The following is a 42,112-nucleotide window of genomic DNA, read 5'->3' as shown; positions in this document are numbered from 1 at the left end:
GGTGAGTACGCCGCTGAGTCCGCGGAGGTGGCGAAGCGCGCGTCCGGAAACACGCCGGCGTCTGACGGCATGCTGCTCGCGCTGGCCAAGGACCTGGCGTCCCTGGAGAGCGGCAAGCAGGTGTTCCAGGCGAACTGCGCGGCCTGCCACGGCGCGCAAGGGCAGGGCTCCATCGGCCCCAACCTGACGGACGCGTACTGGATGCACGGTGGCGGGCCCATGGCCATCCACAAGGTCGTGGCGGACGGCGTGGTGGCCAAGGGCATGCCCGCGTGGGATCGCACCCTGGGCGCCGAGCGCGTCAAGGCCGTCACCGCCTACCTGCTCACGCTCAAGGGTACCAACGCGCCCGGCGGCAAGGAGCCGCAGGGCGAGCCCGAGCAGCCGTAGCTCACGGAGAGGATGCAGTCATGTCTGCGGCACCGCAGCGGGATGGCCCGCGCATCGACCAGCTCACGTCCATCCACGCGGATGGTTCGCGGCTGGCGCTCCACCCGGCGGACGTGCGCGGCCGGTTCATCACTTGGCGGCGGGTGGGCTTCGCGGTCCTCATCGCCATCTATCTGGCCCTGCCACTGGTGGAGGTGGGGGGCCACCCGGCGGTGCACCTGGACGTGGCGGCGCGCCGCTTCTACCTCTTCGGTGGCACGTACAACGCGCAGGACTTCTGGCGCGTCCTGTTCCTGCTGACGTCGGTGGGCTTCGGCCTGCTGTTCTTCACCGCGTGGCTGGGACGCGTGTGGTGCGGCTGGGCGTGTCCCCAGACGGTGTTCCTGGAGGCGCTCTATCGCCCCATCGAGCGGTTCTTCGATGGGCCCCGGGAGCGCCGGCTGAAGGCCGCGAAGGAGCCGTGGACACCCGTGCGCGTGGCGCGGGCGGTGCTCAAGCATGGCGCGTACGTCGCGGTGTCGCTGCTCATCTCCCACGCGGCGTTGAGCCTCTTCGTTTCGGCGGGAGGGCTCGTCGCGATGGTGGCCGATGGCCCGGTGGCTTCGCCGGTGGCCTTTACCTGGGCCATGGCAGTGACGGGCTCGCTGTACTTCAACTTCGCGTGGTTCCGTGAGCAGCTCTGCGTGGTGGTGTGCCCGTATGGCCGCCTCCAGTCGGCGATGCAGGACCGGGACTCGCTCATCGTTGGCTACGACACGCGGCGCGGAGAACCCCGGGGCCGTCTCATCAAGGCCGCTCCGGGTGTCCCGGCCCCGCCTCCGCGTGGCGACTGCGTGGACTGCTTCAAGTGCGTGGCGGTGTGCCCCACGGGCATCGACATCCGCAATGGCTTGCAGATGGACTGCCTTGCGTGCGCGCAGTGCGTGGATGCGTGCGACGGCGTCATGGACAAGCTGGGCCGGCCGCGTGGGCTCATCCGCTATGACTCGCTCAACGGTTTGGACGGACAGCCGCGGCGGGTGCTCCGGCCCCGCTTGTTCATCTACGGCGCGTTGATGCTGGTGGCGGTGGTGGGCCTCACGCTGAGCCTCGTGCGGCGCGTGCCCTTCGAGGCGAACCTGCTGCGCTTCCAGGGCATGCCCTACGTCGTCGAGCAGGGCACGGTGCGCAACCAGTTCGAACTGCACCTGGTGAACAAGAACCCCTCCGAGACGGTGCTCACCATCCGCGTGGACAGTCCCGTGCCCGCGAAGGTGGTGGTGCCACAGGCGCAGGTGACGCTCGCCTCGCTGGAGAGCTTCCGCGTGCCGCTGTTCATCACCGTGGACCGAAGCGGAACGGAGCTTCCGTTCCACTTCACCGTCGAGGTGGCGGACTCGGCCTCCGGTGAAGTGAAGCGCATGGAAGCCCGGTTCCTGGGACCTGCCCCCACGGGAGGGTAGGGCAAGGTTCCCCCGGTCAGGGGCGCCACGGCGCAGGGGGTGCGCCGTGGGTGGATGGGGCCGCAAGGCCTGCGTGACTTCCTCCTCATCCCCGTCTTGGATGAGCTTGGCACGAGGCTTGGAATGGTGAAGCGGTGAGATGGAGCCCCCCCGCCAGGAAGTCCCCACGCCACCCGAAGCCCTGCTGAGCCGGTACGACGTCTCCGGCCCTCGCTACACCAGCTACCCCACGGCGCCCGAGTGGCGGAAGGACTTCGGTCCGGAGCATCTGGTGGAGCGGCTCGAGCATGCAGGCTCCCGGGAGCACGCCGAGCCGCTGTCGCTCTATGTGCACCTGCCCTTCTGCCGCAGTCTCTGCTGGTACTGCGGCTGCAACGTCGTCATCAGCCGGGACCGGGCCGCGGCGGACCAGTACATCGACCATCTGGAGATGGAGCTGGACCTGGTGGTGCAGCGGCTCGGCTGGCGGCGCTCCTTGTCCCAGATTCACTGGGGTGGCGGTACGCCCACCTTCCTGGATGAGCGGCAGCTCGAACGGCTGTGGACGGCGCTCACCCGTCGCTTCCGCATCGCGTCGGACGCGGAGGTGGCCATCGAAATCCACCCGGCCGTGACGACGCCCGGCCAGCTCACGCTGCTTCGGAGCCTGGGCTTCAACCGCGTGTCCATGGGCCTGCAGGACTTCGACGCGCGCGTGCAGGAGGTCACCAACCGCATCCAGTCCCCGGAGGAGACGCGGGCGCTGCTGGAGCACGCTCGGAAGCTGGGCTTCAAGGGCGTGAACTTCGACCTCATCTACGGTCTGCCGCACCAGGACGCCGTGGGGTGGGCCCGTACGCTGGACACGGTGTTGTCGATGCGGCCGGACCGGCTGGCCGTCTACTCCTTCGCGTTCATGCCCGAAGTGCTGAAGCACCAGCGACGCATGCCCGCGGAGGCCATTCCAAGCGGGCGCGCCAAGCTGGAGTTGTTCCGCTCCGCCTACGCGGCCTTTGTCTCCGCGGGCTACCGGCCCATCGGCATGGACCACTTCGCGGTGCCCGAGGACGAGCTGGCGCGCGCGCAGGCCGAGCGCCGGTTGGGCCGCAACTTCCAGGGCTACACCGTCAAGGCCGCGTCGGACGTGGTGGCCATTGGCAGCACCGGCATCAGCGACGTGGACGGCGCGTATGCGCAGAACGTCCGCGCGCTGCCGCGCTACTACGAGCGCGTCTCCCAGGGCTGCCTGGCCACGGAGCGGGGCCTGTCGCTGACAGCGGACGACCAGCGCCGCCGAGCGGTCATCACCCGGCTCATGTGCAATTTCTGGGTGGATTTGGGGCCGGACGGCGCCGACTACTTCGCGCCGGAGTTGGAGCGGCTGCGCGCGTTCGAGGACGACGGCTTGGTGACGCGCACCGGCTCGCAGCTGGAGCTGACGCCCATGGGGCGACTCTTCGTCCGCAATGTGGCCATGGTGTTCGACGCGTATCTCGCGGGGACGGAGCGCCCCCGCTTTTCCCGCACGGTGTGAAGGGGTCGGTCATGGATGCATTGGACGTGTTGAACCAGGAGCACCGCCACATCCAGCGTGTGCTGGAGGTCCTGGAGCGGTCGGTGGCGAAGGGCCGCGATGGGGAGTTCGTCTCGGCCTCGCTCTTCCTGCGCGCCGCGAACTTCTTCCTCACCTTCGTTGATGGCAGCCACCACGCGAAGGAGATGGTGCTCTTCCAGACGATGGTGGCGCACCGGCTGCCGCTGGCGCCCGGGCTGCTGGCCCAGGTGTCCGGCGAGCACGGCACTGGCAGCGAGCACGCGGTGGCCATGCTCTGCGCGGCGGAGGCGATGCTGCGTGGCGGGGAGACGGACCCCTCGCGCATGCTCGACGCGGCCGACGACTGGCTGCGGTTGTACCGGGGGCACACCGGGGTGGAGGAGGCACAGGTGTTCCCCATGGCGCGGCGGCTGCTACCCGCGGGAATCCTGGACCGGATGCGGACGCGCTTCGCCCGAATCGAGGCGTCGCATGGCTCGCTGGCGGAGGCCGCGGAGGCCATGGAGCGCGCCTTCGCGCCCGTCCCGGCGGGACGTCTCTTCCCGCGCGGACCGGTGTGCTCGTTCTAGCGCGCGACGGGCGCCGCGGGAGCACTTCCCGCGACGCCCGGAGTCCTGCTGTCTACGTGTCTGCCCGCGCGGCTCAGTGCTGCGAGAGAATGTCCTCCAGCCGCTTCTTGTCGCTGGAGAAGGAGAAGTGGCTGTAGAGCATGTGGCCGTTCTGCGGGTCCAGGATGTACGGCTCCAGCTCGCGCACCACGGCCAGCTTGTCCTGGGTGAACTGGAAGTTGCCCAGGAGCTGGCCCACCTGGGAGACCAGGAAGTAGTGGTGCTGGGCCGCCGAGACGAGCACGCGCATCTTGTCCTCGGCGAAGGTCTGCAGGGAGATGGAAGAGTGGATGCGGCGCAGCTCGCTGTCCGAGATGGGCCGCACCGCCGGCTGCGGGGGCGGCGTCGGCGCCGGCGGCGGGAAGACGGTGGCCAGCAGCGGCGCCCTGTTCACCAGGTCCTGCACGGAGTTCAGCGTCTCCTTGGCGTTGCGGAACTTGTTGCGCTCCTGCCGGTTCATCCGCTGCTCGGCATCCTTCAGCAGCCTCTCCAGCCGGTCCAGGCGCTCGTTCAACTCCCGCCGGTCCACCACCACCTGGCTGCCGGTGTGCTGCGGCGGGTAGTTGGGCTGCTGCGGATGGTGCGGCTGCGGCATGGGCTGGCCCGGCGGCGGACCGTGCGGACGGCGCATCTCCGCCTGGGCGTGGGCATCCAGGGAGGGAAGGGCGAAGAGGAGAGCGAGGGAGGTGATCAGGGCCTTCATGGGGGAGCGTCCTTTCATGTGCTCGAAGCATCTGACGCGCCGGGGCCGGTTACATTCAACCGGACGCGGTAGGGCGTGCAGCCTGCCTCCGGACCACGGAAGTTCCCCCTGGAACGGTATGAGCCGTCCTCGCGCCGCCGTGCGTATCCCATGACTCCAGGGGGGATGGGTAGCCCCCCTGTGCCTTCACCTGCGTCAGGGGGACGCGGTGCGCTTGGACAGCACCTCGCCGTCCGGCGACATCTCGTAGACGAGTGGCACCCCGGTGGCCAGCTCCAGCCCCACCACCTGCTCCCCCGTGAGGTTGTCTAGCTTCATCACCAGGGAACGGTTGGAGTTGCCGTGGGCCACCACCAGCACGTTCTTCCCCAGTCGCAGGTCCCCGGCGATGGCGCGCTCATAGAAGGGCAACACGCGCTTCGCCGTCATCTCCAGGGACTCGCCGTTGGGGGGCGGCACGTCGAAGGAGCGGCGCCACTTCTTGATTTGCGCGTCCCCCCAACGCTTCGCGGCGTCCGCCTTGTTGAGTCCCTGCAGGTCGCCGTAGTTGCGCTCGTTGAGGGCGGCGTCCCGGATGGTGGGTACCTGCTGTCCCAACGAGTCCAGGAGGATGGACAGCGTCTCCTGCGCCCGGATGAGCGCTGACGTATAGGCGACGTCGAACTTCATCCCTTTCAGCGCCTCCGCCGCGCGCCGGGCCTCCTGGCGCCCCTGGTCGGTGAGGGGGACGTCGACGAGGCCGGTGAAGCGGTTCTCTTGATTCCACAGCGACTGACCGTGTCGGACGAGGACGAGGGTAGGCATGGCCTCCAGGTAATCCGGAAGCCCTGGGGCGGCCAGGGGTGTACGCGTTCACCCGGGGCCGGGCGTTCCTGGCTCTACAGTCTCTCGCTCCGTTCAGGCTGGTTTCGCACGCGGTGCCCCTGGTGGCGCCGGGGCCCATCGCACTAGAGGGAACGGAGGAGGAGACACCATGGCTCGCAAGGCCGCCGCATCCGCTGATTCCGCTCTGAGCATCACCCTGGCCCGCGCCCGTGCGCACTGGCTGCGGACGCAGGGGCTCGCGGAGCCGCTGAAGGGGCGCCTGGAAGAGGTGGTCGCTGCGACTGGCTGGGTGCGGACGCTGGGAGGCGTGGACGTGTACCTGGCGGTGCGGGCCCGAGCGCCGGGGCTGCGGCGGGCGGACCTGGACGCGGCGGCGGAGGCGTCCCAGCTCCAGGTGATTCCCGCGGTGCGTGGCTGCATCTACCTGGTGCCTCGCGCCCACGTGCCCCTGGTGATGCGCGTGGCCGAGGAGGCGTACCGCAAGCGGGCCGACCGCGAGCACGAGAAGGTGGGCCTGGACGCGAAGGAACTGGCGGACGTGGCCGAGGCCGCGCTGGTGGCGCTGCGCAAGGGGCCGCTGTCCACGGACGCGCTGCGCAAGGCGATGCCCGCGGGCGTGGTGCGCAGCCTGGGCGAGGTGGGCAAGAAGGTGGGCCTGTCCTCGACGCTGCCGCCCGCGCTGCGCCACCTGGAGTTCGAGGGCAAGGTGGAGCGCCGCACCGAGGGCGGGCGGCTGGATACGGAGCGCTACCTCTGGCGGCTGACGGCTCGCAACCCCTTCACCGGGGCCAAGGTGCCCGCGGCGGCGGAGGAGCGCAACGCGCGGCTGGCGGCCATCTTCTTCCGCCAGTTCGGTCCGGCGACGGTGGAGGACTTCGCGGCGTGGTCGGCCTTCTCGCAGCGGGACGCGAAGGCGGCCGTGGCGCGGGCGGGGCTGGTGCCGGTGGCCGTGGAAGGGTACTCGGAGGCGGCCTATGTGCCCGAGGACGTCCTGGCTGATTTGCGAGAGAAGGTCCCCGCGGCCACGTCCGTGTCCCTGCTGCCCGCGCATGACCTGTATGTCTCGTCGCATGGCGGGCCCGCCTGGGTGACGGACCCCAAGCACCATGGCATCGAGGTTCCGACGTGGGGCTCCGCCAAGGGTGGCACCCTGGGCGAGGCCGCCCACATCTTCGTCCGCCCCGTGCTGGATGCGGAGCGGCTGGTGGGGCTGTGGGAGTTCGACCCGAAGGCGGACGACGTGGTGTTCCACACCTTCGAGCCGCTGGCGCCCAAGCGGCGCAAGGCCGTGCAGGCCCTGGCCGATGACACAGCCACGTTCCTTCGAGAGGACTTCAGCCTCGCGCGCAGCTTCAGCCTGGATAACGAGGACTCCGTGCAGAAGCGCGCGGACTTCGTGAAGTCGCTGGGGACGTAGGCCAGAGCCTCAGCCCTGGAACATCTGCGTGAAGCGGCGCTGCATCTCCTCGGGGGACACGTTCTCGATGCGGGCGTTGAGGGCCCAGCGATGGCCGAATGGATCTCTCAGGTGCGCCGAGCGATCGCCGTAGAACTCGTCCTGGATGGGGCGCTCCAAGGTGGCGCCCGCGTCGATGGCGCGCTGGGCGGCGGCGTCCACGTCATCCACCCGGAGGTTCAGCGAGCATGTCGTGCCCCCGCGGCTCTGGGGGCTCAGGATGTCGTACTCCGGGTATTCGTCCGCGAGCATCAGCGTCACGCCGCCCAGGTCCATCTCCGCGTGGCCCACGCGCCCGCTTGGCTCGGTGAGCCGGTACTTCTCCTGGGCGCCGAAGGCCCGTGTGTAGAAGTCGAGCGCGGCGGGCGCGTCCTTCGTCACCAGGGCCAGGGAGAGGCGGGGGCCCTCGGGGAGCGTCGCGGCGGAGGAGGACGGGTTCTTGTCGTTCATGGAGTACCTTCCCGGCTGGGTGTGGATGCCAGGATGATGCCTCCGCCGCGCTCGGAGGGATTGGACGAATTTTACTTGGGCTCCGCTTTCACCAGCCGGGTCAGCTCGCGGTCCAGGGCGGCGGCGAACTGCTGTCGGTCCTGTGCCGAGTAGCCGTCCGGGCCTCCGGTCGTCACGCCGCTCTCCCGAAGCTCCTGCATGAAGTTCCGGACGGAGAGCCGCTCGGCGACGTTTTCCTCGGTGAAGACCTCTCCGCGCGGGTCCAGCACCACGACGCCCTTGGGCACCAGCAGCGCGGCGAGCGGAATGTCCTGGGTGACGGCCAGGTCCCCCGGCTGCGCCTGCTGGGCGATGTGCTGGTCCGCGACGTCGAGGCCCGCGCCCACCTGCACGCTGGAGACATAGGCCAGCCGTGGCAGGGAGAGCGCGCGGTTGGCCACGAAGACGGTGTGAACCTTCACGCGCTGGCCAGCACGCAGGATGATGTCCCGGACGGGGCCCGGGCAGGCATCGGCATCGACCCAGATTTTCATGCGGGGACGACTATCTCAGGATTCGCGCGCGGACTCACCCACTGCGCGCCGAGCGCCTGGAGCCGGGCTTCGGCGAGCTGGGCCTGGACTGGACTGGAAGGGGCGCGACCTCGGTGGGCGTTTCGGCTTCCTGCTCGTGCATTGTGCGAAAGGCTACCGGGCGAAAGGGATGCCTTGCACGCCGGTGGGGACGAACGGCCCGGGGGCGGGGACAAGCCGTGAGAGGCAATCCCTTGCGGTCGTCATGGTGCAATGTGTCATCCAAGATGGGAGACGTCGGCTGGGGGGCTTTGTGGAAGGACTGGCGGTCGCATCTATGATGACGCCCATGCCTCTATTTTCAATGCGTGTCGTCATTCCAATCATTGCCATCGCCCTGCTCACCTCGGCTTGCGGTACTGAAGCCACGGGGGAATGCCAAGGCACCCTCCTGGGCACCCGTGTGAAATGGCCCATCGATGGAGAAATGTCCCGGTGGATCCGCAATGGCTCCGGCGGGAATGGGCAGCACGGCACCTGGATTGACCTGAGCTACGACCCCAAGGGCGCCGCGGGTATGACGAGGTTCGGCGTGGACATCCGGCTCGTGAATGGGGCTGTCGTCAGCGGCGGGCCGGTGACGGTGGCGTTGGCCAACGAGGACGGGCAGCGGCTGGTGCCGGCGGCGGACTCGCTGGTGGTGGACTGGCTCGCCAGCGTGGCGACACACTCGACGACGGGCTTTCCCGTAACGACGGGCGCGCCGGTGGCGGGCTCGGTGACCCTGGACGCGGTGAATGATGACTTGGCCGCGGGCCGCTACGTCTATCGTTACAGGGATGGCAGTGAATTGACCTGCACCTTCAACGTGCCGTCGCCGGAGCGGGCCGCTGGCTTCTTGGGCGGGGACTACGATGACGATGATGATGACGATTGAACCCGGCTCATGAATTTCGCGCGCTCGCTGGTGGCGTGTGTCGTAGAACGAGCGCATGAACAAGAACACGGGTGGCTGCTTTTGCGGAGCGGTGCGGTATGAGGTGAGCGCGCCGCTGACGGCGGTGACGTACTGCCATTGCTCGAAGTGTCGCAAATGGCATGGGCACGTCGGGGCCTATGCGGCCGTGGACCGGGATGGCTTCCGGCTCACGGAGGCGCACGGTCTCAAATGGCACACCGTCTCGCCCACGGTGCGGCGCGGCTTCTGCGTCGAGTGCGGTTCCAGTGTGCTGTTCGATGAAGCGCCTTCCGCGAAGATGTCGATTTGCGCCGGGACGTTGGAGTCGCCCACCGGCATCCGCGAGAAGGCGCACATCTACCTGGGCAGCAAGGGGGACTACTACGACATCACTCCGGGCCTCGTGGAGTACGACACCTTCCCTGGGAAGTGAGCACCCGCCTGCTCACACCTCGGCGCTGTGAGGCTCAGGGGGCTCCGGACGCCGCGTCGATGGCGTCCAGGGCCTCCACCCGCAAGCGCTCCTCCGGGGTGAAGGAGTCGAACAGCAGCCGCTGCACGGCGGCCTGACGCGCGGCGGGGTTCGGCTCGGACTGGCCCAGCGCCTCCCGGCGGGAGCGGAACTCCGCCAGCCGCCGCTTCCACTCGGCCTCCTCGCGGTCCATGGCCTCCAGCCGCTCGGTGGCCTCCGCGCCCACGGTGGCCAGCCGGTGCTGGCGCAGGTCCTCGGCCGACGCACCGGATTCCACCAGCTCCCGCTCTACCGCCTGCTGCCGCAGGGGGCGCAGCGCCTCGTCTCGGCTGGCGCGGTACTCAGCGGGGAGTTGTTCCTCCAGCGCGGCGATGCGGCGTTCGCGCTCCTCGGGCGACAGCGTGGTGTCCTGCTGGAGCTTCATCCGCTCCACAGACACCGCGTCCACCCGCTCCTCGTCACCGAAGAGTCCCTCCGCCCAGGGGCCCAGGTGCTCGCGGCGCAGCTCGCGCAGGGACTCCAGCCGCGCGCCCACGTCCAGCTCCGCGCCCCGCTGGTTCGCCGCGAAGGTGCGCGCCGCGTCGCGATACGCCAGGTAGTCATCCAGCACGCGCACGGCTTCCTCCATCGCCGCGGCTGACAGATTCTTGGCCCGCAGCGAGGCAAGGATGCGCTCGCGGATGACGGGCAGCCCTTCCTCGCCCATCGCGGAAAGGTAGTAGTCGAACAGGCGCCGCAGGTCCGCCGACACCACCAAGTGACCCGACGCATCCACCTGCACCGAGCCATCCTCCTCCGTGTCCTGGAGCGAGCCCGGCATGGGGGGCAGGGCGGGCGCGGCGGACGTGGTGTCCGCGGGCGACGCGGTGGGCACGGCACGTTGCGGCGCCGGTGTATCCACGCGCGGCGCGGAGGGCACCGGCGGTGAGACAGCGGCGACAGCGGGCCCGGGCGGCGTGGGCGTCGCCCGGGCCTTCCACCATGAGAACACGCCCGCACCCAGCAGGGCGCACAACGCGGCTACGGGGATGACGGCGCGGTTCTTCATGGCGGTCCTTCGCGCGCGGCCGACTAGAGGCCGAGCCCCTTCAGGCGGTTGGCATGGTTGCGGAACACCGTCTTCGGGTTGGTGAAGAAGGCGGTGAGGCCCAGCACCTGGTTCACCTCGTCCAGGTGGTTCATGTCGTAGTTGTCACGCAGCACCGTGCCGAAGTGCGAGCTGCACCTGCCGACCAGGCCGTCGTTCGCCTCGCTGTAGAAGAACGCGCTCAGCTTCATCGGGTAGTCGGACACGTCGAGCAGGTTGGTGAAGGGGTCCGTGCCGGACCAGGAGTAGTAGCGCTGGCCCTGCGTGCCCGTCGCGGCGCCCTGGCCACAGCTGCTGGAGGGGATTCCCGCCGGGTACTTCTGGTTGAACGCCGCCGTGCCAGACTTGCTGAGCGCCGCCAGCGCGCCAATGGCATCCTGCGGGTTCGTCTTCCCCGACAGCAGCCCCAGGACGGTGCCCAGGTTGTTGGCGAAGTAGGCCAGCACGCTCTCCGTGAAGGAGCCGCCCCGGAGGTTGCCGCGCAGGTAGTCGGCCAGGTCCGCGCCCTTATGCGGAGAGCCCACCGTCGTCACGGACGCCACCAGGTCCGGGCGCACCGCCGCCACGTAGCGCACGTCCAGGCCGCCGTGGCTGTGGCCAATGAGGTTCACCTTGCCCTTGCCCGAGCGCGCGACGATGTCCTTCACCTGCGCCAGCAGCGCCTCGCCACGCTGCTCCGTGGTGTTGAACTGCGGAACGCTCGTCACGTACACCGTCGCCCCGCCCGAGCGCAGGTCGGAACCGATGCCGTAGAAGTAGTCGTAGACGCCAAACAGCGAGTCGAAGCCCGCCATGCCGTGCGCCAGCACGATGGGATAGCGGGTCTGCGTTTGGGTATTCGCGAGCGCGGGGTGCGCCCACAAGCCAAGTGTCGCGACAGCCAGAACCAGTGTCCGGACAGCGTTTCGCATGAGGAGGGGCTCCTGTTCGGGGGACGGGTCCACTGCGGATTGACCCGCGAATCAACGCGTAGGCCAATCACAGACCAGAATCAAGGCGCCTCCTGCATTATCGGCAAAACGGGTGATGCCAGTTGTCGCATGTTCCTGCTGTATTGCGCCAAGGGCTTACGACGCGGTGCGTTGTTTTGCGTCGTGAGCCTCTGTGTCGCAGTGCGTTGGCCGCCCCTGCGGGGTGAAATCTTGAGTCACTGTGTCACGGGTGACTCATTGGCTGTGGAATCCATGCTCAACGGAAAGGCACGCTCACGCATCAACGCGCGCATCCTCCGGGGCCGCAAGGGGGGGCGAGGCGGCGGCGTGGACCACGCGCAAGAAGACGACCCGGCGCTGACGTTCGAAGGGCGTACGTGCTCACCAACGAAGGCTCCGAGTTCATCCGCGTGGCGCGCCACGTGCTCGCCACCGGGAAGCGCGAGCAGGTGGAGACGCTGAACTGGGACAGGCGCCAATGAGCCGCGCGTTCCCAAGGACAGAACGGACGCGCTCGTCGAGACGGTCCGGAAGAACGGCGTGCCCATCGACTCCTTCGTCCTCCCCAATGATGGACATGGATTCAGCAGTACAAGAGCGAAGAGGAGACCCCGTGAGAATCCTCTCCTTCCTGGACCAGCACCTGCGACGACGGCAGTGAGCCCCGCGCCGCTGCGTTTCAGCGGCGCATGCGCGCTTGCAGGAGCGCCTTCACCTTTTCATGAAGAACAATCAACCGCGCTCCCACCGGGCCCGATGGCGTCTCGAACTTCAGGAGGCTACGATGAACGCCTCGGCGTCTGGCCTCAATCCTGAAGCGAAAGGTATCGGCCCTTGCGGAGGTGGATTCTCCCGCCTGCCTCGGGCTGGAACGCGAGCACGAGCGCATCGCCCATCCGCGCCATGCCGAGTCCTCCTCCGGGCGCGCCATGGGCCCCGAGGATGGGCGACTGCGGACTCCAACCCGCCTGTGCAAGGGTGCCAAAACCATCGTTGAAGGACGCAGGGGTCTGCGAGCCGTAGACCACGGGCCTGGCAGGCGTCATGAGGCCACTGAGAGAAAAGGTCTCCGTCATGAGCGAAAGTTGAGAGTCCACCGGGTGCACCAGGTGGAGCACTCCCGCGAGTTCCGCCGTGGCGAGGGGACTCCCCGCCGCGTAGGGCCTGTTCCATTGCTCTGGCTGTTTTATATCACTGTCCGCGAAGGGTTGAGGGGCGAAGGCGGCGACTGGGAACTGACTGGGAGACCACGTGTCTCGCGTCGTGCTTTCATCCACCCCGGGAAGGTCGATCCCGGGGAGCGTGAGGGCCACGTTGACCACGTTGAATGGAGCGGTGTTGTACGAGACCACGGACATATCGGGGCTGCCCGTCGGCCTGTAGATGAGGTAGAGCGAGGCCCCCAGCGAGCCCAACGTCATGGGCCCCTCGGTGAAGGCGCCTGGGACCTGCACCTCCCCTGCCCACGCCCCGCGCTGGTGGATGCGCGACTGGATCGCGCCCTCCTCCGTCCGATAGGTCAGCATGAGGCGCTGCCCGTCCGCGAAGGCGACGAGGGACAGCGCACCGCGCGCGCCGGTGGCGACCTGAGTGGGCGCGGAGGACCACCCGTTGCCAACCGCATACGAAAGAGCGTTGAGCGTGCCATCACGCGTCTCGTAGACGAGCACCAATTGGTCCGTCGTGGCCGCGAGGGCCATGGGCCCACTCCCCGAAACTCCGAGCGAGCGCTCCGCCGACCAGATCGAGGACTCCGACGTGCGAACGCGGAGTTCACCTTGCCTCGTCGCGTACACGAGATGGAGCGCCCCCGCGAACTCCGCGAGCACGAAGTTCGCCGCCTCGGAGACCGGAGTGGGCGGCACATCCTCCCACCGGAACTGCCTGCCCCAGAGGAACTGGAACCAGTTGGAAGAGGCGTCATTCTTTCCCAGCGAGCCCAACTGGAAGTTCTCCTCAATGGTACGCAGCAGGCTGTAGTGGTTGTAGCCCTCGGCCTGCTCGCCGGGTTGAATCATGTCGCCCAGCAGCACGGTGTAGATCTGGTTGGGCCCGTCGTAAGTCATGTGTTCCGAGCCCTTCACGTAGGACTTCTTGAAGTCCGCCTCGTCGAAGGTAATCACCACGAGCGTTCGTGGCGGCAGACGTGAGTCCGGTCCCGGGAAGCCCAGCTTCCCCATGAACGACTCGAGCCACTTCGCGGCCTGGTCGACGAGTTCGGGCGCACGCTCCTCCGGCTCCTCGCGCGTACCGGTGCGATAGTGGCCGTCATTCCAAATGTTGGGAGTGAACCAGGCGTAGTTCGGCAGGGTGCCGTTCTGGATATCCATCCAGAATGCATCCTCATCCTGGATTCGCTCCCAGCGGGCGCTGCTCTTTTGGATGTTCTCGAAGGATGAGAACGGGTTGTGCCTGATGACGTAGGGGCTATCAGGGTCCTGAGTATTCAGATCGAGCGTGGGCGACCAGGGCGTTTTCTTCGGGTCGTAGCTCTGCATGTACGCCTTCCACGTCAGTCCCCGCGGTGACTCCTCGATGAGGTCGACGATGGTCCGCTGAGGAAGTGGCTTGGGCTGGTAATCGTCTGCGACGTTGCAGAGCTCCCCGGCAATCGACGCGATGTAGTTGGTCTGCGAGGGATGCATGACGCCAAAGGAATGGCGCAGGGAGATGCCCTGCCGTGCCAGCTTCTTGAAGTAGCGGTTCCGCATCACGTAACTGCGGTACTGGTTTTCGAGCATGATGATGAGGACGTGCTCGAAAGCGCGGTGGTGCTGGATGTTCATGATGGAGCTCCTGGGTGAGGTGGTCGCTCCAGCATTGCAAGCCGCGCACCGCGCGCACTCTCCAGAGGAGATGCGACACGCAAGTGGCCTGGCCCGTCGCGGTGACGTGTCAGTTACGTCCGTTGACACGTCAGCCACGTCATTTGACACACCTGAACGAAGGGCTTACGGCCCGGGATGCGTGGAGGGATTGCCCGCGGGCGGGAGGAAGCCCGCTTCGTACTCCGCGAGCAGCTCCGGGAAGACAATGCACTTCTGCGTTTCGGGATACACGCCGGTGGAGTAGCGGATGGCGGCATAGCCGAAGATTTCCGTGAACAGCGCCAGCTTCGCCTCCGCGGGGGCCCGGCGGACGTGGTCATGGAAGGCAAGCACTTCTCCCTCCAGCGAGAAGGGCCGCGCGTACATGGCATGGGGAATCACGTCATGGACGATGCGGAAGACGCAGTTCTCCTCCGGCGTCCACAAGGGATGCTCGCAGTGCTCGGTGTTGATTTCGAGCTGTCCCCGCTCCAGGTCCGCGACGATGTCCTCCGGGCCTGAGTAGACGGTGCGCGTCGAATAGCGGATGGACAGGCAGGGCCGGACGGCTTCGTAGACGTCGAAGGCGTGGGCCAGCAGGGCTCGCCAGGAGTCGCTGCATCCCTCATCAAGGTGCCGGGCGTCGGCCGCATAGGCATCCGTCACTCGGGTGGCGAACGCCAGCAGGGCGGCGGGTTGGAATGCGCGTGGCGCTGGGTCCGCATAGGCGGTGAGCGGAAAGCGTGAGTCAATGCGCTGGCGCAATTCGTTCAGCAACGTCATGGAACGACCCCCGGAGACGGCCATTGGAGCGCGCGGCCAACCTCTCCGTCAACAGCGCATCCTTCCCCGAATGGGCCTGTTCGCTGCGCCCTATCCCTTGTGGAGAAGTGTGTGGGGCCGTTAGAACGGCGAGGCTTCCAGGTCCCACTTCCACCTAGGGCGTCTCTCTCATGTCGAGCACTTCCTCCTCCGTCTCCCCGGCCTCCACGCAGTCCGCCCCTGCCGCCAAGGGATGGATGCTCTGGCTGGGACGCATTTTCACCGGTCTCGTCGTCGCCACGCTGGCCTTCAGCGCGTCGATGAAGCTGGGTCAGTCACCCGAAGCCATCCAGGGAATCGAAAAGTCTGGCTACCCTGGCTCGGTGTTGCTGGCCATTGGAATCGCCGAGCTCATCTGCCTGGTGCTCTACGCGGTGCCGCAGACGGCCGTATTGGGCGCCATCCTCGTCACGGGCTACCTCGGCGGCGCCACCTCGACGCACGTGCGTCTGTCCGAGCCGTTCATCGCCCCCATCATCGTAGGCGTTCTCGCCTGGGCGGGACTTTTCCTGCGGGACGCACGTCTCCGGGCCTTGCTGCCCCTGCGCCGCTTGCCCTGAGCACGCGCCACGGTTCCTCTCCTGGAGGCAGGCTTTCGATGTCTGAGGGTGGGCGCTCATTCTCCGGGCGCCCGCCGGCTTCTGGGGCCACGTAGACCTTCTGGTCATCCTTCCTGGAGGATGACGAACGCACGCGTGTGGCGGACTCACCCCGGCATCGGGGGCCGAACCTGTGCCTCCGTCGGGAGGAGGCGGGACAGCAGCTCGAGCCCTGGGGCTTGCAGGGGGATGCGCCCACGGAGCGCGGAGAAGAAGGACCAGCCATGGTTCGCCAGCAGCACCACGCCCGCGTCCGCCCCGGCGGCGAAGCCCATGAAGCCGGTGTAGCCCCGGATGACGGAGGAGCGCCACACCACCGGCTGACCGCGCACCTGCGTCACGCTCCACCCGAGCCCCACCTTCCCAAGGTTCGCCTCCGCGCGCGGCACATGTGTCAGCTGCAGGGCGCGCACGACGCCCGCGTCGCCCCGGCCGAGGTTCGCGTCGAGGAAGCGGAGCAAGTCGGACGCGGTGGAGTAGGCCGCGCCCGCTCCCGGCAGGGCGGGGAAGGTCCATTGGGGGACCGGTTTGCCTCGCGCCGTGTGGCCGACCGTCAGGCGCGGCTCCTGTTCCTCGGAAAGGCGCAGCGTGGTGTCGGCCATGCCCAGGGGCTTGAAGAGCAGGTCCCTCAACGCGTGTCCGTAGTTGAGTCCCGCGCGCCGGGAGAGTGCGTGGCCCAGCACACCCATGCCCAGGATGGAGGGCGCATGGCGGCGCGGCGGCGGCCATTCCGGCTGATAGGTCTGGAGGAATTCTCCGAAGTGTCTCGCGTCGTAATGGCCGAAGGGGTCCTCCATCGTCTGGGCGCTCTGCTCCAGGTTGGGAGGCAGGTGGGGCATGCCCGACGTGTGGGTCGCCAACTGCTCCAGGGTGATGCGGCCCGCCGTGGCATCCGCGAGCAGCGACCGGGGAATCACCTCGGACAGGGGCATGTCGAGCCGTGCCTTGCCCTGGTCCACGAGCAACGCGAGGAGGGCTCCCGTGAAGACCGGGGTCAGCTCGCCGAGCGCGAAGATGGCGCTTTCAGAGGGCGGCGCGCCCTTGCTGCGCAGCGCTTCGACGTGATGCACGCCTCCCTGGGTGATGCCGGCGCAGAGGGACGCCGTGCGATATCCGCGCACGTAGGCGCGGGTGGCATCCTGGAGCAATTCACCGGGGGGTGGTTTTGGCACGGAACGCATGGCGGGCCTTCTACACCATGTGTCCGGAGCGGCCAGGGAGGGCCGGCGTCAAGGCGTCCGCGCCTTGCTGTCACACGCCTGCACGGAAATTGACGGAATGTCATCCGTCCGCCGTGCCGGAGCCGACCAAGTGCGCGGAATCTTGGGAATGAAGCGTTGGAACGGCATGTGTAATGGCCTCCTGGCAACAGGAGGTCCACGCCATGACCGTTTGCCGTCCGCCCGTATCCCCTGGGTTTTCCGCCACGCGTCACTTCGTCGAGCGCAGCTCGCTTCGGCAGCTTCGTGACGATGTGCTCGACTTCATCCTGGAGTTTGGCATCCGGACTCGGGCGACGGGCATGACTCACGTCACGGTGCTGGAGCGGGAACTGCCTCGTGCATGGCGGAGCCTGGATGTGGCGCGGCAGGCGCGTGGGTGGATTGTCCTGCTCAATGACGAGGAGCGCCTCATCACCTGCTACCGGCGCGGGGATGCGAACCGCTTCATCCGTCGCAAGCCCAAGCACCGCATGTCCAGCGACCAGCTCCAGCGCATCTGAGCGGGGGACGCTCACGCCGCGCGCAGCAGCAGGAACATCACCAGCGCCAGCAGCGCCGCGATGCCCACGGCCAAAGGGCCCAGCGGCGCACGCTGGGTCAGCAGTCGCCGCGCGGAGATGGCGCTGTCGGGGCGGTCCTGGATGGCCTCCGAGAGCAGGCTTTTCATCAACCGGCGCAGGTGCCGGGGCACGCCCCGGGGGAGTGGCTGCGTCTCCGGCAAGCCTCCCGTGAGCGCCTCGTGCAGAACGCGTCCCAGCGCATGCAGGTCCGACTGCGGGATGGCGCGGCCCCACTGTCGTTGCTCGGGGGCCTGGTAGCCATGGGCACCAGGAGGCACGAGCGACAGGCCGAAGTTCGTCAGCATCGCGCCGTCCTTCGCGAGCAGGATGTTCTGGGGCCGCACGTCTCCGTGGACGAGGCCCGCGTCGTGCGCGGCGCCGAGCGCATCGAGCAGCCGCAGCGCCAGTTGCTCCACCTCTTGGAAGGGCAGGGCGTTCACCCGGTCCAGCCGCGTCTCCAGGCCGGGCGCAATCACGGGCTCCAGGGCGTACCAGCAGTGGCCGCGCTCCTCGCCCACCGCCAGGACGCGGACGATGTCCGGGTGGCGGAGGCTCCGCAGTGTCTCCGCCTCCCGGTGGAAGCGCGCCCGCGCCTCCGCATCCGCTGTCACCGAGGAAGACATCACCTTCACCACGCATGGACCCACATGGCCTTCCGCTGCGTACAGCCGGCCCGTGGCGTCGGTGCCCAGGCGGGAGTTCAGCTGGAAGCCCGCAAGGGATTCACCCGTGAGGTCCGGCTCCGGCGGTGGGCTTCGCGTCTGTGCGCCGTGCGTGAGGTCCGCACCGCAGGCGGCGCAGGTGCGTCGCGGACCTGTCTCGGCACCAGGGTGGGGCGTATGACATGTGGGGCAGGTCGGATTCACGGGGCCGGGCCGGGTCGATTCTTCGCCATCTTCCGGGCCGTCCTCGTCGTCCGCAAGCCATGCTCCCGTGTGGCGTGGCGGGGACGTCGCCCAAGGACGTTGACTCGCCCCCCCGCGTTGAGGGACGGGAAGCGCATGGCACAGCAGAAGGTCCAGGTTCCTCGTGAGGCCGCCGGCGAGCGGCTCGACCGCTTCCTGTCGAAGCAGGTCCCAGGCCTCAACCTGGAGCGGGCCCGTGCCCTGATTGATTCGGGAGCGGTCCGCATCCGGGGCAAGAAGTGCCAGCCCACGCGGAAGCTGTGGGGTGGTGAGGAGATTGAGCTCGAAAGGCCGGAGCCGCGCGCCGCGCCGGTGGCCTCTGCTGAAGGGCCGGTGCTGCCGGTGCTTCATGACGATGCGTCCCTGGTCATCGTGAACAAGCCTCCGGGCATCGTGGTGGAGCCGGAAGGTCGCGCGGCCTCCGTGGTGGGGCTGCTCGCCGCGCAGCGGCCTCCCTTCGATGTGGAGGGCCTGGCTCAGCCCGGCGTGGTGCACCGCCTGGACCGGGAGACGAGTGGCTGTCTGGCCTTCGCGCGCACGGATGCGGCCGCCGCCGCACTCCTACGCTCCTTCCAGGAGAAGCGCGTGGACAAGCGCTACTGGACGCTGGTGCTGGGCCAGCCGCCGTCGCAGGGACGTCTTGAGGGGCCCTATGCCAGAGATCCGGCGGACCCCCGGCGCTTCACCACCCGCGTGCCATCCGCGCGTCGCGCGGCGCTTTCCTTCGAGGTTCGCGAGCGCTTCGCGGATGCCGCGATGCTGGAAGTCGACCTGGACACGGGCCGCACGCACCAGATTCGCGTGCAGCTCTCCGAGGCCGGGTTCCCCGTGCTGGCGGATTCACTCTACGGTCCGCCGGAAGCACGCGCGCATGCCGCGGCGCGGACACTGGGGCGGCAGGCGCTGCATGCCTTCACCTTGGAGCTTCCGAGCCCTGCTACGGGTCAGCCTGTCCGCGTCGATGCGCCATTGCCCGAGGACTTCCAGCGCGCGCTCACGGTGCTGCGTGGTGGGTGAGCGCGGTCGTCCTTGGAAGCGCACCTGGAGCAACAGGTTGCCGCCCACGATGTCCGGCGAATCCCAGACGTGTTGGCCATGTCACGCCACGCGCCCCGGGCGCTACTTCTTGGGGCGCTTGAGGAGCGCCGCGCACGGGTCCTCCATGGGCATCGCCGGCGTGAACCAGACGTAGTCGAAGGGAAGGGATTGCGTGCCGAAGGAGGCCGTGTAGTCCGCGGGCTCGCGCAGCGCTGGGTCGACCTCCAGCAATCCCACGGAGCGCACGTCCTGGCCAGGCGCACGGGCCGCGAGGTGCGCGGGGACGCCCCGGTCCGTCCGTGCATGGCCGTTGCCGGTGATGAGCACGCCGCCCTGGCCGGTGTCCGCGTTCGACAGCCGGTCCGCCAGGTGCGCGTCCCGTGCACGCTGGGCCTGCACCATGGGGCCGAGCATCTCCTTGGGCAGATGACCGCAGTGCGCCTCGTCCTGCTCCTGGCGCATCGCCTGCTCCACTGGCTCGGGCAGCGGCGTGTCCAAGGACAGGCGCTGGCGCAGCTCGGGAGCCAGAGCCTCCGGACCGCGCATCACCAGGTCGCGCACCTGCGAGCGCGGCAGGTTGGCGGCGACGATGGGAAGCCCCGCCTTCAGCCCGGCCGCGAACACGGGCCGATACAGGGCCCAGTCCGGCCAGCCACTGCCCGCCCAGTTTACCGCGAGCGCGAGCGCCTCCGCGTCCCGCGGGGCCTGGGCCAGTGAGGCGTCCACCGCCGCTTGTTGCCCCACGTCGAGCATCTCGAAGGCCAGCGCGGGCTTCCGGCCTCCCTCGGTCAGAGCCTGGACGAGCCACGCCTGGAGTTGGTGGTGGTCGGGCTGGTCATGCCGCTCTCCCAGCACCACGAAGCGGGCCTGGGCGAGCGAGCGGCGCAGGGTGTCCGCGTCCACGAATCGGGCCGCCTTCACGTCCCAGATGCGGCCCGTGAGCGGATGCTCTCGGTGCAGAGGAGAGGACCACTCGTTGGGAAGCGGCGCCTGGACGCGAAGCTGCTCCACGGCGGAATCAGGACGCGTGGCGCTGGCGCGCGAGCAGGCGGTGGCGACCAGCAGGACGAAGGCGATGAGGAGCGTGCGCATCACGCGCGCCATTCATCCACAAGGCAGGCCTCGTGGACTACTCCCGGGTTGACGAGGTGGTGGACCGGTGACAACCGCTGGAGCGAGGAACGCCCCGGGAGGGACCCGACGGGATGGATAGGGCGCCGTGACGGATGCGTTTCCCTCCCCACCGGGAGGATTGTTGCGCCACCTCGCGTGAATGACGTTGCCGCCTGTCGAACCAGAGGGGAGCAACGTATGCGTCAGGGGAAGTGGAAGCCCGCGCGGGCGGCGCGGTGGGGTGGCGTGTTTCTGGGAATGCTGCTGTCTGCCTGCGGTGGGGCGATGGAGGAAGTGCCCGAAGCCGTGCCAGAGGCGGTCATGGATGCGCTGGCCCGTCGTGCCGAAACGTCCAACGCGTCCGATGAGAGCAAGCCCATGTGGAAGAAGCAGCCCACGGGGCGGCCGGGAGAAGGCGTGGCCTTTGATGGAAAACAGTTCCTGGTCGTCTGGCAGGACGAACGCGAGGGGGGCGTCTTCGGCGCGCGGGTGACACCCAAGGGGAAGGTGCTGGACCCGGGGGGCTTTCCCATCAACGCGGGCAGCGGGTTGGATGGCGGGCAGCCTCGAGTGGCCTGGGACGGAAAGTTCTTCCTGGTCACCTGGGTCAGCGCTTCCGGTCTGGTTGCCGCCCATGTGGAGCGCGACGGGGATGTGCGCCGCCGGTTCGTCGTCTTCGGCTCCGATGAGGTGGGAGGGCCTCCAGGCATCGCCTGCGCGCACGAGTTGTGTCTGCTCGCCTTCCCCTTCATCGGCGACGTGGAGAGCATCATCAACGCCATCCGTGTGACGTCCGACGGAGACGTGTCCGAGCGCACGCAGCTCTCCGTTTCCGAATCCAACATGGCCATCAAGCCGGCGGTGGCCTGGGATGGAAAGCAGTTCCTGGTCGTCTGGAGCGACCAGCGCGGTGGAGTCCTCACACCGGACATCTTTGGGAACCGGGTGACGAAAGACGGCATCCGGCTGGATGGGGCTGGCGGTGTCCCGCTCGTCGTCCGTGAGGGCGCTCAAACCGTCCCCGACGTGACGTGGACGGGCAACCACTTCTTCGTCGTGTGGCAGGACGACAAGAACGATACCGCCGATGTCTACGGCGCCCGTTTCCGAAAGAACCTCGCGTTGGACGGGCCCGCGGCCTTCGGAATCGCCACGGGCGCGGACGAGCAGACGGGGCCTCGGGTGGCGCCCAGTGGCAACAAGTCGCTCGTCGTCTGGGATGCCACCCGGCAGGGTATCCACCGCGTGCGCGGTGTCCGGGTGGGGGACAACGGAAGCATCCTGGGCTCGAAGTCGGGCTTCACCATCTCTACGGGGGACTTCCAGCAGGAGATCGCGCCCGCCGTGGCGGCCGGAGACCACAAGTTCCTCGTCACCTACGCGGGCACGACGACAGGCACGGACGAATTCGGCCCGCACGAAATCCTGGCGACCCGTGTGACGCACGATGATGTGGTGAAGGACAGGCCGGCGCTGCGCCTCACGCGCCCGTGGGGCCACAAGCCTCCGGTCGCCGCCTCGCGGGGCGCCGATGCCTATCTGGCGGTCTGGAGTGAGAATCTCTCCGGCACGCCGGGCATGCTGGCCGCTCGGGTGAGCCTGGATGGACAGTTGCTCGATGTGCCCGTCGTGTTGCCCGCCGGGGCGACGTCACGCGCGCCCGTGGTGGTGTGGGACGGGGCGGCCTGGTTCGTGGCGTGGGAAGAGGGCGCCGCTGACGCCACGGGATTCCAGGGGGCGCGCGTGAGTGGGGCGGGCCAGGCGCTGGAGGTGAGTCGCCTGTCAGGTTCCGCGCTGCTTCCTCTGGAGATGCTGGCGCCGTCCGCCGAGCGCTGACGGCGCACCTCCCAGCCAGGCGGGCACTCCGCCTGGCCTGGGAGCGGTCCTGCTACTTCGAGTCCACCACGACGACCATCCACCGGTCCGTGGCGTGGTCGATGCGGATGTTGGCGGCGCCGGCCTCCTGGAACTGCTGGATGATGCCCTCCAGGAAGGTGAGGTGCTCCTTGGGCGCGTCCACGAAGATGTTCTTCGGGCCGTTGCCCTTCGCCTTGGCCTTCTTGGCGGGGGCGCCGGCCGCGCCATTGATGGCCTCGGGGGCCGCGGCGGCGGCCTTCAGGCGGGAGGCGGCGTCGTCCCCCGTCGCCTCGGTCTCCTCGGCTTCGGGCTCGGCCTCCACTTCCGGGGCGGGCGCGGGGGCGGGGGCGGCCGCGGCGGCCGACGCGACTTCGTCCTCGGCCTGCTCGCGGAGCTGGTTGAACGTCTTCATGTTGATGGTGCCGCCAAACTTATCCTTGAAGGACTCCAGCGCCTCCTTGCTGCTGATGTCCGGCTGCTGGCGGAAGAGGTCGAGCAGAAACGCGTGGCGCTCCTGGGTCTGCTCCTGGGTTGTCCTGGCCATCGTCTACGTGCTCCTGGGTGTGTCGCGATGTTGCGAAAGGCGGCGCACCCTATCCGGAGCCGTGTAGCGCCGCAAAGGGGGGCCTGGGCCTCCCCTTCGCGGGCATGACTCGCGTGCCGAGGCGCACGCGCTGGACGTGTGGTCTCAGTGCCGGGGCGGCGGCGGCGCGCTGTGGTCGCAGTGCAGCAACGACGGCGGGTCGAAGCAGGTGAAGCGCTGGTTGTCGAGCCGGCACACGCCGTCCGGCGTGTTGGCGCACTGCACCTCGGTGCGCGTGGCCTTGCAGTCATAGCCGCAGGCCAAGTCCTCGGAGGCGTTGAGGCAGCGGGGCGCGGGCGTCTCCGCGCCGTACTGGTGGATGACGGCGTCCGGCGGGTCCCAACAGGTCAGCTTGTTGAAGTTCGTGGAGCAGACGCCGTAGGGCGTCCGGTTGCAGGCCACCTCGCCGTTGAACTGACGGCAGTTGTAGCCGCAGGCCACCTGGCCCCGGCTCTCCTTGCACTCCGGCTTCGCGCTCGTGGTGGGCGGGTGCTGGATGGCGACCAGGGGCGGGTCCCAACAATGCACGCCTCCCACCAGGACCTCACAGATGCCGTAGGGCGTCCGGGCGCAGGCGGTTTGTGTCCCAGTGGTCTTGCACTGGTAGCCGCACACCGAGCGTCCCTGGGAGAAGACACACTGCGGAGGCGGGGGGCGGACCACGGGCTGTTCCGAGGTCGTCACGGGAGCCGTGGCGAGCCACAACGCGGAGAGGAGGCTGAGCATGGTGGGAGGCCCGACGAAAACCGCGGCGGTTTATTCAAACCGCGCGTTCGGGCTCCCATGTCCCAGGGCGCTCAGCGGGCGCGAGGCCCACCGGGACGGCGCGCCCGGGGACGCGCGGTTCCCTGCGGTCCGGGCCGGGGCGCGGCCTCGTGACGCGGCGCGGAAGCACCAGCGCCGGTGTCGCGCTCGGTACGCTGCCGGCGCGCGGCCTCCCCGGGGGACTCCGGCGGGACGAGCGCGTGGGGCCCGCGGCCGATGAGGTCCTCGCGGCCGGCCAGCTTCAGCGCTTCTCGTGCCAGCGGCCACTGCTCCGGGTTCCAGTAGAGCAGCAGCGCCTTCTGGAGCCGCTTCTCGCGCAGGCCCTGGGCCGTGTAGACGGGCTCCATCTTCAGCGGGTCCAGGCCCGTGAAGTACATGGCGGTGGCCATGGCCATGGGGGTGGGGATGAAGTCCTGCACCTGCCGGGGCCGCTTGCCGTTCTGCTTCAGCCACAGCGCCAGCTCCACCATGTCCTCCAACGTGGAGCCCGGGTGGCCGCTGATGAAGTAGGGGATGTCGTACTGCTCCTTGCCGGCCTCTTCGCTGGCGCACGCGAACATCTGCTGGAATCGCTCGAAGCTCTCGATGCCGGGCTTCTTCATCTTCTCCAGCACGCGCGGGGATACGTGCTCCGGCGCCACGGACAGCTGCCCACCCACGTGGTGCGCGGCCAGCTCCTTCACGTACTCCGGCGAGCGCTCCGCCAGGTCGTACCGCACGCCGCTGGCGATGAAGACGTGCTTGACGCCGTCCTCCTTGCGCACGTCCTGCATGAGGCTGATGAGGGGGCCGTGGTCCGTCTGGAGGTTCTCACACACGCCCGGGTGGACGCAGGACAGCTTGCGGCACCGCTTCTCGATGTCCTCGCTCTTGCACTTGAGCTTGTACATGTTGGCGGTGGGGCCCCCCAGGTCGGTGATGGTGCCCCGGAAGTCGCCCATGCGGCGCAGGGCGCGGACCTCGCGCAGCACGCTCTCCGCGGAGCGGCTCTGGATGACGCGGCCCTCGTGCTCGGTGATGGAGCAGAAGGTGCAGCCGCCGAAGCACCCGCGCATGAGGACGATGGAGTGCTTCACCGTCTCGTAGGCGGGGATGCGCTCCCGGTACATCGGGTGCGGCACGCGGTTGAAGGGCAGGTCATACAGCTCGTCCATGGCCACGGACTTGCCTTCGGCGCCCGCGGTGCCCACGCCGTCCTCCAGCGGGAGCGCGGGCGGGTTCATGTAGATGGCGCGGTTGCCGTGGCGCTGCGCCAGCGGACGCGCGTTGCCCGGGTTGGTCTCCATCTGGAAGTCGCGGCTCATCACCGCGAAGGCGTGCTTGTCCTCGATGACCTGCTCGTAGGACGGCAGCACCACCGTCTTGCGGTCCGCGGCGCGCCTGGCCGGGTCCGCCTCCAGGGCGCGCATCTCCTCGTCGTTGATGGTGTACGCGGTGCCGCGCACGTCGCGGATGTCCTGGATGCGCTCGCCCTGGCGCATGCGGTCCGCGACTTCCATGATGGGGCGCTCGCCCATGCCGAAGACGAGCAGGTCCGCCTTGGCGTCGAAGAGGATGGAGCGGCGCACCTTCTCGCTCCAGTAGTCGAAGTGGGCGATGCGGCGGAGGCTGGCCTCGATGCCACCCAGGATGACGGGGACGTCGGGGTAGGCCTCACGGCAGCGCTGCGCGTAGACGATGGTGGCCCGGTCCGGCCGGCAGTTCGTCTGTCCGCCGGGGCTGTACTGGTCCTCCGAGCGGTTCTTCTTCTGGGCCGTCAGCCGGTTGAGCATCGAGTCCAGGTTGCCCGCGGCCACGCCGAAGAACATGCGCGGCGGCCCCAGCGCCTTGAAGGGCTCGGCCGAGTGCCAGTCCGGCTGGGGGAGGAGGCCCACCTTGAAGCCGCGCCCCTCCAGGAAGCGCGCGATGAGCACTGGCCCGAAGGCCGGGTGGTCCACGTACGCGTCCCCCGTCACGATGATGATGTCGCACTGCTCCCAGCCGCGCGCCTGCATGTCGGCACGGGTGGTGGGCAGGAAGGGATGGGCGTAGCGCGTCGAATAGGCCATGTCGGTGGGGGGCGGGGGGCTTCCACCCAGAACATCGGGAGGACGCGGAAGCAAGCCCGGCTGGAGAGGGTGTACACCGGGGCGGCCTGCCTTCCTACCCACCGCGCATGCACCCTGGGTGTGGCGCATTGACGGCGATCCAAGCCTCCCCTACCTTGGCCGGCCTCTTACATGTGGCGACCTGTTCGGGTGGGCAGGTCATGAAGTGTAGGCTTTGCGAGTGTTCGCCATGGCAGCCGCAGCGTCTTCTCCAGCCCTGCCGGATGTAACGGCCCCGCGTGGCACCGGTGGCCCAGGGCCGGTGCGCGGCGAGGTGTGGAGGCCGCGCGTCCGATGATGCGGGGGCCGGAAGCGGGACGTGCGGGCGAGGCGGCGGAGCCCGGAGACGGGGGCTCGCAAGCGCCTGCGCCCACGCGTGAGCTGCATGTCGAATACGACGATGCGCCGCCGCCCGAAGCCGCTCCGCCCCGGCGGGTGGGGTCAGTGCCGCGCTGGCGCAACACGTTCCAGGCACCCGAGCCGCCTCGTGAGGAGGACGTGGCGCTGCGGCGCACCGAGAACGCGGTGCGTGTGGAGCCGCCCCAGGCCCCCGAGCCCACCGAGGCGAAGGCGGACCTGGCTCGGGCTCCGAATCCGTTGCTGCTCGTCTCGCGGATGGCGCGAGGACGGGAAGGCGGAGAGGACGTTCCGTCGCGTGATGTCTCCGCGCCAGAGGACGTCAGCCCCGCGGAGCGCGAGGCGATGCGCGCCGCGGTGGCCACCGGGAAGCGTCGCGAGCTCTGGGCTCCGCCCGCGTATCTACCGGAGGACCTGCGGGAGGCGCTGCTGTCCGAGCGCAGCCAGTATCGTGCGCAGCTGCTGCAGGACGTGCGCGAGGTCAGCCTCCAGGGGCCGGGGGTGCTGTCGCTCATCCCGCGTCCGGCGGCGGACCCGGACTGGTCGGGAGGTTCGGTGCTCGGCTTCCTGGGGGAGGAGTGCGTCTTCGGCGGAGACGTCGTCCACCTGGATTTCGAATCGGGGCGTGTGTTCGCCGCGCCCAGCCACGGGGATGACGTGGACCGCCGCGCGCTGTCCGCGGACCGCTGGTGCTACCGGCCCTATGACTTCGCCGAGGCCCTGTGCGCGGCGGCCTCCGCTTACGAAGAGCGGCAGGATGCCCTCTCCGAGTCCCTGAGTCGCGCCTGTGGGGAGGCGCCTCCCGTCACGCTGACGCCCCAGGATGAGGCCCTGATTCCGGCCGACCGGCTGTGGCGCCAGCCCTGGGGCTGCATCTGGGGACCTCCCGGTACGGGCAAGACGACGGCCGTGGCGGACCTCATCGCGCGGGCGCTACGCGCCTTCCCGGGTGAGCGCATCCTCGCGGTGGCGCCCACCAACCGCGCCGCGGACGAGTTGGTCCTCCGCGTCAGCGCGCTGCTGGAGCGCGAGCCCATTCCGCTGCGGCCCCTGGCGCGCAGCATCTTCCGGGGTGGGACCGGCGCGAGCGAGGCGTTGGTGAAGCTGCCCACCGTCATGCTGGAGGACACCAAGGGCGGCAAGCTGCGCGCCAGCATCGAGGAGCGGGAGCGGGAGCTCATCCTCCAGCGGGTGCGAGGTGGCCCCGCCCATGAGCTGGCCAAGCTCCAGGCGGAGCTGCGCGGACTGCGCGGCAAGGTGAAGGACCCCACGCTCAAGGAAGTGGAGAAGGGGGACTGCCCGCTGGTGGTGGTCACCGTGCACCGAGCGTTGCGTCTGGTGTCGGAGTTGGAGGGAAAGCGGCACTTCGCGCGGCTGGTGGTGGACGAGGCCGGCATGGTGACCCGCGCGGCCACCGCGTTGATGGGGCCGCTGGCGGAGCGGGTGACGCTGGCGGGTGACCCGAAGCAGATTGGCCCGGTGAGCCGCGCCGCGGAGGGCGCGGGCAAGGGCACGCAGAAGTGGCTTCGCGGCAGCGGGCTGTCGCACCTGGAAGACGCGGTGAAGGACGCTGCGCGCGCGGACGTATTGCTGCTGCGCACCCAGCACCGCATGCACCCGGACATCGCGAAGGTGGTGAGCCACTTCTGCTACGGCGGCGCGCTGGAGGACGGCGACGTCGTCAAGCAGCGCGCGGAGCGGCCCGCTCCGGTGGCCGCGTTCCCCTTGGTGCGCGCGGGCTGGGTGGTGCTGGACGGCCTCACGCGAGATTCAAAGCGCCTCACGCACGGACGCGGGGAGACGGGCTCCGGCTACCAGCGCGAGCTGTCCGCCAACCTCGCCGTGTCCCTGGCGCGCGAGGCGGTGCGCTCTGGCCTCAGCGTTTTGTGTGTCACGCCCTACCGCGCGCAGGCCGCGCTGCTGCGCCGGCTGGGCAATGCCGCGGGCCTGCGCGGGGACGTCTTCAGCGCGTCCACCATCCATCGCCAGCAGGGCACCCAGTACGACGTGGTGCTGGTGGACACCGTCGCTGGAGGCAGGCCCTTTCCGCCTCACACGCTGGTGCCCATGCTCAACGTGGCCGCCAGCCGCGCGAAGGATTACCTGCTGGTGCTGGCCTCCCGCGACGAGGCGCGCGCCGCCACGATTCCCCAGCGCTTCCTGTCTCTGCTGCCGCGTCTTCGTGTGCACCCCGGTGAGCCGCTGCGCCTGGAGCCATTGCCCATGCCGCAGCGCGCGCCGCCGCCGCCGCCCCCGCCGGTGCCGGTGGACCTGGGCGCGGAAATCTCGGGCGCGCGGCCCGGCAAACCCCTCTTCACACACGAGCAGGTGTCCCTCTTCGAGCGCCGCTTCGACGACGGGCACCACCTGGTGCGCGGCGTGGCGGGCAGCGGCAAGACGTACGTGCTGGCGCACTGGGTGGCGCGCTACCTGCTGGAGCACTCCGAGGCGCAGGTGCTGGTGTCCTTCTTCAACCGTGCGCTGGCCCCGCTGGTGGACAAGTTGTTGGTGGAGGCGCTGGCCCAGCGCGCGGGCCGCCTGCGAGTGCGTGAGCTGCGTGCACGGGTGACGGTGCGGCACGTGGGGGCGCTGCGCCGTCATGCCCCCGCCTCCTTCGACGGCGTCTTCGTGGACGAAGCCCAGGACATGGACGCCAAGGCGCTGGCCATGCTCCACACGCTGGTGCGTCCGGACACGTTGCCGGACGGGCGCGAGGTGCGCTGCTTCCAGCTCTTCATGGACGACTCGCAGAACGTCTACGGCCAGGTGCCCATCGACGCGCTCAAGGAGCAACTGCCCGAGGGGCTGTCGTTCCGCGGCCGCACCCGCGTCCTCAAGGAAACGTTCCGCGCCACCCGGGACATCCTCGACGTCGCCTTCAACGTGGTGCTGGACCCGCTGCGCCAGCACGCCGCGGCCGAACCCGGCATGCGCGAATACATGAAGGTGGGTGAGCTGGCGCGCGAGGGGCTCGTCTGGCTTCCGGAGGAGACGCTGGAGGGCCTCTTCCGCGTGCAGTCCACCGAGCGCGGCGGCGTGCTGCCCCAGGTGCGCGGCTTCGCTTCCAGTGCCAGTGAGGCGCGGCAGGTGGCTCGCGAGGTGGCCCGCCTCATTCGGGAGGAGGGCGTCCACCCCAGTGACATCCTCGTGGTGGCCCCCGTCATGCCCTCCCAGTACACGGAGGCGCTCAAGCGCGCGGGCGTGCCCGCGGAGGCCTACGGAGGCAAGGGCGGGCGCAACGTGACGGACTTCCGCGTCAGCGGCGTGGACCACGTGCGCGCCACCACGGTGTTCTCCTGCAAGGGGCACGAATGCCCCATCGTCTTCTTCGCGGGCCTGGATGCGCTGGACACCGCGGAGCAGTGGATGGCCGGTGCCCGCGAGCGCTCGGCCCGGGAGAACGAGCGCATCCGCCGAGCCATGTTCTACGTGGGCGCGACGCGGGCGATGAAGCGGCAGTACCTCACCGGTGTGAAGGGCGCGCGCTTCCTCCGCGTGGCCGCCACCTACGTGGAGACGTTGAGCGGGCTCGTGCCGGCGGCTCCATCCCCCGAGGGAGCCTCGGGGGCGGACGCGCGGTAGGCCCACGTGGGCCGTTACTTCGCCGGGAGCTTGAGCGCGGGCACATGCACCTGGACACCGGTGCGGCGCGCCGTCTGCAGGACGTTCACGGCCAGTTGCTTCACGTAGCGCTCCGTGAGGGCGATGCGCCGCTTCTCCTCCTTGATGGGGTTCGGGTCCCCGGACGTCTCATGCTTGGGGTCGATGGCCAGGTCCACGCAGCCATCCGGCGACACCAGGGTCTCCCGGCAGTTGACGGACATGGAAACGGTGACGCGGCTGGTGGACGCGAGGGCCGCCTGCGTGGCCTCGCCCGCGGACTCGGTGTCGAGCGACTGGGGGGCCGCGGCCGCGTATGCACGCTTGCCATCCCGTCGCTCCACCACGGTGCCCGTGCGCGGGTCCACCACGTAGGTGGAGCGCCGTTGGGGACTGTGGGCGTCTTGCAGGGTGATGAAGACATAGGTGTCCGGGGGAATGTCCTCCGAGGGGTTCCAGTCCGGCGTGTTGGCCAGGTGCTGGCAGGCCGAGGCCAGGAACAGACACGCGAGGGGGAGGAGGTACTTCTTCATGGGGATGAACTCACTCGATGGAAGGGGAGGGGATTACTCGAAGAGGAGCACCTGCTGGACCCAGGCGCTGGCGTGGCGCCGCAACCATGCCTGACGTTCGTCGCGCAGGGCTATGGCCGCGGGGACGCCATCACGAATCCGGGCCAGGACGGGCTCGAAGAAGGCGTGCGCCTCGTCGTCGGGAATCTCCTGCGTGGCGGCGAGGACGGCCCGCGCTCCGGATTCGATGAAGGCCAGCGGCAGTCCGAAGTTCTCATGCAGGTACGCGCTGGTATGGCCCGCGTAGCAGGCCGCGAGCAGCACCACCGGCCGGCCTCGCAGCCGCTGTCCCTTCAGGTCGCCCGTGGTGAGCGCGAAGCGGCCACCCGTGGCCTCTGGTGAAAGCACGAGGACGGAGGCATCCGCCACTGACGGGTCGATGATGCCGTGCGCGTGGACCTGCACTTCGGTGGCATCCCTCATGGCGGCGAGGACGCGCGGCGGCGTGGCCTCGGCGCCGCGGAGCAGGGTGAGTCCTTCGCCCGTGTCGCTGGCCGGGTTCCACGCGCGCAGCGTGGGCAGATGCAGCGACGCGGGCGCCAGCACGTCCGTCACGATGATCCGCTGGGCCTTCGCTTGGGACGGCGGCGTATTGGGCAGGCCGCCCACCCGGTAGGACCAGGCGATGTCGGACGGCAGCAGCCCCGCGCGCCCCTGCACTGGCGGCCGCGCGAGGATGTCCACGCTGGGGCAGGCGCGAAGGGCCTTCATCACCGCGCCGGGCACCAGGCCTTCGACGCCTTCCAACGGCGCCGTCCTTCCCGTGTCGTGGTGGCCCAGGAGGCGTCCCTCCGCGTCCCGGGCCACGACGAAGGTTCGCTCGTCGTCCACCGTGACGCCCAGCACGCAGCGCTCCGGCGCCGGCATGGCGTGCTCCTCGGCGAAGAGGGCCAGCCCCTGCGCCAGCTCGCCCGTCCGGCCCGCGTCGAGGATGAGTGACGTGTAGCTGTAGACGCGGGCCTTGCGCGCGCTCACGTTCGCCGCCGGCAACTTGGAGGCGTCGGCCAGCGCCTGCCGTAACAGCGCCTGCCCCCTGTGCGCGTCCTGCTCCAGGTAGAAGCGTCCCTCGATGTGGCGCAGCAGCGCGAGGTCCCCCGCGTCCTGCGCGCCCGAATCGCGCAGCGCCCCCAGGCCCTGCTCCAGCAACCGCGCGTCCTCCGGCTTGCGGAAGGGCGTGCGGGCCAGGTCGGCCAGCAGGGCCAGCCGCGCCATGGAGGGCTTCTGACTGCACTGGATGGCCCGGTCGAGCAGCTCCCGGGCACCGGCGACATCCAGCGCGCGGTGGTGCGCGAGCGCCAGGCTGGTGAGCGCCACCTCGGAGTCCGCGCAGCCCTCGGGCGTCTGGAGCAGCAGCTCCTCCACATAGGCCCGGGCCAGCACCAGGTCTCCCTGCGTCCGGGCCACCTGTCCCAGGTCTTGGAGCAGGTTTCGCTGAGAACCCCACTCCCGGCTGTCGCGCGCGGCGCGCAGTGCGCCCACGAAGCGGGCGCGTGCATCGACGGGGCGGTGTAGCCGCGCCATCACCAGTCCCAGCTCCCGCTGCATCAACATGCACCGGTACAGCTGCTTCCCGGAGGCCGTGCACGTCTTCACCGCGGCCTGGAGCCGCTCCCGCGCGCGCTGCGGGGCATCCGACAGTGCGTCCGCCCGGGCTTGCCGCTCCTCGGCCAGCAGCGCGAACCACGGGTCCTTCGTCTCCAACGCGAGCGCCCGGTACTCGTCCGGGAACTGGCGCGGGTCCGCGTAGGCGAGCGCGCCCAGCAGCAGGTCCTCCTGCCGGGCCTCGCGCAGCCGCGACAGGAAGGATTCCAGCGCGGGACCCTTCACCCCACCCCGGGTGAGGCGCGCGTACTCACTGGCCAGGGGCGCGCGTGCGGAGAAGTCCCGCCTCGCGGTGCGGCGCAGGGCATCTTCCAGGTGCGTGCCGTCCTCCTTGCGGTCCAGCACCACCGCCAGGGGATGCAGGGACTCCACGCGCTCGGGCGAGGCCGCCGCACGCAGGGCGTTGTAGAGGCACACGCGCGCCATGCCTGGCAAGGCCTCCGCCTGCGCGGTGGAGAGTGGCGCCCCCCCTTCCACCATGCGCTGGCAGTCCTGACGCATGCCCTGCCAGTCCTTCCGCTCCTGCTCCGCCGCGTTTCGCAGCGCCTGGGCGCGCTGGGCGGCCTCGCCGCTCCAACCGCGCTCGCCGAGCTGCGCCACCTGTTCGAAGGACTCCGCGGCGCGCAGTGACAGGCCGAGCCGCTGGAGCGCCAGCGCCTGGTTCCAGAGCGCCTGGGCATGGCGAGGCTTCCGCTTCAGCGCGCGCTCCAGCAGAACGAGCGCCTTCTCCGGTTCATCCTGTTGGAGCGACAGGGCCGCGCGGTCCGTGTCCAGGTCGGCGGAGGCGGGCAGCTTGTCGAGGAACGCGGAGGCCTGGGCCAGGTCACCGCGCAGCAGGAAGGCCGAGGCGATGCCCCGGTGGTCCGCCGCTTCTTCCAGCCGGGCCAGCTCGCGCAGCGCCAGGGCCTGGGGCCGGGCGCCCGTGCCGCTGCGCATCACCTGGTAGGGCCGGTGTCCGTCCGCGCCGGGATGGGTGAGGCGGACTTCCAGGGGCCGGGTGGCCGCTTCCGCCAGCCAGAGTTCGGGGGCGGAGTCGGTGGGCTGCGTCTGGGGGACCAGCATGAGCGCGGCCAGGCCCGCGGCGAGCGCGAGCGGCACCACCATCAGCCAGGACTTGTTCCGCCAGGTCGAAGGCGCGCCGAGCCGCTCCGGCCCCGGGCTGTTCAGCGCGTCGTCCGCGAGCAGCTCCAGTGCGACCAGCTCCTTCATCCGCGACTCGCACGCCGCGCAGCGGGCCAGGTGGTGGCGGAAGTTCTCCGCGTCCGCGGGGAGCATCTCCCCGTCGACGAAACGCTCCAGGTTATCGCAGACGCTGCTCATGATTCAGCCATGCCTTCGTGCGAGGCGTCCTTGCCGCCCAGCAGCTCGCGCAGCGCCTGCCTCGCCTCCGTGAGCCACCGTCCCACCGTCCCTTCCGTCGAGCGGAGCTGCTGGGCAATGGCCCGGTACCGCAACCCCGCGACGTGCAGGCGGTAGGCGTCCCGCAGGTGCGGCGGGCGCAACTGGTCGATGGCCTGCTGGAACTCGTCGCGAGACACGCGTTCCCACCGCTCCTGGGGGGCCGCTTCGACTTCGGCGTCCAGGTCCTGCACCAGGCGCAGCATGGGCGCGCCCAGGACCTCGGTGCGCCGCCGCCGGCAGTGGTCCAGGAAGCGGTTGCTCATCGTGGTGCTCAACCAGACGCTCACCGCCCCCGCGTTCTCCGCCATCAGCTTGTCGAAGTGGCGGTAGGCGCGCTCCAGCGTCTCCTGCACCAGGTCCTCCGGGTCGATGGCTCCACCCGAGCACAGTCGCCGGGCGATTCGAACCAACGCCGGACGCCGTGCTCGCGCGAACGCGTCGAATTGACGGCGGTGCCCATCGCCCGGCGCGGCGGGGCTCTCTGTTGTCCTGCTCTCGTGTTGTTCCACCGGTGGGCTGCCCCCTGCGCACGGTGAGAACGGGCCGGGGAAATTCCCTTCGGTAAAATCGGATGGCGCGATGCGTTATCGGCGGGATTGGTGTGTGGATGTCGGGCGGATGGTGTCGCTGTCAGGCGTCGCTCGCACCAGGGCGGAGGGCGTTGACGGTTTCCAGGGTGGGCATCGGCACCTCCAGCCGGAGCCGCTGGGGGCCACCGACGTCCGCCATGAAGGACAGGCGCCCGCCATAGCGCTTGAGCAATCCGCCCACCACCTTGAGGCGGTCGTCGGCCAGCAGGCCCGCGAAGCGCTCGATGAGCGCAACGGCCTGGTCCGCCGGGAAGGACGGGTCGGCCACCTGCACCTTGAGCACCATGGACGCGGCCGACATGCCCACCTCCGCGTTCACGCCGTCCGGCGCTTCCCGGAAGGGGGCGTAGAGGCACGCCATCGTCTCGCGGTGCCGCAGCAGGCCCTTGAGGTACGTCACCAGCTCCGCGTCGTCCCAGGGCTTGCTGATGAACCGGCAGATTTCGCCCTCGTTCACGGAGGCCACCACGGACTTGAAGTCCGCATAGCCGGAGATGATGAGGCGCAGGGCCAGCGGGTGGCTGCGTTTGAGGCGCTGGAGCAGCTCGCTGCCCGTCATTCCTGGCATCCGGAAATCCGTCAGGACGATGTCAGGGCTGAACCCTTCCAGCCGCTCCAGCGCCTCGTTGCCATTGAAGGCAATCTGGACCTCGAATCCCTCTCGCTTCAACAGACGCTGCAGCGCGCGTGCGATGGGCTGCTCATCGTCGACCACCAGAACCTTGAACGCATCCATGACAACGTCGCTCCTCGGGCGCGCACTCTAGACCGGGCACCTACGGAAAATCCCAGAGTCTGGAAAATGAATGGCGGGTCATGCGCGCACCTGCGACAGGGTGGGTGGGATTGCTTCATCCCATTGCACCCGGGGTTCATTTCAACGTCAGCAATGCACCCACGGCCATGAGCGTCACGCCCACACCCATCCGCCAGGTGAGGGGTTCGTGGAGGAGGAGGAACGCCAGCAGGAGGGTGAGCGGCAGGCTGAGCTTGTCCAGGGGCGCCACGCGGGAGGCGGGCCCGAGCTGGAGCGCGCGGAAGTAGGCCAGCCACGACAGGCCCGTGGCCACGCCGGAGAGCACCAGGAAGAGGAGTGTCTTGCGGCTGATGGCAGGAAGGGCGTGATGCTCCCCGCGCGCCAGGGAGATGCTCCAGGCGAACACCAGAATCACGACAGTGCGGATGGCGGTGGCGAGCGTGGAGGGAATGCCTTCCACGCCCACCTTCGCCAGCACCGCCGTCAGTGCCGCGAAGCCCGCGGAGAGCAGTGCATAGATCCACCACGGCATCGAAATCCCCAGGTACTGGAGCCGGCGGAATGCCGCTCACGGTCATCGACCTACCAGTGCGTGGCGGCGCTGTCAGGAGCGACTGGCGGTGGGGCGGCTCCTGTCATATGGCGGGGGCCTCACACACGCCAGAAGGAGCCCGTCACTGTCCCAGGCAACAAGGCCTTCATTCCTCCTGCCCTCCGTGCTGGCGCTGCTGGCGCTGCTGAGCGCGTGTGGCGCGGAACAGGACTCGGGACTGTCGCGGGTGCGCCGCACGGGGGAGCTGCGTTGGGGCGCGGATGCCCAGGGTGGAGAGCCCTACGCCACGGAGGACCCGGACGCACCCGGGGGCATGCGAGGCTTCGAGGTGGAATTGGCGGAGGCCCTGGCGCGTGAGCTGGGGGTTCGGGCCCGGTTCGTCCAGAACGACTGGTCCAGCCTGGTCCCCTCGTTGGAGCGCGGCTCGTTCGACGTGGCGCTCAACGGCCTCGAAGTCACGCCGTCGCGCTCCGGGCGCATCCTCTTCACGCGGCCCTACTACGTCTTCCACCTGCGCTTGCTGGCGCGGCGGGACGATGCGGCCGTCACCGGGCTGGATGCGCTGAAGGGCCAGCGGGTGGGGACGCTGGCCAACTCCCTGGCGTGGGACCTGCTCCGGCGCAGCGGCGTGGAGGCGGTTCCATACGAAGGCGTGGAGGAGCCCTACATCGACCTGGAGCAGGGGCGGGTGCGCGCCGTGTTGATGGACGACATCATCGCGCAGCGCTACGGGCAGCCACGTCCAGGGCTCCGGGTGGTGGGCGACGTGGGGGAAGGCTACTACGCCATCGCCGTGCGGCCCGGTGAGGAGGACCTGCGGGAGGCGCTGGACACGGCGCTGGGGAACATCGCTCGCTCGGGTGAGCTGCGCGCCATCTTCCAGCGCTGGGGCATCGACAACGCCGAGCAGCAGCGCATGGTCGACTGGACGGACGCGCAGACCCGCGAGGTGCTGGCGCCCACGCAGACGGCACGCATGGGCTGGGGACAGCTGGTGCTGTTCCTCCAGGCCGCGGGCGTGACGCTGCTGGTGTCCGTGGGCGCCATGGTGCTGGCCATTCCCCTGGGCGTGGGGCTGGCGCTGACGCGGCTGTACGGGGCTGGCTGGGCGGCCCGGCTGGCCACCGGCTACGTGGAGTTGTTTCGCGGCACGCCGGTGCTGCTTCAGCTCTACGTTCTCTATTACGGGCTGGCCGGAGTGCTCCGGTTGGACCCCATCAGCGCGGCCATCCTCGGGCTGGGCCTGAACTACGCGGCCTACGAGGCGGAGGTCTACCGGGCGGGGGTGCTGGCCGTGCCGCGAGGGCAGTTGGAGGCGGCGATGGCACTGGGCATGCCCCTGCGGCTGGCGCTGCGGCGGGTCATCCTCCCCCAGGCCTTCCGCGTGGCGCTGCCGGGTGTGACGAACGACTTCATCGCGCTGCTCAAGGACAGCTCCTTGGTATCCGTCATCTCCGTGGTGGAGCTCACGAAGCGGATGACGATTACCGCGGTGGATGTTCGAAGCTGGCTGATACCTGGCGCGTTGTGCGCATTGATATACCTGGCAATGAGCTATCCCTTGTCCCGGCTGGCGAGGCACCTGGAAGCGAGGCTGGAGCGCGGATGATTGAAGTCGAGAAGCTGAGCAAGCGCTACGAGGGGCGGCCGGTGCTGGAGGGCATCAACGCCGTCTTCTCCCCGGGCGAGGTGACGGCGTTGGTGGGCCCCTCCGGTGGAGGCAAGAGCACGCTGCTGCGGTGCCTCAACGGGCTGGAGTCCTTCGACGGGGGCGTGGTGCGCGTGGGGCCGGACACGCTGGCGCCGGGCGATGTCCGCGCGCAGGGCGAGAAGGTGCGCCGCATCCGCCGCCGCGTCGGCTTCGTCTTCCAGCAGTGGCACTTGTTCGCGCATCGCACGGCGTTGGGCAATGTGACGGAGGCCCCCATGCACGTGAAGGGCGTGGGCCGGCAAGAGGCCAACGAGCGGGGCCGGGCGTTGTTGGCGAAGGTCGGCCTGTCCCACCGCGAGGACGCGTACCCCTCCGAACTCTCCGGCGGCGAGCAGCAGCGGGTGGCCATTGCCCGGGCCCTGGCCATGGAGCCGGAGGTGCTGCTGATGGACGAGCCCACCAGCGCGTTGGATCCAGAGCGGGTGGGGGCGCTGATTGACCTGTTGGAGCAGTTGCGCGCGGACGGCCTCACCCTGGTGGCGGTGACCCACGAGATGCGCTTCGCGTACGAGCTGGCCTCGCGCGTGTTGGTGCTCCACGGCGGGCACATCATCGAAGAGGGCCCGCCCGCCCGGGTGCTCGCCAATCCACACCATGAGCGCACGCGTGCCTTCCTGGGCCTGGGCCGCGTCCCCGCGCTGCGCACCCTGGGGGCCTGAGCGCCTCACTGGTATCGCGGCCCGCCCGCCGGGCATGCTGTGACGGACGGGCCGGGCAGAACCGGCGCACCGGCGGTGTTCCTCGCCGCGTCCCGCGAAGGAGAGGCATGCGTCGAGAGGTCCAGTGGATGGAGTGGGGGCAGGGGCGGGGGCCTCGGGTGCTGCTGCTGCCCGGACTGGGCGCGCGTGGCTCCGGCTTCCAGGCGCTGGCCCACCAGTTATTGCCCTGGGCCCGTCCCATCCTGGTGGAGTACCCCGAAGGTGAGGCGGCCGCGTGCGGCGCAGGCGCCTTGGCGCGGCAGGTGCTGCGGGCCGTGGGGGATGTGGACGCGGTGGTGGCCAGCTCCTTCGGAGGCATGGTGGCCGCGCACCTGGCGGCGGCTGGCGCGGCGCGAGGCGTGGCCTTCCTGGGCGCTTTTACCCGCACCGAGCACCTGGGCGTGCGCGGGCTCGCCATTGGCATGATGGGCCCCATCGCCCGGTGGGCCCGGCCGGGCGCGGTGGCGGCGGGGCTCGCGGCCTGGACGCCGGTGTCGTTCGCCCGTGTGCCCGAAGTCGTGCCCACCACGGCGCTGGAGCGCAGCTCCACCTGGCATCGCGCCCTGGCCATCCGGGGCGAGGCACCCCCACCGGAGCTGCGCAGGCTGCCCGTGTCCTGCGTCTGTATCCAGGGGACGCGGGACGTGCTGGTGCCGCCGTCCACGGTGGAGCGCCTGGCCGCGTCGCTGCCGCCGGGAACGCCCCGGCACCTGCTGCGGGGCGCGGGGCATGTGCCCTACTTCACGCACCCGGAGGCGTGCGCGGGGCTCCTGCGGCCCTGGTTGGCGGCCCTGGACGCGGCGGCGCCCGAAGTGGAGAGCAGCGCTGCCTGACGCAGTCCGGCAGGGGCGGTGCGGGGGGCCGTCGGGCCGATAAGGGGATGTACGGATGGCGCGGGGATCGCTACCTTTCGGGCGCCAATGCAGAACCGTCTCACGCGATTGCTCGTCACCCTCTTCGTTGTCTCCGCGACGCCCGTGCCTGCTGCTTCCGTGCAGGAGCCGTCGCCCTCCACCGTGGCGCCCACGGCCGTGCCGCCGCCCGCCGCGGCACCGGAGGCTCCCGCTCCGTCGCCCGAAGTGGCGCGCAAGCACAAGGTGCTGCTGCTGGGGGACAGCCTCATCGCCACCGGCTTCGGGGAATACCTCCAGGCCCAGTTGGACGCGCACCCGCGCATCCAGTCGGCCCGCCGCGCCAAGTCCTCCACGGGCCTGGCCCGTCCGGACTTCTTCGACTGGATGGACGTGGGCCGCGAGGAGGTGGAGCGTCACCAGCCGGACGTCGTCGTCGTCATCCTCGGGGGCAACGACGGGCAGTCGCTCCAGGACACCAAGGGTGGCAAGGCCATCCACTGGGGACATGCGGAGTGGGAGGCCGCCTACCGTCAGCGCATCAATGACTTCCTGGCCGTGCTCGCCTCGCCCGGCCGGAAGATTGTCTGGTTGGAGCTGCCGGCCACGGGGCTCAAGCGCTTCGAGCAGAAGCTGAGCATCATCCGCGCCCTCCAGCGCGAGGTCATCTCCTCCCGGCAGGATGCGGTGCACCTGGACACGCGCCCCTTCTTCACCGACGCGAAGGGGCGAGCGCTGCGTCAGGCCCGGGTGGATGGCTTCCGCAAGCCCATGCGCCTGCGCATGGCGGACGGCGTGCACTTCACCGTCGCGGGCGGCCGTTACTTCGCCAACAAGGTGTACCCCGAGGTGCTGAGCGTGCTGGGCCTGCTTCAGCAGGGCTAGCGGCGCACCTTGGCCAGCGGCACGCGCACGGGCACGGCCTCCGGGGCCTTGGCCAGCGCTTCGCGGAGGATGCGGTCCTCGTCCTCGTCCTTGCCGGCCACCAAGGCGGAGATGCCGTGCAGGTAGATGGCGTCCGCGCTGTCGGGGAACTGGGTGAAGTCGTCGTCCCACTCAGCGCACGAAGATAGCCCCATGGGCGCCTAGGTGGGGTTCAGTGCGAGGGTGGGACCGAGTCGGGCGAGCCGGGGTGGGGCCTCAGCCGGCGGACGGCGCGCAGCAGGAGCTCCTCGTCCCGGGGGCTGGCCAGGAAGCCGCGTGCGCCGCTCTCGCGGACCCGGTCGAAGCTTTCGTCATCGCTGCCGTGGACGATGAGGGCGCCCTTGATGTGGACCTCCCCGGCCAGCAGGCCCTCCATGGCCTGGAGGGGCGCGAGCACGACGTCCTCCGGCCCGGTGTGCAACACCTCCAAGGGGGTGGCGGTGCGGGCCTGGAGGCCGTTCCTCGCCAGCAGCCGGGTGATGAGCACCGCCGTGACGGGCGGCCAGCCATAGAGCAGCAAGGGGCCCCCGGGCGTGAGTGAGGGGGGCACGGGCGGCTCGGCGGGCGGCTCGATGCCGTAGAGGTCGGCCAGCGCACGTGCCAGCGCCGCGTCCGAGGCGATGTGCGCTTCGACGCGTGGCATTCCGGACACGGCGCGGACGGCGTCCACCGCATCCAGCGACACAGGGGCGGGCAGCGCGATGTGGAGCACTTCCCGCTCGCCCTGGTCCAGCAGCACCTTTTCGATGCGCAGCGGGACGACCCGATACTGGCGCGCCACGCGAGCGGGGATGTGGTTCAGCAGCCTGGAGTCTGGCGGGGTCCGTTCCAGGTCCACCGCGTCCACGCCGAACTGCTCGGCGAGTCCGCGAAGCACGTCGGCTTCGGAGCAGAGGCCCTCTCGCACAAGCGCCCGCCCGAGCGGGACATGCACCTCATGGTGATGCACCAATCCCACCCGGAGCTGGGCGCGGTTGAGCACTCCCTGTTCCAGGAGAATCTCGCCGAGCGGACGTCGTGAGCCAGTCTCCATGAGAAGACATGAAGTCTTCACTCGACGCCCCGGTCGGCGAGAGGCGGCACGCCGTGGGCTCGCCAGGTTGCCTGCCTTGCGGGCGGGGCTCAGCCGCGCGAGGCGAAGTGCTGCTCGTAGGCCTCGGGCTTGAAGCCCACGAGGACGGTGTCACCGGTGACGAGCACGGGGCGCTTCACCAGCTTCCCATCCGCGGCCAGCCACTCGACCAGCTCCGCGTCGCTGGCGGCATCCACCTTCGCCTTGCCGAGCGCGCGGTAGCTCTGGCCGCTGGTGTTGAGCCACTTTCGGACGGAGACACCGCTGCGAGCAATCCATTGCTTCAGCTCCGCCACGGTGGGCGGCATCTCGACGATGGGGCGCACCTGGTGGGCGATACCTTGCTCCTGCAACCACTTCAGCGCCTTCTTGCAGGTGCCACAGCCCGAGTATGAGAGTACGAGGACGTCTTTCGCCATGCGCGCGCTTGTAACAGGGCACCCGCGTCCCTCCCAGCGATGAGTCCCCGGGTCGTCCGGACCCGGTTTGCGAGCCGCCAGCAGCGCGTGTTAGCGCGAAGAGAAATGAAAGCCCTCCGCTTCCCGCGCTCGCTGTTCGCGCTACCCGTGGTCCTGGTGCTTGCTGCCTGTTCGTCGGGGCCGGATGACAGGCCCGCTCCCGGAGACGACGCGGGCGTGCTGGACGGCGGCGCGGATTCAGGCACGCCGGACAGCGGCGCGGATTCAGGCACGCCGGACAGTGGCACCGATGCGGGCAGTGACACCGACGCGGGCACGCTGGACGCGGGTCCGGACATCGAGGTCCCCGAGGATGGCGGCACGATTGTCAGGGGGACGTTGACGGGACGGCTCACGGTGGAGGGCTCGCCGTACCGGGTGGAGGGAGATTCAAACGGGGTCGTCACCATTCCCCGCGGGCAGGTGCTGACGGTGGGGCCGGGCGTCATCCTGGACTTCCGTGGCCGGCCGGAGGTGTCGGAGCGGGACGTGGATTCGGACGCCCCCGACAATGTGATGAACCACCAGGCGGGCCGCGTGGAGGTCCGCGTGTACGGCGCCATCCAGGTCCGGGGAACGGCGGATGCGCCCGTGCTGCTGACGTCCACCAACCCCCATGGCTGGTGGGGGATGAACTTCTACGGTGCCAACTCCGTGGGCTCGGGCGACCCGGTGTTCGAGCACATGATTTTCGAGAAGGTGCGCAAGAACCAATACAACAGCGACCGCGATTGGACGCGTGGCGCGCTGTGGGTCTACTACCCGGGTGCGGTGACGATTACGGACTCGGTGTTCCGTGACAACGAGTCCTCCGCCAACTGCGGCGCGTTGGACCTGATGTTCACCGACGGCTCGCGGGTGGAAAACACCGTCTTCGAGAACAACCGCATCCGTGAAATCGACCGCTTCGCACAGCCGGGCACCTCTTCGATGGCCGGCGGTGGAGCGGTGTGCATCACCCACGGTCGCAACACGGTGCTGCGCGGCAATACGTTCCGGGGCAACTTCGTGCAGGCCTTCGGTGGCTCGCTGATGAGCGACCTCTGGGACCGGCCCATCCTCGCGTGGCCCAACCCCCAGGGCATCTTTGACCTGGGCGGTGGTGCCGCCATCCACTACTTCCAGCCGGACAATGACCTGCTGGAGGGCAACGTGTTCGACGGCAACTTCATCCCGCTGGGCCCCGGCGCGGCCGTCCAACTGGAGGACATCGGCGGGTCGCGGACCGTCGTCATGAG

General features: G+C 69.5%; 39 protein-coding genes (1 of these 39 running past the window's edge). 17 read left to right on the top strand and 22 right to left on the bottom strand.

Annotated features, from left to right (window positions below):
- The 4 genes from F8M74_RS13530 to F8M74_RS13515 all read left to right on the top strand — a co-directional run.
- Nucleotides 1-390, top strand: a 390-nt coding sequence (locus F8M74_RS13530; protein WP_163884424.1) for a c-type cytochrome, incomplete at its 5' end; no start/stop codon positions are given.
- Nucleotides 391-410: 20 nt separating this feature from the next.
- Nucleotides 411-1,832: a cytochrome c oxidase accessory protein CcoG gene (gene ccoG, locus F8M74_RS13525; protein WP_141255262.1), complete on the top strand. Its 1,422-nt coding sequence runs from the start codon at nucleotides 411-413 to the stop codon at nucleotides 1,830-1,832.
- 139 nt (nucleotides 1,833-1,971) lie between these two features.
- Nucleotides 1,972-3,345, top strand: coding sequence for an oxygen-independent coproporphyrinogen III oxidase (hemN, locus tag F8M74_RS13520; protein ID WP_141255261.1), 1,374 nt, complete (start codon nucleotides 1,972-1,974; stop codon nucleotides 3,343-3,345).
- An 11-nt stretch (nucleotides 3,346-3,356) separates the two neighbouring features.
- Nucleotides 3,357-3,935, top strand: a complete 579-nt coding sequence (locus tag F8M74_RS13515) for a hemerythrin domain-containing protein (protein ID WP_171410264.1) — start codon at nucleotides 3,357-3,359, stop codon at nucleotides 3,933-3,935.
- A 73-nt stretch (nucleotides 3,936-4,008) separates the two neighbouring features.
- On the opposite strand, the gene F8M74_RS13510 is transcribed toward F8M74_RS13515, so the two are convergent.
- Both F8M74_RS13510 and F8M74_RS13505 read right to left on the bottom strand, forming a co-directional pair.
- Complete coding sequence (locus tag F8M74_RS13510) at nucleotides 4,009-4,677, bottom strand: DUF4476 domain-containing protein (protein WP_141255259.1); 669 nt, start codon at nucleotides 4,675-4,677, stop codon at nucleotides 4,009-4,011.
- Between the two features lie 195 nt (nucleotides 4,678-4,872).
- Nucleotides 4,873-5,481 carry a 2,3-diphosphoglycerate-dependent phosphoglycerate mutase gene (locus F8M74_RS13505; protein ID WP_141255258.1) on the bottom strand — a complete coding sequence of 203 codons (609 nt, stop codon included), beginning with the start codon at nucleotides 5,479-5,481 and terminating at the stop codon, nucleotides 4,873-4,875.
- A 169-nt stretch (nucleotides 5,482-5,650) separates the two neighbouring features.
- Between F8M74_RS13505 and F8M74_RS13500 the strand changes: the two genes are divergently transcribed.
- Nucleotides 5,651-6,919: a crosslink repair DNA glycosylase YcaQ family protein gene (locus F8M74_RS13500; protein ID WP_141255257.1), complete on the top strand. Its 1,269-nt coding sequence runs from the start codon at nucleotides 5,651-5,653 to the stop codon at nucleotides 6,917-6,919.
- A 9-nt stretch (nucleotides 6,920-6,928) separates the two neighbouring features.
- On the opposite strand, the gene F8M74_RS13495 is transcribed toward F8M74_RS13500, so the two are convergent.
- Nucleotides 6,929-7,408, bottom strand: a complete 480-nt coding sequence (locus F8M74_RS13495; protein ID WP_141255256.1) for a VOC family protein — start codon at nucleotides 7,406-7,408, stop codon at nucleotides 6,929-6,931.
- A gap of 71 nt (nucleotides 7,409-7,479) precedes the next feature.
- Nucleotides 7,480-7,941 (bottom strand): YaiI/YqxD family protein, encoded by a 462-nt coding sequence (locus F8M74_RS13490; RefSeq protein ID WP_141255255.1) that lies wholly within the window; start codon nucleotides 7,939-7,941, stop codon nucleotides 7,480-7,482.
- A 466-nt stretch (nucleotides 7,942-8,407) separates the two neighbouring features.
- On the opposite strand from F8M74_RS13490, the gene F8M74_RS13485 reads away from it, so the two are divergent.
- On the top strand, nucleotides 8,408-8,857 hold the full coding sequence (locus tag F8M74_RS13485; RefSeq protein WP_228559399.1) for a hypothetical protein: 450 nt from the start codon (nucleotides 8,408-8,410) through the stop codon (nucleotides 8,855-8,857).
- Nucleotides 8,858-8,912: 55 nt separating this feature from the next.
- Nucleotides 8,913-9,311, top strand: coding sequence for a GFA family protein (locus tag F8M74_RS13480; protein ID WP_141255253.1), 399 nt, complete (start codon nucleotides 8,913-8,915; stop codon nucleotides 9,309-9,311).
- Between the two features lie 34 nt (nucleotides 9,312-9,345).
- Here the strand turns inward: F8M74_RS13480 and F8M74_RS13475 are convergent, their stop codons facing one another.
- The 4 genes from F8M74_RS13475 to F8M74_RS13455 all read right to left on the bottom strand — a co-directional run bounded on the left by F8M74_RS13475 (nucleotide 9,346) and on the right by F8M74_RS13455 (nucleotide 14,959).
- On the bottom strand, nucleotides 9,346-10,398 hold the full coding sequence (locus F8M74_RS13475; protein WP_141255252.1) for a lipase secretion chaperone: 1,053 nt from the start codon (nucleotides 10,396-10,398) through the stop codon (nucleotides 9,346-9,348).
- 23 nt (nucleotides 10,399-10,421) lie between these two features.
- Nucleotides 10,422-11,348, bottom strand: coding sequence for a triacylglycerol lipase (locus F8M74_RS13470; RefSeq protein ID WP_171410263.1), 927 nt, complete (start codon nucleotides 11,346-11,348; stop codon nucleotides 10,422-10,424).
- An 827-nt stretch (nucleotides 11,349-12,175) separates the two neighbouring features.
- Complete coding sequence (locus F8M74_RS13460; RefSeq protein WP_141255250.1) at nucleotides 12,176-14,155, bottom strand: alkaline phosphatase family protein; 1,980 nt, start codon at nucleotides 14,153-14,155, stop codon at nucleotides 12,176-12,178.
- Nucleotides 14,156-14,320: 165 nt separating this feature from the next.
- Nucleotides 14,321-14,959, bottom strand: coding sequence for a hypothetical protein (locus F8M74_RS13455; RefSeq protein ID WP_228559397.1), 639 nt, complete (start codon nucleotides 14,957-14,959; stop codon nucleotides 14,321-14,323).
- 236 nt (nucleotides 14,960-15,195) lie between these two features.
- Between F8M74_RS13455 and F8M74_RS13450 the strand changes: the two genes are divergently transcribed.
- Nucleotides 15,196-15,558 (top strand): DoxX family protein, encoded by a 363-nt coding sequence (locus tag F8M74_RS13450; RefSeq protein WP_141255290.1) that lies wholly within the window; start codon nucleotides 15,196-15,198, stop codon nucleotides 15,556-15,558.
- A 146-nt stretch (nucleotides 15,559-15,704) separates the two neighbouring features.
- Here the strand turns inward: F8M74_RS13450 and F8M74_RS13445 are convergent, their stop codons facing one another.
- Nucleotides 15,705-16,778 (bottom strand): serine hydrolase, encoded by a 1,074-nt coding sequence (locus tag F8M74_RS13445; protein WP_163884421.1) that lies wholly within the window; start codon nucleotides 16,776-16,778, stop codon nucleotides 15,705-15,707.
- A 203-nt stretch (nucleotides 16,779-16,981) separates the two neighbouring features.
- On the opposite strand from F8M74_RS13445, the gene F8M74_RS13440 reads away from it, so the two are divergent.
- On the top strand, nucleotides 16,982-17,320 hold the full coding sequence (locus F8M74_RS13440) for a hypothetical protein (protein WP_228559395.1): 339 nt from the start codon (nucleotides 16,982-16,984) through the stop codon (nucleotides 17,318-17,320).
- A gap of 11 nt (nucleotides 17,321-17,331) precedes the next feature.
- Here F8M74_RS13440 and F8M74_RS13435 read toward each other — a convergent pair whose 3' ends face one another.
- A complete protein-coding gene (locus F8M74_RS13435; protein ID WP_216620031.1) occupies nucleotides 17,332-18,072 on the bottom strand; it encodes a serine/threonine-protein kinase in 741 nt (246 codons plus the stop codon).
- 309 nt (nucleotides 18,073-18,381) lie between these two features.
- Between F8M74_RS13435 and F8M74_RS13430 the strand changes: the two genes are divergently transcribed.
- On the top strand, nucleotides 18,382-19,302 hold the full coding sequence (locus F8M74_RS13430) for an RluA family pseudouridine synthase (protein WP_141255246.1): 921 nt from the start codon (nucleotides 18,382-18,384) through the stop codon (nucleotides 19,300-19,302).
- 102 nt (nucleotides 19,303-19,404) lie between these two features.
- Here the strand turns inward: F8M74_RS13430 and F8M74_RS13425 are convergent, their stop codons facing one another.
- Nucleotides 19,405-20,415: a ChaN family lipoprotein gene (locus F8M74_RS13425; protein WP_141255289.1), complete on the bottom strand. Its 1,011-nt coding sequence runs from the start codon at nucleotides 20,413-20,415 to the stop codon at nucleotides 19,405-19,407.
- A gap of 219 nt (nucleotides 20,416-20,634) precedes the next feature.
- Between F8M74_RS13425 and F8M74_RS13420 the strand changes: the two genes are divergently transcribed.
- On the top strand, nucleotides 20,635-22,272 hold the full coding sequence (locus F8M74_RS13420) for a hypothetical protein (RefSeq protein ID WP_141255245.1): 1,638 nt from the start codon (nucleotides 20,635-20,637) through the stop codon (nucleotides 22,270-22,272).
- Nucleotides 22,273-22,324: 52 nt separating this feature from the next.
- Here F8M74_RS13420 and F8M74_RS13415 read toward each other — a convergent pair whose 3' ends face one another.
- The 3 genes from F8M74_RS13415 to F8M74_RS13405 form a co-directional block, all read right to left on the bottom strand.
- Nucleotides 22,325-22,837, bottom strand: a complete 513-nt coding sequence (locus F8M74_RS13415; RefSeq protein ID WP_162294994.1) for a hypothetical protein — start codon at nucleotides 22,835-22,837, stop codon at nucleotides 22,325-22,327.
- A 144-nt stretch (nucleotides 22,838-22,981) separates the two neighbouring features.
- The gene (locus tag F8M74_RS13410) at nucleotides 22,982-23,602 is read right to left on the bottom strand and encodes a hypothetical protein (protein WP_141257136.1); all 621 of its coding nucleotides are present in this window, start codon (nucleotides 23,600-23,602) and stop codon (nucleotides 22,982-22,984) included.
- A gap of 71 nt (nucleotides 23,603-23,673) precedes the next feature.
- Nucleotides 23,674-25,689, bottom strand: a complete 2,016-nt coding sequence (locus tag F8M74_RS13405; protein ID WP_141257135.1) for a YgiQ family radical SAM protein — start codon at nucleotides 25,687-25,689, stop codon at nucleotides 23,674-23,676.
- 333 nt (nucleotides 25,690-26,022) lie between these two features.
- On the opposite strand from F8M74_RS13405, the gene F8M74_RS13400 reads away from it, so the two are divergent.
- A complete protein-coding gene (locus tag F8M74_RS13400) occupies nucleotides 26,023-29,667 on the top strand; it encodes an AAA family ATPase (RefSeq protein ID WP_141257134.1) in 3,645 nt (1,214 codons plus the stop codon).
- Nucleotides 29,668-29,681: 14 nt separating this feature from the next.
- Here F8M74_RS13400 and F8M74_RS13395 read toward each other — a convergent pair whose 3' ends face one another.
- The 5 genes from F8M74_RS13395 to F8M74_RS13375 form a co-directional block, all read right to left on the bottom strand.
- Nucleotides 29,682-30,218, bottom strand: coding sequence for a hypothetical protein (locus F8M74_RS13395; RefSeq protein ID WP_141257133.1), 537 nt, complete (start codon nucleotides 30,216-30,218; stop codon nucleotides 29,682-29,684).
- 33 nt (nucleotides 30,219-30,251) lie between these two features.
- Complete coding sequence (locus tag F8M74_RS13390; protein WP_141257132.1) at nucleotides 30,252-33,179, bottom strand: CHAT domain-containing protein; 2,928 nt, start codon at nucleotides 33,177-33,179, stop codon at nucleotides 30,252-30,254.
- The gene (locus F8M74_RS13385; protein WP_141257131.1) at nucleotides 33,176-33,769 is read right to left on the bottom strand and encodes an RNA polymerase sigma factor; all 594 of its coding nucleotides are present in this window, start codon (nucleotides 33,767-33,769) and stop codon (nucleotides 33,176-33,178) included. The genes F8M74_RS13390 and F8M74_RS13385 overlap by 4 nt, the downstream gene beginning before the upstream one ends.
- Before the next feature lie 121 nt (nucleotides 33,770-33,890).
- On the bottom strand, nucleotides 33,891-34,586 hold the full coding sequence (locus tag F8M74_RS13380; RefSeq protein ID WP_141257130.1) for a response regulator: 696 nt from the start codon (nucleotides 34,584-34,586) through the stop codon (nucleotides 33,891-33,893).
- Nucleotides 34,587-34,722: 136 nt separating this feature from the next.
- The gene (locus F8M74_RS13375) at nucleotides 34,723-35,139 is read right to left on the bottom strand and encodes an EamA family transporter (RefSeq protein ID WP_141257129.1); all 417 of its coding nucleotides are present in this window, start codon (nucleotides 35,137-35,139) and stop codon (nucleotides 34,723-34,725) included.
- A gap of 184 nt (nucleotides 35,140-35,323) precedes the next feature.
- Between F8M74_RS13375 and F8M74_RS13370 the strand changes: the two genes are divergently transcribed.
- The 4 genes from F8M74_RS13370 to F8M74_RS13355 all read left to right on the top strand — a co-directional run bounded on the left by F8M74_RS13370 (nucleotide 35,324) and on the right by F8M74_RS13355 (nucleotide 39,305).
- Entirely contained in the window at nucleotides 35,324-36,769 is a 1,446-nt protein-coding gene (locus tag F8M74_RS13370) for an ABC transporter substrate-binding protein/permease (RefSeq protein WP_141257128.1), read from the top strand.
- Complete coding sequence (locus F8M74_RS13365; RefSeq protein WP_140794553.1) at nucleotides 36,766-37,530, top strand: amino acid ABC transporter ATP-binding protein; 765 nt, start codon at nucleotides 36,766-36,768, stop codon at nucleotides 37,528-37,530. Before F8M74_RS13370 ends, F8M74_RS13365 begins: the two co-directional genes overlap by 4 nt.
- A gap of 107 nt (nucleotides 37,531-37,637) precedes the next feature.
- Nucleotides 37,638-38,402, top strand: coding sequence for an alpha/beta fold hydrolase (locus tag F8M74_RS13360; RefSeq protein WP_141257127.1), 765 nt, complete (start codon nucleotides 37,638-37,640; stop codon nucleotides 38,400-38,402).
- A gap of 18 nt (nucleotides 38,403-38,420) precedes the next feature.
- Complete coding sequence (locus F8M74_RS13355) at nucleotides 38,421-39,305, top strand: SGNH family hydrolase (RefSeq protein WP_141257126.1); 885 nt, start codon at nucleotides 38,421-38,423, stop codon at nucleotides 39,303-39,305.
- Here F8M74_RS13355 and F8M74_RS13350 read toward each other — a convergent pair.
- The 3 genes from F8M74_RS13350 to F8M74_RS13340 form a co-directional block, all read right to left on the bottom strand.
- Nucleotides 39,302-39,499 carry a hypothetical protein gene (locus tag F8M74_RS13350; RefSeq protein WP_141257125.1) on the bottom strand — a complete coding sequence of 66 codons (198 nt, stop codon included), beginning with the start codon at nucleotides 39,497-39,499 and terminating at the stop codon, nucleotides 39,302-39,304. The two genes, F8M74_RS13355 and F8M74_RS13350, sit on opposite strands and share 4 nt — an antisense overlap.
- A gap of 17 nt (nucleotides 39,500-39,516) precedes the next feature.
- Nucleotides 39,517-40,377 (bottom strand): general secretion pathway protein GspE, encoded by an 861-nt coding sequence (locus F8M74_RS13345; protein ID WP_216620549.1) that lies wholly within the window; start codon nucleotides 40,375-40,377, stop codon nucleotides 39,517-39,519.
- An 89-nt stretch (nucleotides 40,378-40,466) separates the two neighbouring features.
- Nucleotides 40,467-40,835 carry an arsenate reductase family protein gene (locus F8M74_RS13340; protein WP_011555454.1) on the bottom strand — a complete coding sequence of 123 codons (369 nt, stop codon included), beginning with the start codon at nucleotides 40,833-40,835 and terminating at the stop codon, nucleotides 40,467-40,469.
- Nucleotides 40,836-40,940: 105 nt separating this feature from the next.
- Here F8M74_RS13340 and F8M74_RS13335 point away from each other — a divergent pair, with 105 nt between their 5' ends.
- A protein-coding gene (locus F8M74_RS13335; protein WP_141257123.1) for a right-handed parallel beta-helix repeat-containing protein crosses the window boundary here: on the top strand, nucleotides 40,941-42,112 show its 5' portion. The gene runs 172 nt beyond the window's last position; 1,172 of the gene's 1,344 nt are visible here — the first part of the coding sequence; its start codon is at nucleotides 40,941-40,943; its stop codon lies beyond the right edge, outside the window.

This window comes from Myxococcus sp. CA023 (genome assembly GCF_010998615.1).
Lineage (GTDB): Bacteria > Myxococcota > Myxococcia > Myxococcales > Myxococcaceae > Myxococcus.
The sequence above is the reverse complement of the archived record's forward strand: the minus strand, read 5'-3'. Positions and strand labels throughout refer to the sequence as shown.

What these genes read in the sequence shown, in the direction of transcription:
- F8M74_RS13475 (WP_141255252.1), bottom strand. Translation starts at nt 10,398, where the DNA reads ATGAAGAACCGCGCCGTCATCCCCGTAGCCGCGTTGTGCGCCCTGCTG.
- F8M74_RS13390 (WP_141257132.1), bottom strand. Translation starts at nt 33,179, where the DNA reads ATGAGCAGCGTCTGCGATAACCTGGAGCGTTTCGTCGACGGGGAGATG.
- F8M74_RS13440 (WP_228559395.1), top strand. Translation starts at nt 16,982, where the DNA reads ATGACCGTTTGCCGTCCGCCCGTATCCCCTGGGTTTTCCGCCACGCGT.
- F8M74_RS13415 (WP_162294994.1), bottom strand. Translation starts at nt 22,837, where the DNA reads ATGGCCAGGACAACCCAGGAGCAGACCCAGGAGCGCCACGCGTTTCTG.
- F8M74_RS13405 (WP_141257135.1), bottom strand. Translation starts at nt 25,689, where the DNA reads ATGGCCTATTCGACGCGCTACGCCCATCCCTTCCTGCCCACCACCCGT.
- F8M74_RS13470 (WP_171410263.1), bottom strand. Translation starts at nt 11,348, where the DNA reads ATGCGAAACGCTGTCCGGACACTGGTTCTGGCTGTCGCGACACTTGGC.
- F8M74_RS13445 (WP_163884421.1), bottom strand. Translation starts at nt 16,778, where the DNA reads ATGCGTTCCGTGCCAAAACCACCCCCCGGTGAATTGCTCCAGGATGCC.
- F8M74_RS13350 (WP_141257125.1), bottom strand. Translation starts at nt 39,499, where the DNA reads ATGGGGCTATCTTCGTGCGCTGAGTGGGACGACGACTTCACCCAGTTC.
- F8M74_RS13485 (WP_228559399.1), top strand. Translation starts at nt 8,408, where the DNA reads ATGTCCCGGTGGATCCGCAATGGCTCCGGCGGGAATGGGCAGCACGGC.
- F8M74_RS13490 (WP_141255255.1), bottom strand. Translation starts at nt 7,941, where the DNA reads ATGAAAATCTGGGTCGATGCCGATGCCTGCCCGGGCCCCGTCCGGGAC.
- F8M74_RS13360 (WP_141257127.1), top strand. Translation starts at nt 37,638, where the DNA reads ATGCGTCGAGAGGTCCAGTGGATGGAGTGGGGGCAGGGGCGGGGGCCT.
- F8M74_RS13420 (WP_141255245.1), top strand. Translation starts at nt 20,635, where the DNA reads ATGCGTCAGGGGAAGTGGAAGCCCGCGCGGGCGGCGCGGTGGGGTGGC.
- F8M74_RS13380 (WP_141257130.1), bottom strand. Translation starts at nt 34,586, where the DNA reads ATGGATGCGTTCAAGGTTCTGGTGGTCGACGATGAGCAGCCCATCGCA.
- F8M74_RS13410 (WP_141257136.1), bottom strand. Translation starts at nt 23,602, where the DNA reads ATGCTCAGCCTCCTCTCCGCGTTGTGGCTCGCCACGGCTCCCGTGACG.
- F8M74_RS13500 (WP_141255257.1), top strand. Translation starts at nt 5,651, where the DNA reads ATGGCTCGCAAGGCCGCCGCATCCGCTGATTCCGCTCTGAGCATCACC.
- F8M74_RS13430 (WP_141255246.1), top strand. Translation starts at nt 18,382, where the DNA reads ATGGCACAGCAGAAGGTCCAGGTTCCTCGTGAGGCCGCCGGCGAGCGG.
- F8M74_RS13340 (WP_011555454.1), bottom strand. Translation starts at nt 40,835, where the DNA reads ATGGCGAAAGACGTCCTCGTACTCTCATACTCGGGCTGTGGCACCTGC.
- F8M74_RS13480 (WP_141255253.1), top strand. Translation starts at nt 8,913, where the DNA reads ATGAACAAGAACACGGGTGGCTGCTTTTGCGGAGCGGTGCGGTATGAG.
- ccoG (WP_141255262.1), top strand. Translation starts at nt 411, where the DNA reads ATGTCTGCGGCACCGCAGCGGGATGGCCCGCGCATCGACCAGCTCACG.
- F8M74_RS13375 (WP_141257129.1), bottom strand. Translation starts at nt 35,139, where the DNA reads ATGCCGTGGTGGATCTATGCACTGCTCTCCGCGGGCTTCGCGGCACTG.
- F8M74_RS13460 (WP_141255250.1), bottom strand. Translation starts at nt 14,155, where the DNA reads ATGAACATCCAGCACCACCGCGCTTTCGAGCACGTCCTCATCATCATG.
- F8M74_RS13505 (WP_141255258.1), bottom strand. Translation starts at nt 5,481, where the DNA reads ATGCCTACCCTCGTCCTCGTCCGACACGGTCAGTCGCTGTGGAATCAA.
- F8M74_RS13395 (WP_141257133.1), bottom strand. Translation starts at nt 30,218, where the DNA reads ATGAAGAAGTACCTCCTCCCCCTCGCGTGTCTGTTCCTGGCCTCGGCC.
- F8M74_RS13345 (WP_216620549.1), bottom strand. Translation starts at nt 40,377, where the DNA reads ATGGAGACTGGCTCACGACGTCCGCTCGGCGAGATTCTCCTGGAACAG.
- F8M74_RS13455 (WP_228559397.1), bottom strand. Translation starts at nt 14,959, where the DNA reads ATGACGTTGCTGAACGAATTGCGCCAGCGCATTGACTCACGCTTTCCG.
- F8M74_RS13450 (WP_141255290.1), top strand. Translation starts at nt 15,196, where the DNA reads ATGCTCTGGCTGGGACGCATTTTCACCGGTCTCGTCGTCGCCACGCTG.
- F8M74_RS13425 (WP_141255289.1), bottom strand. Translation starts at nt 20,415, where the DNA reads ATGCGCACGCTCCTCATCGCCTTCGTCCTGCTGGTCGCCACCGCCTGC.
- F8M74_RS13365 (WP_140794553.1), top strand. Translation starts at nt 36,766, where the DNA reads ATGATTGAAGTCGAGAAGCTGAGCAAGCGCTACGAGGGGCGGCCGGTG.
- F8M74_RS13515 (WP_171410264.1), top strand. Translation starts at nt 3,357, where the DNA reads ATGGATGCATTGGACGTGTTGAACCAGGAGCACCGCCACATCCAGCGT.
- hemN (WP_141255261.1), top strand. Translation starts at nt 1,972, where the DNA reads ATGGAGCCCCCCCGCCAGGAAGTCCCCACGCCACCCGAAGCCCTGCTG.
- F8M74_RS13495 (WP_141255256.1), bottom strand. Translation starts at nt 7,408, where the DNA reads ATGAACGACAAGAACCCGTCCTCCTCCGCCGCGACGCTCCCCGAGGGC.
- F8M74_RS13400 (WP_141257134.1), top strand. Translation starts at nt 26,023, where the DNA reads ATGATGCGGGGGCCGGAAGCGGGACGTGCGGGCGAGGCGGCGGAGCCC.
- F8M74_RS13510 (WP_141255259.1), bottom strand. Translation starts at nt 4,677, where the DNA reads ATGAAGGCCCTGATCACCTCCCTCGCTCTCCTCTTCGCCCTTCCCTCC.